The sequence below is a fragment of the Aliidiomarina minuta genome (assembly GCF_003987145.1).
In the GTDB taxonomy this organism is placed as follows: Bacteria; Pseudomonadota; Gammaproteobacteria; order Enterobacterales; family Alteromonadaceae; genus Aliidiomarina; species Aliidiomarina minuta.
Genome location: NZ_PIPL01000001.1, coordinates 917,992 through 974,948 on the forward strand (window position 1 = coordinate 917,992; position 56,957 = coordinate 974,948).

General features: G+C 47.3%; 55 protein-coding genes, 1 other RNA gene and 2 pseudogenes (2 of these 58 only partly in view). 28 read left to right on the forward strand and 30 right to left on the reverse strand.

Annotation, left to right across the window (positions count from 1 at the left end):
• From CWE09_RS04395 to CWE09_RS04410, 4 genes are all read right to left on the reverse strand, one after another.
• A protein-coding gene (locus CWE09_RS04395) for an NAD(P)/FAD-dependent oxidoreductase (RefSeq protein WP_126802792.1) crosses the window boundary here: on the reverse strand, window positions 1-1,163 show its 5' portion. It extends 130 nt beyond the left edge of the window; 1,163 of the gene's 1,293 nt are visible here — the first part of the coding sequence; it begins with the start codon at window positions 1,161-1,163; its stop codon lies off the left edge, out of view.
• A 64-nt stretch (window positions 1,164-1,227) separates the two neighbouring features.
• A complete protein-coding gene (locus CWE09_RS04400; protein ID WP_126802793.1) occupies window positions 1,228-1,815 on the reverse strand; it encodes a CBS domain-containing protein in 588 nt (195 codons plus the stop codon).
• 45 nt (window positions 1,816-1,860) lie between these two features.
• On the reverse strand, window positions 1,861-2,166 hold the full coding sequence (locus CWE09_RS04405; RefSeq protein WP_126802794.1) for a hypothetical protein: 306 nt from the start codon (window positions 2,164-2,166) through the stop codon (window positions 1,861-1,863).
• Between the two features lie 56 nt (window positions 2,167-2,222).
• Window positions 2,223-3,218: an NADP-dependent oxidoreductase gene (locus CWE09_RS04410; RefSeq protein WP_126802795.1), complete on the reverse strand. Its 996-nt coding sequence runs from the start codon at window positions 3,216-3,218 to the stop codon at window positions 2,223-2,225.
• Between the two features lie 121 nt (window positions 3,219-3,339).
• On the opposite strand from CWE09_RS04410, the gene CWE09_RS04415 reads away from it, so the two are divergent.
• From CWE09_RS04415 to egtD, 5 genes are all read left to right on the forward strand, one after another.
• Window positions 3,340-4,251: a LysR family transcriptional regulator gene (locus tag CWE09_RS04415; RefSeq protein WP_126802796.1), complete on the forward strand. Its 912-nt coding sequence runs from the start codon at window positions 3,340-3,342 to the stop codon at window positions 4,249-4,251.
• Between the two features lie 59 nt (window positions 4,252-4,310).
• A complete protein-coding gene (locus CWE09_RS04420; RefSeq protein ID WP_126802797.1) occupies window positions 4,311-5,150 on the forward strand; it encodes an alpha/beta hydrolase in 840 nt (279 codons plus the stop codon).
• A 9-nt stretch (window positions 5,151-5,159) separates the two neighbouring features.
• Entirely contained in the window at window positions 5,160-6,236 is a 1,077-nt protein-coding gene (locus tag CWE09_RS04425; protein ID WP_126802798.1) for an MBL fold metallo-hydrolase, read from the forward strand.
• Between the two features lie 81 nt (window positions 6,237-6,317).
• Window positions 6,318-7,541 (forward strand): ergothioneine biosynthesis protein EgtB, encoded by a 1,224-nt coding sequence (gene egtB, locus CWE09_RS04430; protein WP_126802799.1) that lies wholly within the window; start codon window positions 6,318-6,320, stop codon window positions 7,539-7,541.
• A gap of 22 nt (window positions 7,542-7,563) precedes the next feature.
• Window positions 7,564-8,544: an L-histidine N(alpha)-methyltransferase gene (egtD, locus tag CWE09_RS04435; protein ID WP_126802800.1), complete on the forward strand. Its 981-nt coding sequence runs from the start codon at window positions 7,564-7,566 to the stop codon at window positions 8,542-8,544.
• Between the two features lie 40 nt (window positions 8,545-8,584).
• On the opposite strand, the gene CWE09_RS04440 is transcribed toward egtD, so the two are convergent.
• Complete coding sequence (locus tag CWE09_RS04440) at window positions 8,585-10,363, reverse strand: ExeM/NucH family extracellular endonuclease (RefSeq protein WP_126802801.1); 1,779 nt, start codon at window positions 10,361-10,363, stop codon at window positions 8,585-8,587.
• 300 nt (window positions 10,364-10,663) lie between these two features.
• Between CWE09_RS04440 and CWE09_RS04445 the strand changes: the two genes are divergently transcribed.
• On the forward strand, window positions 10,664-11,503 hold the full coding sequence (locus CWE09_RS04445) for a Crp/Fnr family transcriptional regulator (protein WP_126803909.1): 840 nt from the start codon (window positions 10,664-10,666) through the stop codon (window positions 11,501-11,503).
• Here the strand turns inward: CWE09_RS04445 and CWE09_RS04450 are convergent.
• Complete coding sequence (locus CWE09_RS04450; protein WP_126802802.1) at window positions 11,442-12,896, reverse strand: OmpA family protein; 1,455 nt, start codon at window positions 12,894-12,896, stop codon at window positions 11,442-11,444. The genes CWE09_RS04445 and CWE09_RS04450 overlap by 62 nt on opposite strands.
• Before the next feature lie 11 nt (window positions 12,897-12,907).
• A complete protein-coding gene (locus CWE09_RS04455) occupies window positions 12,908-14,881 on the reverse strand; it encodes an ice-binding family protein (protein WP_126802803.1) in 1,974 nt (657 codons plus the stop codon).
• 198 nt (window positions 14,882-15,079) lie between these two features.
• Between CWE09_RS04455 and CWE09_RS04460 the strand changes: the two genes are divergently transcribed.
• Window positions 15,080-15,283, forward strand: coding sequence for a hypothetical protein (locus CWE09_RS04460; RefSeq protein ID WP_126802804.1), 204 nt, complete (start codon window positions 15,080-15,082; stop codon window positions 15,281-15,283).
• A gap of 168 nt (window positions 15,284-15,451) precedes the next feature.
• The gene (locus CWE09_RS04465; protein ID WP_126802805.1) at window positions 15,452-16,234 is read left to right on the forward strand and encodes a ferredoxin--NADP reductase; all 783 of its coding nucleotides are present in this window, start codon (window positions 15,452-15,454) and stop codon (window positions 16,232-16,234) included.
• A 154-nt stretch (window positions 16,235-16,388) separates the two neighbouring features.
• On the opposite strand, the gene CWE09_RS04470 is transcribed toward CWE09_RS04465, so the two are convergent.
• Both CWE09_RS04470 and CWE09_RS04475 read right to left on the reverse strand, forming a co-directional pair.
• A complete protein-coding gene (locus tag CWE09_RS04470; protein WP_126802806.1) occupies window positions 16,389-17,441 on the reverse strand; it encodes a hypothetical protein in 1,053 nt (350 codons plus the stop codon).
• A gap of 244 nt (window positions 17,442-17,685) precedes the next feature.
• The gene (locus CWE09_RS04475) at window positions 17,686-18,033 is read right to left on the reverse strand and encodes an MgtC/SapB family protein (RefSeq protein ID WP_198679608.1); all 348 of its coding nucleotides are present in this window, start codon (window positions 18,031-18,033) and stop codon (window positions 17,686-17,688) included.
• A gap of 27 nt (window positions 18,034-18,060) precedes the next feature.
• On the opposite strand from CWE09_RS04475, the pseudogene CWE09_RS04480 reads away from it, so the two are divergent.
• Both CWE09_RS04480 and CWE09_RS04485 read left to right on the forward strand, forming a co-directional pair.
• Window positions 18,061-18,314: pseudogene (locus CWE09_RS04480) on the forward strand (DksA/TraR family C4-type zinc finger protein).
• A gap of 3 nt (window positions 18,315-18,317) precedes the next feature.
• The gene (locus CWE09_RS04485; RefSeq protein WP_126802807.1) at window positions 18,318-18,842 is read left to right on the forward strand and encodes a DUF421 domain-containing protein; all 525 of its coding nucleotides are present in this window, start codon (window positions 18,318-18,320) and stop codon (window positions 18,840-18,842) included.
• A 27-nt stretch (window positions 18,843-18,869) separates the two neighbouring features.
• Here CWE09_RS04485 and CWE09_RS04490 read toward each other — a convergent pair whose 3' ends face one another.
• A complete protein-coding gene (locus tag CWE09_RS04490; protein ID WP_126802808.1) occupies window positions 18,870-19,811 on the reverse strand; it encodes a methyltransferase in 942 nt (313 codons plus the stop codon).
• Window positions 19,802-21,211, reverse strand: a complete 1,410-nt coding sequence (locus tag CWE09_RS04495) for an iron-containing redox enzyme family protein (protein ID WP_126802809.1) — start codon at window positions 21,209-21,211, stop codon at window positions 19,802-19,804. Before CWE09_RS04495 ends, CWE09_RS04490 begins: the two co-directional genes overlap by 10 nt.
• A gap of 202 nt (window positions 21,212-21,413) precedes the next feature.
• Here CWE09_RS04495 and CWE09_RS04500 point away from each other — a divergent pair, with 202 nt between their 5' ends.
• The gene (locus CWE09_RS04500) at window positions 21,414-22,481 is read left to right on the forward strand and encodes a S66 family peptidase (protein WP_198679612.1); all 1,068 of its coding nucleotides are present in this window, start codon (window positions 21,414-21,416) and stop codon (window positions 22,479-22,481) included.
• Between the two features lie 10 nt (window positions 22,482-22,491).
• Window positions 22,492-22,548: pseudogene (locus CWE09_RS14235) on the forward strand (hypothetical protein); the annotation flags it as partial.
• 123 nt (window positions 22,549-22,671) lie between these two features.
• Here the strand turns inward: CWE09_RS14235 and CWE09_RS14240 are convergent.
• The gene (locus CWE09_RS14240) at window positions 22,672-23,259 is read right to left on the reverse strand and encodes a PDZ domain-containing protein (protein ID WP_241974357.1); all 588 of its coding nucleotides are present in this window, start codon (window positions 23,257-23,259) and stop codon (window positions 22,672-22,674) included.
• Between the two features lie 260 nt (window positions 23,260-23,519).
• Between CWE09_RS14240 and CWE09_RS04510 the strand changes: the two genes are divergently transcribed.
• Both CWE09_RS04510 and CWE09_RS04515 read left to right on the forward strand, forming a co-directional pair.
• Window positions 23,520-24,116, forward strand: coding sequence for a hypothetical protein (locus CWE09_RS04510; RefSeq protein WP_126802811.1), 597 nt, complete (start codon window positions 23,520-23,522; stop codon window positions 24,114-24,116).
• Window positions 24,117-24,277: 161 nt separating this feature from the next.
• Window positions 24,278-25,015 (forward strand): hypothetical protein, encoded by a 738-nt coding sequence (locus CWE09_RS04515; protein WP_126802812.1) that lies wholly within the window; start codon window positions 24,278-24,280, stop codon window positions 25,013-25,015.
• A gap of 700 nt (window positions 25,016-25,715) precedes the next feature.
• On the opposite strand, the gene CWE09_RS04520 is transcribed toward CWE09_RS04515, so the two are convergent.
• Entirely contained in the window at window positions 25,716-26,684 is a 969-nt protein-coding gene (locus CWE09_RS04520) for a hypothetical protein (RefSeq protein ID WP_126802813.1), read from the reverse strand.
• 602 nt (window positions 26,685-27,286) lie between these two features.
• On the opposite strand from CWE09_RS04520, the gene CWE09_RS04525 reads away from it, so the two are divergent.
• Complete coding sequence (locus CWE09_RS04525) at window positions 27,287-27,949, forward strand: inovirus Gp2 family protein (protein ID WP_126802814.1); 663 nt, start codon at window positions 27,287-27,289, stop codon at window positions 27,947-27,949.
• A 42-nt stretch (window positions 27,950-27,991) separates the two neighbouring features.
• On the opposite strand, the gene CWE09_RS04530 is transcribed toward CWE09_RS04525, so the two are convergent.
• Window positions 27,992-28,858, reverse strand: a complete 867-nt coding sequence (locus tag CWE09_RS04530) for a hypothetical protein (protein ID WP_126802815.1) — start codon at window positions 28,856-28,858, stop codon at window positions 27,992-27,994.
• Between the two features lie 155 nt (window positions 28,859-29,013).
• Window positions 29,014-29,496, reverse strand: a complete 483-nt coding sequence (gene radC / locus CWE09_RS04535) for a RadC family protein (RefSeq protein WP_126802816.1) — start codon at window positions 29,494-29,496, stop codon at window positions 29,014-29,016.
• 121 nt (window positions 29,497-29,617) lie between these two features.
• On the opposite strand from radC, the gene CWE09_RS04540 reads away from it, so the two are divergent.
• The 4 genes from CWE09_RS04540 (at window position 29,618) to CWE09_RS04555 (ending at window position 34,099) form a co-directional block, all read left to right on the forward strand.
• Window positions 29,618-29,815 (forward strand): AlpA family transcriptional regulator, encoded by a 198-nt coding sequence (locus CWE09_RS04540; RefSeq protein ID WP_126802817.1) that lies wholly within the window; start codon window positions 29,618-29,620, stop codon window positions 29,813-29,815.
• 327 nt (window positions 29,816-30,142) lie between these two features.
• Window positions 30,143-30,316: an acetyltransferase gene (locus tag CWE09_RS04545; RefSeq protein ID WP_126802818.1), complete on the forward strand. Its 174-nt coding sequence runs from the start codon at window positions 30,143-30,145 to the stop codon at window positions 30,314-30,316.
• A gap of 331 nt (window positions 30,317-30,647) precedes the next feature.
• Window positions 30,648-31,631, forward strand: a complete 984-nt coding sequence (locus tag CWE09_RS04550; RefSeq protein WP_126802819.1) for an AAA family ATPase — start codon at window positions 30,648-30,650, stop codon at window positions 31,629-31,631.
• A gap of 5 nt (window positions 31,632-31,636) precedes the next feature.
• Window positions 31,637-34,099, forward strand: coding sequence for a S8 family peptidase (locus tag CWE09_RS04555; RefSeq protein WP_126802820.1), 2,463 nt, complete (start codon window positions 31,637-31,639; stop codon window positions 34,097-34,099).
• A 42-nt stretch (window positions 34,100-34,141) separates the two neighbouring features.
• On the opposite strand, the gene CWE09_RS04560 is transcribed toward CWE09_RS04555, so the two are convergent.
• Both CWE09_RS04560 and CWE09_RS04565 read right to left on the reverse strand, forming a co-directional pair.
• Entirely contained in the window at window positions 34,142-34,702 is a 561-nt protein-coding gene (locus CWE09_RS04560) for a tyrosine-type recombinase/integrase (protein WP_126802821.1), read from the reverse strand.
• Between the two features lie 119 nt (window positions 34,703-34,821).
• Entirely contained in the window at window positions 34,822-35,244 is a 423-nt protein-coding gene (locus tag CWE09_RS04565; RefSeq protein ID WP_126802822.1) for a JAB domain-containing protein, read from the reverse strand.
• Window positions 35,245-35,375: 131 nt separating this feature from the next.
• Here CWE09_RS04565 and CWE09_RS04570 point away from each other — a divergent pair, with 131 nt between their 5' ends.
• The 3 genes from CWE09_RS04570 (at window position 35,376) to CWE09_RS14145 (ending at window position 36,179) form a co-directional block, all read left to right on the forward strand.
• Window positions 35,376-35,570: a helix-turn-helix transcriptional regulator gene (locus CWE09_RS04570; protein ID WP_126802823.1), complete on the forward strand. Its 195-nt coding sequence runs from the start codon at window positions 35,376-35,378 to the stop codon at window positions 35,568-35,570.
• Between the two features lie 162 nt (window positions 35,571-35,732).
• Window positions 35,733-35,915, forward strand: coding sequence for a helix-turn-helix transcriptional regulator (locus CWE09_RS04575; protein ID WP_126802824.1), 183 nt, complete (start codon window positions 35,733-35,735; stop codon window positions 35,913-35,915).
• A gap of 87 nt (window positions 35,916-36,002) precedes the next feature.
• Entirely contained in the window at window positions 36,003-36,179 is a 177-nt protein-coding gene (locus CWE09_RS14145) for a hypothetical protein (RefSeq protein ID WP_157982810.1), read from the forward strand.
• Window positions 36,180-36,388: 209 nt separating this feature from the next.
• On the opposite strand, the gene CWE09_RS04580 is transcribed toward CWE09_RS14145, so the two are convergent.
• The 8 genes from CWE09_RS04580 to CWE09_RS04615 form a co-directional block, all read right to left on the reverse strand.
• The gene (locus tag CWE09_RS04580) at window positions 36,389-36,946 is read right to left on the reverse strand and encodes a hypothetical protein (protein WP_126802825.1); all 558 of its coding nucleotides are present in this window, start codon (window positions 36,944-36,946) and stop codon (window positions 36,389-36,391) included.
• 307 nt (window positions 36,947-37,253) lie between these two features.
• On the reverse strand, window positions 37,254-38,495 hold the full coding sequence (locus CWE09_RS04585) for a hypothetical protein (protein WP_126802826.1): 1,242 nt from the start codon (window positions 38,493-38,495) through the stop codon (window positions 37,254-37,256).
• Window positions 38,492-39,643, reverse strand: coding sequence for a nucleoid-associated protein (locus CWE09_RS04590; RefSeq protein ID WP_126802827.1), 1,152 nt, complete (start codon window positions 39,641-39,643; stop codon window positions 38,492-38,494). The genes CWE09_RS04585 and CWE09_RS04590 overlap by 4 nt, the downstream gene beginning before the upstream one ends.
• A gap of 118 nt (window positions 39,644-39,761) precedes the next feature.
• Window positions 39,762-40,979, reverse strand: a complete 1,218-nt coding sequence (locus tag CWE09_RS04595) for an integrase domain-containing protein (protein WP_126802828.1) — start codon at window positions 40,977-40,979, stop codon at window positions 39,762-39,764.
• A gap of 190 nt (window positions 40,980-41,169) precedes the next feature.
• Window positions 41,170-41,525: a transfer-messenger RNA gene (gene ssrA, locus CWE09_RS04600) on the reverse strand.
• Between the two features lie 146 nt (window positions 41,526-41,671).
• Window positions 41,672-42,781 carry an NADH:flavin oxidoreductase gene (locus tag CWE09_RS04605; RefSeq protein WP_126802829.1) on the reverse strand — a complete coding sequence of 370 codons (1,110 nt, stop codon included), beginning with the start codon at window positions 42,779-42,781 and terminating at the stop codon, window positions 41,672-41,674.
• Window positions 42,782-42,920: 139 nt separating this feature from the next.
• Window positions 42,921-43,520, reverse strand: a complete 600-nt coding sequence (gene wrbA, locus CWE09_RS04610; protein ID WP_126802830.1) for an NAD(P)H:quinone oxidoreductase — start codon at window positions 43,518-43,520, stop codon at window positions 42,921-42,923.
• 97 nt (window positions 43,521-43,617) lie between these two features.
• Window positions 43,618-44,727, reverse strand: coding sequence for a GNAT family N-acetyltransferase/peptidase C39 family protein (locus CWE09_RS04615; RefSeq protein WP_126802831.1), 1,110 nt, complete (start codon window positions 44,725-44,727; stop codon window positions 43,618-43,620).
• Window positions 44,728-44,861: 134 nt separating this feature from the next.
• On the opposite strand from CWE09_RS04615, the gene purM reads away from it, so the two are divergent.
• The gene (gene purM / locus CWE09_RS04620) at window positions 44,862-45,902 is read left to right on the forward strand and encodes a phosphoribosylformylglycinamidine cyclo-ligase (protein WP_126802832.1); all 1,041 of its coding nucleotides are present in this window, start codon (window positions 44,862-44,864) and stop codon (window positions 45,900-45,902) included.
• Entirely contained in the window at window positions 45,902-46,573 is a 672-nt protein-coding gene (gene purN / locus CWE09_RS04625) for a phosphoribosylglycinamide formyltransferase (protein WP_126802833.1), read from the forward strand. The genes purM and purN overlap by 1 nt, the downstream gene beginning before the upstream one ends.
• Window positions 46,574-46,605: 32 nt before the next feature.
• Here purN and CWE09_RS04630 read toward each other — a convergent pair whose 3' ends face one another.
• Entirely contained in the window at window positions 46,606-47,340 is a 735-nt protein-coding gene (locus CWE09_RS04630) for a DUF3108 domain-containing protein (protein ID WP_157982811.1), read from the reverse strand.
• A 195-nt stretch (window positions 47,341-47,535) separates the two neighbouring features.
• Here CWE09_RS04630 and fadE point away from each other — a divergent pair, with 195 nt between their 5' ends.
• Window positions 47,536-50,004 carry an acyl-CoA dehydrogenase FadE gene (gene fadE, locus CWE09_RS04635; protein ID WP_126802835.1) on the forward strand — a complete coding sequence of 823 codons (2,469 nt, stop codon included), beginning with the start codon at window positions 47,536-47,538 and terminating at the stop codon, window positions 50,002-50,004.
• Window positions 50,005-50,073: 69 nt separating this feature from the next.
• Here fadE and CWE09_RS04640 read toward each other — a convergent pair whose 3' ends face one another.
• Together CWE09_RS04640 and CWE09_RS04645 are read right to left on the reverse strand one after the other, a co-directional pair.
• A complete protein-coding gene (locus CWE09_RS04640; protein WP_126802836.1) occupies window positions 50,074-50,790 on the reverse strand; it encodes a hypothetical protein in 717 nt (238 codons plus the stop codon).
• A gap of 202 nt (window positions 50,791-50,992) precedes the next feature.
• Window positions 50,993-51,550, reverse strand: a complete 558-nt coding sequence (locus CWE09_RS04645; protein WP_126802837.1) for a thioesterase family protein — start codon at window positions 51,548-51,550, stop codon at window positions 50,993-50,995.
• 270 nt (window positions 51,551-51,820) lie between these two features.
• Between CWE09_RS04645 and CWE09_RS04650 the strand changes: the two genes are divergently transcribed.
• On the forward strand, window positions 51,821-52,225 hold the full coding sequence (locus CWE09_RS04650) for a hypothetical protein (protein ID WP_126802838.1): 405 nt from the start codon (window positions 51,821-51,823) through the stop codon (window positions 52,223-52,225).
• A gap of 80 nt (window positions 52,226-52,305) precedes the next feature.
• On the opposite strand, the gene CWE09_RS04655 is transcribed toward CWE09_RS04650, so the two are convergent.
• Entirely contained in the window at window positions 52,306-53,238 is a 933-nt protein-coding gene (locus CWE09_RS04655) for an isopenicillin N synthase family dioxygenase (RefSeq protein ID WP_126802839.1), read from the reverse strand.
• A gap of 97 nt (window positions 53,239-53,335) precedes the next feature.
• Between CWE09_RS04655 and CWE09_RS04660 the strand changes: the two genes are divergently transcribed.
• Complete coding sequence (locus CWE09_RS04660; RefSeq protein ID WP_126802840.1) at window positions 53,336-53,707, forward strand: hypothetical protein; 372 nt, start codon at window positions 53,336-53,338, stop codon at window positions 53,705-53,707.
• 96 nt (window positions 53,708-53,803) lie between these two features.
• Here CWE09_RS04660 and CWE09_RS04665 read toward each other — a convergent pair whose 3' ends face one another.
• Complete coding sequence (locus CWE09_RS04665) at window positions 53,804-56,236, reverse strand: alpha/beta hydrolase family protein (RefSeq protein WP_157982812.1); 2,433 nt, start codon at window positions 56,234-56,236, stop codon at window positions 53,804-53,806.
• A gap of 133 nt (window positions 56,237-56,369) precedes the next feature.
• Here CWE09_RS04665 and CWE09_RS04670 point away from each other — a divergent pair, with 133 nt between their 5' ends.
• A protein-coding gene (locus CWE09_RS04670) for a hypothetical protein (RefSeq protein WP_126802842.1) crosses the window boundary here: on the forward strand, window positions 56,370-56,957 show its 5' portion. 36 nt of this gene lie beyond the right edge of the window; 588 of the gene's 624 nt are visible here — the first part of the coding sequence; the start codon lies at window positions 56,370-56,372; its stop codon lies beyond the right edge, outside the window.

Below are 56,957 nucleotides of genomic sequence, written 5' to 3' on the forward strand. Positions count from 1 at the left end.
AACCAGCCATCAATAAAGATGCCTTTTTTGCTTCCTAACAGATTGCCTACCGCGTCATAGCTGGAAAGCGTAATCAAAGAGCCTTTATCTTTATAAGTAAAAGGCTTAAGCGCTTTGCCCTGCAAAAGCCCCTGGAGACTATAAGCCATCGCCTTGGCCTGCTGATGCGCAGCCTGAGCGCGGGGAGGCACCGCACTATCTTCTCCCTGAGGACAATAAGCGCAATCACCTAGCGCAAAAATTTTTTCATCATCAATGCTTTGCATGGTTTCTTTGACGTTAACCTGATTGTTTTTCTGGCAACTGAGGCCTAGTTCAGACAGAAAGTCCGGCGCTTTAATTCCTGCCGCCCAGACATGCAAATCCGATTCAATAAAATCACCGTCTTTTGTGTAGAGACCATCAGGAGTCGCTTTAGCAACGGCTGTATCAACATGAATATGCACACCCAGATCCGCAAGATCTTTATGCACAGCTTTGCTGACTCGTTCAGGTAACGGGGGCAGGATTCGTGGCGCTGCTTCCAGCAAACGCACTTCTACCTCACTTTCTCCTAAGTCCGTATAACCGTAATTTTTCAGCATCCCGGACACTTTGTGTAACTCAGCGGCCAGTTCGACTCCAGTCGCACCACCGCCAATAATAGTCACCGTCAGTTTACGCTGAGGCCGTCGCCCGGCTCCGTTGTAGCGCAGGAAGCTATTCAGCATTTTGTGCTGAAATTCGACCGCTTCATCCGCGGTATCAATAAAATAGCAATGCTCGGCTACGCCTTCGGTATTAAAGTCGTTCGCTACACTGCCCAGAGCCAGCACCAGATAATCATATTCCACTTTACGTTCAGGCAATATCAGCTCGCCCTCTTCGTCATAGTGTTCAGCCAGCGTTATCGTACGGTTTTCCCGATCCAGCGCGGTCAGAGAACCGCGCTGGAAGCGATAATGATGATTACTGGCGTGGCCCTGGAAAGATACCTCATCCAGATTCGAGTTCAACACTCCGGTCGCCAGTTCGTGGTAAAGCGGTTTCCAGACATGAGTAGAATCGCGATCCACTAAAACAATTTCAGCTTTTTTAGCTTTGCCCAGTTTCTTACCCAGTCGGGTGACCAGCTCTAAGCCGCCAGCCCCGCCACCTACCACTACTATCCGTGGCAATGTCATATGCATACCTTATTCTTGAGAATTACCCAGAGTATAGATCCCGTACCAAGGAATGCATGCCCAGCTAGTCTATTTCTTCGGCATGTTTCACCGCATGCAAAATTTCCGCAAAGGAAGACGCATGATGGTAAACATGCACCGATTCACCGGTTTTATCGGTAATACCAAGTGATGAAATAAGGCCCTGGATATGCCCCCTCTCCTGCACCAGCAGAAAGTCTTTGCCGCTTTTTTGTAAAGTAGCTACAGCATCGCCTATCTGCGCATACAACAACTGCTCTCGGCTAACTAGCGGTAAGCTGGCGACCGATTTCATCAGGTGGCGCACCGGTACTTCATTAAAAGCTATACGCAGTTCATGTGCGAATTGCCCTGCACGACGCCCCCGCAGATCCCGGGCCGCCAGAATGCCAACCAACTCACCCTGGTTATCCAGAACACAGGCATAACGGGACTCTCTGGACTGCATAAGATCGCGAGCTTCGCCCAATTCAGTACTGGTTTTTATCTGCAAGGGAGCATGTTGGGTGAAATCATCCAGCACGTTCAGCGCGCCTTCGTTCCAGCTCAGTTTTTCTTCTGTCATTTGAGGTGCGCACAGAGGCGCGTGGTCGCTAACCGCAGACCAGCTTAAACTTGTATAGTGGTTCATGATGTAAACTCCTGAAAATCAAAAAATTAAGTATTTTTTTAAGATTTACAGAAGCTGAGGTGGGGCCCGGCAATGGTAGTCACTGTAAGCATTAAGAACGGCTTTGTGCTGAGGTTCACCAATGCAGAAATCACGAAGTATTCTGCGGCCATCGGCCTGAGTGCTAAGAACAGCATCCGGCTGATCGCCCTCGTGTTCCTGAGCACTAACCAGCGCATGAGAAATGTCCGTAGTGCTCTGATAACCATCCGCTACGCTCACGCCAGTGACCGGGGAGGCCACAGCACTGAATAGCATGAGTAGTATCAGATAACGAGCATAACGCATGGTCTGTCCTTTAACATCCATCATATAACATCTTCGATATTACAGATATACGCCCTGTTTTGAAGAAAAACAAGAGTCTTTTACAGCTTAACGATCAGTTTACCTTTGTTTTCACCCGTGAACAGCAGGTTCAGGCCTGACATAGCAGATTCCAGCCCCTCGATAGTGTGCGAGCGATATTTAATCTGTCCTTTTTGCACATACGGGGTCAGCTTAGCCTGCAACTCTTTGGTTTTATCAAAATGGTCCGGCATAGTGAAACCCTGGATAAGCAATCGTTTCTTAATGATATTCATCCAGTTCGGCCCCGAGGCAGGCTCTTTCGCCGTGTAATCAGCGATCATGCCACAGACAACGATGCGTCCATGCGCATTCATACGCTCAAATACCCGGTGCTGTACAGGCCCACCGGTATTCTCAAAATACACATCAATGCCCTCTGGCACCAGCTCATCTAAACGGCTACCAATATCGTCGGTTTTATAATTGACCGCACCGTCAAAACCCAATTCTTTGGTGATCCAGTCCGCTTTTTCCTGACTGCCCACCACACCTATTACCTTCAGGCCATCAGCTTTCGCCAGCTGCCCGACAATAGACCCCACCGAACCGGCGGCACCGGATACTACAAGGGTTTCACCAGATTTAGGTTTGCCTATTGAGTACAATCCCTGAGTGGCTGTAAGCCCAGGCAGGGCGAACACAGAAATGACCATTTCGGGATCTAAAGCAGCGTCAATTTTATTAACGCCTCGTCCATCACTCAGTGCCATTTCCTGCCAGCCAAACATGCCCATAACACGGTCGCCTTTAGCAAACTTCGGATGCTTTGACTCTACCACTTCACCCAGCCCCGACGATCGCATAACGCTGCCCAGCTCAACCGGGGGAATATAGCTTTCGGTATCCGCTGACATCCAACCTAACATTGCCGGGTCCAGTGACATGTGGGTCTGTCGAATCAGTAATTCTCCATCCGACACCTCGGGCACCGACTCCTGTACCACTTCGAAAAGCTCCGGACCAATAGAGCCGGTTGGACGTTGCATCAGTTTAATTGCCGTATAGGTACTCATAAATAATCCTTTGGTTAACTAGTAATGGCACCTATTATGGCTCATTATTAACTTATTTTAAGATAGTAAAACGATAAACTGTGTTGTCATAAAGACAACAATAAAAGCATTTCAGGAGTTTATGGACCAGCTCAGAGCCATCCGTTATTTTGTTAAAGTCGTTGAGAGTGGCAGCTTCACCCGCGCCGCCGAACACTTTCGAGTACCCCCCTCTTCGCTGTCCAGGCGCGTTGCAGATTTAGAGGCTCAACTTGGTGCGACTTTATTAAAACGCAGCACCCGGGTAGTCAAACTGACTGAAATTGGCCACAGCTATTACACCAGCGTGCGTTCACTGTTGTCTCAACTGGAAGCGACCGACGAAGCGGTTAGCCAGTATCAGTCCAAACCTATGGGTCATTTGCGCATCAGTTCTATGGTAGGTTTTGGTGAAAATATGCTGTTGCCGCTGATGGATACATTCAGTGAACTGTACCCCGACATAGTGCTGGATATTACTTTGAGTGACTCGCTCACCGTACTGGAACGAGATGACATTGATCTGGCTATACGAGGTGGTTTTGCCCCCGATGAGCGAGTTATCGCCACTAAACTTATGGGCAACGAATTCATGCCCGTCGCCTCCCCTGCTTATTTAGCGAAAATGGGAACCCCCACTCACCCTCTTGAGCTTGCCCAGCACAAAGGCATTTATTTTCGCACTCCCCAGGGGCCAACCCCCTGGATTTGCGAGCTGGAGGATCGCTGGCAGGACGTTTCAGCACCCGCTGCGGCTATCAGCAATGCCGGACGCTGGCTGGTGCACAAAGCCGAACAGGGCGAAGGCATTCTGATGTTACCGCGCTGGGTGTTACAACCCTATCTGGACAAAGGCAGCCTGCTGCCGCTGCAATTAAGCCCTTCTTTGCGAACCACCCCCAACCCGGGTCTGGGCATTTATCTGTTGTATCAGAAAACCCATTATCAGGTGCCTAAGGTTAAAGTTGCCATAGACTTCCTAACCGCTCACAGTAAAAGCTGGCAAGCAACATAATCTATACAAATAGCAGGGCACGTGGTAAAAAGTTGTTTCACTACATAAGGATATGCAAAATGCGCCTGCTTAATATCATACCTGTTCTACTGTTCTCGCTGTTTTTATCAGCCTGTTCTATTACCGTCACTGAACAGATGATAGTGTCCCCCAGCACCGATATTGACGGCGACAACCTAACTAGCCTTATCCACCAATCCGGTTATAAACCTCGTGAGTTAAAGTCTGATACTGACGAACTGCTGTATGCGCTAGAAAAAGAGGCGCCTGATTCAGACACTACCTTATTAGTGTTACACGGCAATGCTCTGAATCTCTCACTGCAACCCTGGTTCGGCCTGATGCAGTCGTTAGCCGGGCTTGATATCAATATTCTGGCCATTGATTACCGCGGTTTTGGCTACAGCGAAGGTGAAGCCAGTTTCAGCGCTATGCAGGAAGATGCTCATACTGCATTACAAGCCATTGATGAAAACCAGCAGATCATCATTTATGGTCTTTCTCTGGGCTCAGTCATGGCTTTAGAAGGCATCAATGACCCACGTGTAAAAGGGGTCATTATCGAAGGTGGGGTGACTACCAGCGATGCAATGATCGAACACTTTGTATCCCGTAATCGTTTAGGTTCGCTGGCTTCTGTACAGGTGGATGAAAAAATCAACTTTGACAACCTCGCCGCTTTATCCAGCTCCGCTAAACCCGCCCTGATTATCCACGGTGAAGAAGATCAAAACATTCCACTACACATGGGGCAAAGCCTTTATCAGTCCTCTGGCAGCGAATTGTCAGTTTTTTACCCGGTAAGCCAGGGGCAGCACTGCGATACTTTTATTCGTGATGTGGACAACTTCTTACCCCGCGTCAGTTCATTTATAAACAGTCTGCAAACACAAGGGTAAAGTGCAAGCATGAATCATCCGTCTATTTGTTTATTGCTTATCAGCTGCAGCCTGCTGGTTGCCTGCAGCTCTAACGATGTTACCCGGATTGAGGCAGAACAGGCGGGGGCTACGCAAACCGACCAGGGGCGCTATCGCAATGCCTATCGAGACATTGAATATCCAGACAATTGCGAAGCAGACTGCTACCTGCCCCACCCACTGGTTGAGTGCCAGCAACCCGGTGAGAATTGCCAGTACACAGGCGACAATCCCACAACTAACCTGAACGCCGGGTTTGAAATAACCTGGTTGGGTCACGCCAGTTTTAAAATACAAAGCCCGGATGGTCAGCAACTCTTATTCGATCCTGTCAGCCAGCAGTTTGACTGGCCAGTTAACTGGGCCTTTCGGCTCAGTGATGGTTTCAACCGAAACACGCCGCAATGGCCAGACAGCGAACAGCTTCAAGACACCGCCGGAGTTTTTTATTCGCACCTGCACTATGATCACTTTAACAAAGCCGACGTGCGCCGTATTGGTACGGAGGCCGAGTTTTTTGTACCTCTGGATATGGCATCCAACCTGCCGCGAGGCGGCTATCGCATAACCGAAATGGACTGGTACACGCAAACATCATTAGGGCCTTTGACCGTGCATGCAGTGCCCGCTCATCACTTTAACAGCCGGGTTTGGGTGCCTTTTTTATACGAAGATGAAAATCGAGCATTGTGGAGTGGCTGGATTATTGAGTATGAAGGAAAGAAGTTGTTTTTCGCCGGTGATACCGGCTATTCACCGCACTTTAAAGACATTCAGCAACGCTACGGCGATATGGATATCTGCCTGTTGCCCATCGCTTCTTACCATCATGAAGAACACGGCAACTGGTACCGCTATGTGCACACCACCCCGGAAGACACCCTGGCCGCTGCCGAAGATCTGCAGTGTAAGTCGATAATCCCCTGGGGCTATGGCAATGCCAGCTGGAAAATGGGCGACCACAGCTCTCACTCAGCGTTAATACGTTTACTCAATGTCTATCCAGATAGCTCCCGTCAGATACCACTTTTGATCCTGAACGAAGGCGAAACAGTAAAACTCTAATAAATCGACAAACCTGATTTATCCATCTATGGTTTCCTTTGTGAAAATCCAGTTATAGGCAGCGAGGGGTCGTAAAGAAGTATGCTCACAACAAACACCTATAAAGAAGTCCGCATGCAAAGCCTGCGCCTGACCGAAGGATTGAGCGACGAAGACATGCTTTTACAGTCCATGCCCGATGCCAGCCCCACGAAATGGCACCTGGCACATACCAGCTGGTTTTTTGAAACCTTTTTGTTGCAGCCGCACCTCAGCGCTTATCAGGTTTTTGACGACAGCTATCAGTATCTGTTTAATTCCTATTACGACAGCGTAGGTGAGCGCCATCCCAGACCAGAACGAGGGTTATTATCACGCCCTTCACTACGTCAGGTACTGGCATATCGTGAACATGTTGATAAAGCCATGCAGCAATTGCTAAAGCAGAAGCCAGATAAGAAGATCCTGGATGCACTAACTATCGGTCTGCATCATGAGATGCAGCACCAGGAACTGATGCTGACCGACATTAAGCATGCACTGGCCAGCAATCCTTATGGGTTACCTGAGTTAACCCCAGAAGCGAATAACAACACGCCCACAGATAGCACGTTTACTCATTTTAAAGGCGGCCTTATTTATATTGGCACCGACAGTGACCATGAATTTGCTTATGACTGCGAGCAGCCCCGACACCAGGTATTTCTGCACGAATTCAACCTGCGCAACAGCCTTGTAAGCAATCAGGAATGGCTGGCGTTTATTGATGATGGTGGGTACCAAAAGCCCGAACTGTGGTTATCCGAAGGCTGGGCACTCTGTCAGCAGGAGGGCTGGCAGGCGCCTTTATACTGGCGACAGAAAGATGGCAACTGGCAAACTATGACGCTACAAGGTTATAGACCTGTGCATCCGGCTGAACCCGTTTGCCACATCAGTTATTATGAAGCCGATGCTTTTGCCCGCTGGCTGGACTACCGCCTGCCCACTGAATTTGAATGGGAGCACGCCGCTCGTACCCAGCCTTTAACCGGTCATTTTGCTGACTCCGGGATCTGGCACCCAAGACAACCTGAGCAACAACCCGGACTCAAACAAATGCACGGTGATGTCTGGGAATGGACACAAAGCGCCTTTGCCCCTTATCCAGGCTTTCAGCCTCCTAAAGGGGCATTGGGCGAATACAACGGCAAATTCATGATCAACCAAATGGTTTTACGTGGCGGTTCCTGTGCCACAGCGCACCAACAAATGCGCTTTAGCTATCGCAACTTCTTTCATCCGCATCAGCGCTGGCAGTTCAGTGGACTGCGTCTGGCCCGCTAACACAGCTTCGGAGTCATCACATATGCATGAACAGGATAGTCCCCTGAAACTGGATAGTACCCTGAAACAGGATAGTACCCTGAACGAATTTTATGAGGACGTGGTACGCGGGCTAAGCCAGTCACAAAAGACATTATCCCCCAAATACTTCTATGATGCTCAGGGGTCCCGTTATTTCGACCAGATTTGTCAGTTACCTGAATACTACCCGTATCGCACTGAACTCAAACTGCTGCCCACCGTCGCCAGGGAATTAAACAGTTACTTCCAGCAACAAGCTATTGATGAACTCAATGTAGTCGAATTTGGCGCCGGTTCACTGCACAAAATAAAACCACTGCTGGAGCATATCCCCGCCATCCGACATTTTACAGCGATTGATATTTCCGGCGAGCATTTAGATAACGCCTGTCAGGAACTGCAGAAGCTCTTTCCAGATTTGGATATTCAGGCGGTTCAGGGCGACTTTACTCAACCGGTATCTTTGCACAGCAGTCAGGCCACCCGCCTGGGCTTTTTCCCCGGTTCTACCATAGGCAATTTAACCCCTGAGGAAGCGGTCGAATTTCTTCGCAGCGCACGTCAGACTTTAGGCACAGGCAGCTACATGCTACTTGGCGTGGACAGCAAAAAAGACACATCTATATTGCATCAGGCCTACAATGACAGTCAGGGCATTACCGCACTTTTTAACAAAAACATACTGCAACGCATAAACCGCGAGCTGGGCGCTGACTTTGAACTCAGCAATTTCGAGCATCAGGCCGTATACAATTCAGCCAAGGGTCGCATAGAGATGCACCTACGTAGCACTTCAGATCAAAAAGTACAGATAGGCGACAATAGCTTCACATTCAAGCAAGATGAAAGCATACATACCGAGAACTCTTACAAGTATACGACCGAAGAATTCAGCCAGCTAAGTCAAGGCGCTGGCTGGGTGACAGAAGAATGGTGGCTGGCCGATAATAATATGTTCGCAGTCACCCTGTTACGCTGCTAAATCGACTGTACTTTAAACTCAGCAATTCGACAGCGCTGAATTAATGCAACGCTGTCGAATCAATGACCGTGATAATAGGGTCGTGATCAGAGGAGCGATAAGGCGTTGGGGCGTACAAGCGCTGTTGTTGCTCCGCTGTCTTGTCGGACAGAGGGTATTCAAAAGCGATAGGTTCGTCTGCATTGATATACCAGTGCGCCATATCCTGCACCGCGTCCCATATAGAGTCATGCACCAAAACGTGATCTAAACTTCCCCGCTCCCCCCTAAATACATAGGAATAACCCTCTCGGTCAAAATGATCAGCGACGTTAGTAAAACCACCTTCAGACAAAACAACCAGCGGATCTTCATTCTGATACGCATTAAAATCCCCAAGCACTATGTAATTGGTATGAGCGAATTCTTTTGGGTTGTCTGCTAACCAGTCCAGCAACGCCTGCGCTGTCGCAACACGTAGTTCATTCCAGCATGCCTGGCCATCGTTCTGGTTGGCATTTTCATCCGTGCGATCATCCGGGCAACTGCCTTTTGATTTGAAGTGATTAGCAACTACAGCCACTTCTTTACCTGAACTCAGTACCTTGAAGTTCTGCAGCAATGGCGGACGACTTCCCCAGCTAAAAGGACCTTCTTCAGTCCATGTCAGGTCGCCAACCGGAGTCACCCGATCATGGCGATATACAATGGCCTGGGTAATGGCATCGCCGCCTACGGTTTCGGCATCGCTGTGTGCATAAGAAAACACCACCTCGTCGCTGGCGTTATTTAACCCACGAGTTAAGTCCGCCAATGCACTGTATTCGTCAAAGCCATCGTTTTCCATTTCCATTAAGGCATAAATGTCGGCATCCATGGCGATCATCGCTGCTATGGTTTTGGCTCGCTGGCGTTCAAACTCCTGTATGTTTTCAGCTCCACGAGGTGTTGGAAAACCACCGCCCTGGCCATCGCCGTTAAAATAGTTAAGCACATTAAACGCGACCACGCGTAAATCACCATCGGCCAGTTCCGGCACATCGCGGCGCGGATTACTGGCAGTAAACTCAGGCGTTACTGTAGGCTGAATATGATAGTTATTACCGATACGCAGGAGTATACCTTCAACCGAACTCACCTGATCACCACTTCGCACCGGGTTGTCCATGCTTAAACCACCCGTAGGATAAGGAATATGTGCTGGATTCTCCTGCCAGGAACCGTCATCAAGCACCAGTCGACGAGCTTCATTATAAGCGCTACGACGTGCGGCATCTGCACCAGGTTGCTCAACCTGGGTCGGCACCCATAGAGGCTCAGTCGCAATATCCAGAGTACCAAAGCGCGCTAACTGATAGTGACCAATGACCACCATATCTTGATCCAGTCGGACCCGTTGCAGTAGATACTGAGACAGAGAATCCGTATCGCTTAGCGGCAGAGACAGAGGTCGAACCGCCACTTCGTCGCTACCGCAATCTATAAAACCGCTTATATCAGAAAGCTGCCAACCGCCATAATAGTCGCTGACACGGCCCTTAACCTGAATTTTCTGACCTTCACTGAGATTCCCAATAAATTCATGGTCCTCAATAAAAGCAGCTGCTGTAGTATTCTGGAGAAAGAACCCGTTAAGGGCACTCTCCCCCTGAAAGTCACCACTCACTGTACCCTGCAAAATAACCTGCTGGTTTGAGTACTCACCCAAGTCGGCAAAAGAGGCGGTATCAGCGTCACACTGAGCCGCCGCCAATTGATTGCCTGATTCCTGAACATTGCAGGCAACTAAGAAAAAGCTGCACGCACTGACGAGCGTAAAAACACCTGGTTTAAATTTCATGCTGTATTCCGGTAGGTTTTTTTAATGTGATTATGGCGCGAGTTTAGCATCATCCGGATGTTGTTATATGACCAAAAGATTACACACCAGATTATTGATTACTCAACCAATAAGTGCCTGATATCACGCTCTGAAAGCTTCAACAGCTCAATCATTATTAAACTGATAATAAGAATTGAGCTGTTGAAAACACATCTTTGATTCGAAAAACTTCCACAATTCGGTTTCACACCAGCTATTATGTTCCTTTATTTACCCTTGGGCCAAAGGAACAAAACTGATTTGGATTCAATAAAACAGATGGACAACGGTGAATTTCCACCACCAGCACCGGACCAGAATTGCCTGCTTGACGCCCTGCCCGCCGATGTCAAAGCACGCCTGACACCACACCTGGAACTGGTTACTCTACCTTTGGGAGCCTCTTTATATGAATCCGGCGCCAAAATAAAACACGCCGTTTTCCCGACCAATTCCATTATCTCTCTGGTCTACGTTATGACCAACGGTGATTCAGCAGAGACATCGGTTATCGGCAATGACGGTATGCTTGGCACACCTTTATTTCTGGGAGGCGATAGCACGCCCCATCAGGCCATGGTACTAAGCGCCGGCAATGCTTACCAGTTACCCGCACAGGTGTTAAAAGAGGAATTTGAGCAAAGTAGTGATTTTCGCAAACTGTTGCTTAATTACACTCAGGCACTGATGACGCAAATGGCGCAGACCGCGGTATGTAGCCGTCACCACTCAGTTGACCAGCAATTATGCCGTTGGTTGCTGCTTTCCTTAGATCGCATTCCATCGAATGTACTTATTATGACGCAGGAACTGATTGCTACTATGCTGGGAGTTCGTCGCGAAGGCATATCTATAGCCGCGGGTAAGTTACAAAAAATTGGCGTTATTGAGTATCACCGTGGCCGGTTGATAATACTTAACCGCGCAAAACTCGAGGAGCTCAGTTGTGAATGCTACGAAGTAGTGAAAACAGAATGTGAGCGTTTGTTGTGTTATGAGAGAAAAAAATATGCCGGGAATCAACTACCCGACATATCCAAACTATCACGCTTAAAGTTTATTCAGGGTAACCAAGTACAATATTCACCCGGCGATTTTCCTGGCGGTTCGAAGCCGTAACGTTGTAAGTATCGCGTCGCGTCGCACCAAAACCTTCAACGTTCAGGCGTGAACGGTCAACTGCAAAATGTGTCACCAGATAATCTGCGACGTTTTGCGCACGTGTCTGCGATTTTTCTTGCGCAGTGGCTGGCGTTGCGTTATCAGAATGGCCTTCTAGCGTCACGATAAGATCTGGGTTCAACTGCAGGTATTTAGCAATATTCTCCAGCCTTCTGTGGTACTTAGTATTGACTGCTGAATCCTGGGTATCAAATTCCAGCCGCATTGCCAGAGTAGTCCGCGCCGGCAGAGTACTTAAACCAGCCACATCCTCAGCACAATCAATCACCGCATTGATACGACGGTTCGCCTGCTGGCCTGCTACCGTACGATTATCTGCAATCGGTCGCGTCTCGCCGTAGCCTACAGCGGTCAGGCGTTGAACTGCAACGTCATGCTCACTAACCAGGTAATTTGCAACACTTTGAGCGCGCTGCTGTGATAATCGTTGATTGTCAGCCTCGTTACCCACATTATCCGTATGACCTTCAATAGTGGCTTTAGTCTGCGGATATTTAGTCAGGAATCGTGCCAGCACCAGCATATGTTCACGGTTAGCACGCTCAATATTCTCATTACCAATCTCAAACTGAATTTCAAGCGCGCTACAGTATTCCTGTGTAGCCGCTACCGGAGGAGCAGGAGCTGGAGTTTGTGTGCGCGTGCGTGCCGCTGGAGGTGTCTCAACAGCAGACTGCTGGCGCGCTCCAAAACGATAGATAGCGCTGACAGAAAGTAAGTCTATATCACTACTGTTTCCCACAGCGTCATCCATACGGTAACGCTCAACCTCAGCTCGAAGACTAACCGCCTCAGACAAATGATACTGGTAACCTACGCCAATTTTATAATCCACTTCCCTGCTGCGATATTCAGAAGTCTGCACGTTGACTGCACCCGAACTTTCGAAACTAGCCTTTGTTCTGCCATTGTGTACACCTATACGAGCAAATAACGATGAGCGATCGCTCAAGGGCAACATACCAACCAGATCTACGTTCCAACCACTAAATTTGAGTGCACCTGACAGGCTACCATCTGGATTTGTGTTCGCCGTGTAGTCAAATGAACCCAGATCAAAGTAACCGCCCTCCACTGCAAAGTTCGGATTAAATTGATAACCACCAAAAAGTTTGAAGCCAAAATCACGATCATTCTCGCTGAACTCTGTGGTTTCAAAACCAGCCGCGAATAAATCCGCAGTAATATCTGACTCAGCAATGCTGGCAAAAGAAGCACCGCCGCCAGCCCCCACAAACCATCCGGTTGGTTCTTCCTCCGCCATTGCTGGCAATATCATACCAACTAGAGCTACGGTACTTATCGCCTGGGTGATTTTATTCATTTTCATTGGGCTCTCCATTACTCAGCAGGTACGTTAATCACGGTGTTCACGACCGTAACAGACGCGGTCAGCGACAGTGCCCGACCATCTAAAGTCACAACATTAACGTTGCCAGAGGTCGAAATGCTCACACCATCCTGAGCAAGAATGCTGCCTTTCATAGTGCCGCCGCCTGCTGCGTTAATGGTGGCAGCGCTACCTACCTGCCAGAAAATATTCTTCGCCTGAGCGCCATTTGTCAGAATTACACTTTGTGGAAAGTCAGCACCAGGACCACCTACCGTCAACGTAGTCGCCATCTGAAAAACCCATACCGCATTCTGGTTGCCCTGTGCATCAAGAGTCAGATCACCACCCTCGATTAAAAAGGAACCGTTAGGAGCCGTATAAATACCAGGAGTTAATGTCAGGCTACCAAGATTGTCGTTACCTGGATTCTGGCCGCCAGGCATATTAGCTGGCGTCAGTGCAATATAAGCCTCTTCAGCATCAAGACGTCCCTGAATAGCAATAGCTTCAGTTTCTGCAGTACCGTCCTGTGGACAATCGACCGTTGGAGACGGTGGCGCAGTAAAAATATTACCATTAACCTGGCCTTCATCTAACGGAGTAATGGTGTATTCACAACCAGGCTCAGAAACAAAACCAGTCACTAAAGTAGATGTCCCTGTAGTCGCTAAATCACCGTTAATAACCGTTAATAACCCTTCATTGGTAATACCGGCACTGCCACCCATGGAGCCAAACGGGGCTGCACTTTGAAGATTGGCCGGTTGCAGGCAATTGTTAACCGGAGCTTCTGCGGTAAAGATCCAGACATAGTCCTCCGGCATTTCATTGCCTGGTACCACTAGATCTTTCACGCCATCCGGGCCGCCTTTTATGGTCACGCGATAAGTAACGTCCTCATCAAGATCGGTTTGCGGAATAAAGGTAATTATGGTGCCTGTATCCGCATCCAGTTTAATGGATTCAGCGGTAACGGTATTTGAAGGCTCCGCATTTTCAACCACAAGAAAAGTCATGTTATTGACTGTAGTAGGGTCAAGACGTACACCTGAAGGTATATCGAAAGTAGCGTTAATGCTGCTGTTCTCACAAACCTCTAGCAATCCAGCATCCTGAGGATTTGTCGACTGCACACTGATATTTGCCGCAGGTAATGCAGCCACCGTAGTGAAGGTCCAGATATAATCGCTTGCGCTTGTTATCGGGCCCTGATTACCAGCCAGTTGATTGCCAGCGAGATCGGTAACATCGCTGGTAACAGTCGCCGTATAAGTGACCCCTACTTCCAGGTCTTGCTCTGGAGTAAATACTGCACTGCTTGAATCCTGCGCGTATGTAACCTCACCCAGAGGAGCCGCACAAGGCGTTTCACAAGTGAGCGTGAAACTCGATTCTGTCACTGTTTCTGGTAGCATATTTTCAGTAAATACAGCCACAAGAGACGTATTTGCAGGAACATTCATGGTCGGGCCGGAGTTCGTGGTCATGGGACCAGTAGCACTCACCCGCGGCCGCGTTGTATCTGCCGTCGAGCCAGTAGTAAATTCCCAGACATAAGGGACAGCCAGAACCACATCGCCAGAATCAGTGGTTGCACTCACGATAGTTGCTGTATAAAGGGTTAACGAATCCAATACCGCCGGATCAGTTACCGTGAAGGTCGCTATGGTGTTGGCTCCATTCATGGTGACAGTTCCATCAGGACTAATACAAGAATCTGCACAGGTCAGGGTGAAATCGGCCGTCGTCAAGTCAGATACAGCTTCACTAAACTGAGCTGTAATAGACGGGTTCACTCTCTCAACATCCATTGAATTGGTAGCGGGAGTAACTGCTGTCACTGTTAATGATGATCCAACATTGCCGTCATTACCGAGTATAGGATCACGCCCATTATCGTTACAGGCAACTAAGAGAGTACTGACCACTGCCAGCATCAGCCATTTACAAGGGCTGGAAAAGCTAAATAATTCAAAGCGCATTCAATAAATCCTTTTTATACAGTTATACGGATATTTCCGGCCCACGTGGAGTGCAGGAAGCGGCATGGCGTCGACTATCTACTCATTCGGGAAGGTTGTCTGTACGTTAACGCGCTTATAGATATTGGAAGACAAAGGCATTTGCCTGTTCGGGGGAACTGACTACACTGTAAAGTCACGTCACATAAAGGTATCGCTATGTCTGCCACCGCCAAAGTTTTAACCACGCTTTTAGCGCTTGCAACTCTCTTTCTCTCTACTTTCCTGATTGTTTATTTTGCTCTGCTCGGACTGGTTTTTATCCCCCTACTGCTGGGCCTGGCATACCTCATATTCAGAGGCATCATCGCCAGTGCAAAGGACGCGAAGAATGCTGCGGATGGTCATTCAGGAAAAGATTAGCCGTAGCAGGCCCAGCCAACACGCAAAGCAATAATCCTTAAAATCATTGTAATAAGAATCATTTTCATTTAAAATGAGATCTCATTAACGAAATCCTTAAATGTTCGAACTTGCTTCCTCTACTAAATGGAGGCATTTCAAAATAACATGGATGGAAGGTATAGAAGTATGAGAAGTACAGTTGTAGAGACGGTAACCTCCGTTCACCACTGGAATGAAACCCTGTTTAGTTTTAAGACAACACGCAAACCCTCTTTTACCTTTGAAAATGGCCAATTTGTGATGATTGGCCTTGAAGTCGATGGGAAACCACTGCTACGCGCCTACAGCATAGCCAGTGCAAATTATGAAGATGAGCTTGAGTTCTTTAGCATTAAAGTTCCCAATGGAGCCCTGACCTCAAAACTGCAACACTTAACCCTTGGTGACTCAGTAATGATTTCAACACGACCCACGGGAACCTTAGTTGCCGGGCACCTGACCCCAGGTAGAAACCTGTATCTGCTCGCCACTGGTACCGGTCTGGCACCCTTTATGGGCATCATTAAAGACCCGGATATATACGAACAGTATGAGAAAATTATTCTCGTGCACGGTGTGCGTTATGCGTCTGAGTTAGCTTATCAGCAAGCTATTTGCGAAGCCTTGCCAAACAATGAGTACTTTGGCGACTTAGTCCGCGATAAGCTCATTTACTACCCCAGTGTGACACGCGAAAGCTTCCGTTCACCCGCCCACCAGCAACGCATAACTCACTTACTGGCAGATGAGGTATTAAGCACTGAATTAGGGTTACCGCCATTATGCCCAAGCCGGGATCGTTTTATGCTCTGCGGTAGCCAGGCAATGATCAGCGACACCATGGACATTTTAAACAGCAAAGGATTTGCCAAAGCAACCTCAAGACGCCAGGGCGACTACGTGATTGAACAGGCATTTCTGGAGAAGTAGTGTGTGGTATTCGGGGCAGCTGTAAAATCACGTTCCAAAAGCTTTTCAGGGCTCCTGAGACAAGCTGTCCAGACGTATGAGGTTAGAAAACTCATAGCCAGCTAAGAACCTGCACTGCCAGACTACAGAGTGCAGGTTCCCTTATTTAAGGTAATTAACAATCAATAGCACTCAACGGTCCTTCCACCACACCAACCCGGGTGCCAAGCAAAAAGTTACGCTCACCGTCACGGTCCATTAGCAGCATAGGAACCACGGCCTGAGCCTGACCATATACTGCGACCGGTAATTCAGTACGCGTCCAGCTTTGTCCCTGATCCTGACTGCACCACATCTCGCTGGTTTCTGCTACTTCCGTTAAGCTGACGTTTGCGTAATATCGACCACTTTGCTCGTCTTGTTGTACGCTATTAACCACCACGAATTCATTTTCATCGTCAATGAACCGATCCTGTTGCCAATTTTCACCGTTGTCATAACTAATATGAAAACCACCCTCACCGCCAAGTACCAGAATATTAGGGTCATTCTGGTCGGCAAAGCCGTCTAACAAAATATCAGTCTCAGTTTCCCCAAAAGTTGTTACCTCAGCACTTCCACGATCATAACGCTTAAGCCTCCAGGGGCTATCAGCGTCACTCGAAAGCCGCTTGGTCCACCAAATCTGATCATGAACCGGGTTATAAAATATGCTGTGAATACGAGTGCTAAGTTCAGAGTACGTTCTAACCTCCCCTGAGACCAGAGTAAACTCTGTCAAATTACTGTCGCTAACTAACAATGAGCTTGCCTGACGCGCATAATACTCATTATCAATACGCTTGAAGTTTGTAATCCGATGGCTGTTCTCACCAAATGAACTCAACTCCCAGTTTTCCCCCGCATCCAGACTCTCGCCTTTAAACGAAGAATCACTTTCAACATACACATAATGCTCAGGAGCCAGCACTTCAACAAAGCTACTGCCCGGAGAATAAAGTATTTCAATTTCACCATCAGCACTCAGTGACCAGATTCTGTCTGCATCGCTAACAATAACCGCATCACCGTCCTGACGCAGACTACGAACATCAGCATACTCATAATGGACCTGCAAAAAATCGCTGTCTCTGTCTTCGGGTTCTGACGAGCTACTATCCAGACAGCCTGATAATGCAAAAGTAACCGCTGATGCAGCCAAAGCAAACTTAAAAGGTTTCATATCCATTAAAAAAACCCCATTTCATTAACATTCTAGAAACATGCTACCCACTAAACCTCAGTGCTTCAAACCTCAGACTAGTAAAGTTATGTAAAGGTAAGATTTTAGAGCATACTCTTGAGCACTTCGATGGATTGATTCAAGCTCAAGAACATATCTCTCTGTTTATCAATACCTTTTATCCGCCCCCGACTTACAAAGGGTTCGATGCGAACTAGTCCGTTGGTTATAATCAGCGCCATCACAGTTACTATAATTGCCAACGCGAATGATTAAGACCAGCTGCTAGACCAATTGCGCCTGCCATCCATACTGAAGCCCCTGTTGTAATGCCCGTAATATCGCCACCATTTCGAATAATAGTACCGGCACCAAGGAAGCCAATACCAGTAATCACTCCTTGAATGACTCGGGTTGGATCGATTTGTGCGTTACCTCCCGTGCCATTTGCTACCGCGTAGAGAACACTCATTCCCATTATGATAAAGGTCGCAGAACCCAACGACACAAGCATATGCGTAAGAATAGCAAACCTGAAGTAAGGAAATAATGATGCCGAGGTGAAACAGTAACCCAGGTTGTAGGCTACACTATTCATCAACACTCAACTTTTGAAAACATCACTATGGCAGGCGGTTGGACCCGCGACGGCGCGGTACAGGATCAAATCGATACAAGCACTGAGGACAGTGTCAAACAGGCACGCAGCCGAATACCGGCGGGCGAAAGCCTGGAGCATTGTGCGGAATGTGATGAACCCATTGCGCAGGCATTGCCAGGTGTGCGCTTGTGTATTGAATGCCAGACAGCGCTGGATAAAGACAATCAGGCAGCCTCCGGTTTTAACGACGAGGCAGCAAAGACAGTCAGTTACGTTAATCGATGAGCGATATATTTTTCAACGGCTGGGACAGCTTGCTTCGCACTCTGGTGGTGGGCGTGCTCGCCTACGCGGCATTGGTGATATTCCTGCGCATAGCAGGTAAGCGCACGTTGTCAAAAATGAACGCTTTTGACTGGGTGGTAACGGTCGCATTGGGGTCAACGTTGGCAACGATTTTACTTAATAAGGACGTGGCTCTGGCGCAAGGTGCGTTAGCTCTGGCTTTATTAATCGCCTTCCAGTTCATTGTAACCTGGTCAAGTGTACGTGCTCGCTGGGTGCGTAAAGTTATCGCTGCAGAACCCAGTTTACTGGTATATCAAGGCGAGTACCTGGAAGCAACCATGCACCGTGAGCGTGTCACAAAAGGTGACATTCGCTCGGCAATTCATGCAGCTGGTCAGGCGTCCGTGGCGGACGTCGGCGCGGTGATTTTAGGCACAGACGGCGCGTTTAACGTGGTGCAAAAAGGCGCCGAGATTCATCTTGATAAGCCAGGAGCGGAGGCCAAGGTACGCCGCTAGGTGATGTGTTGCGCTACTTACGCAAACTTACCCAAGCTGGCGCAGCGTCAGCACCACCGCGGCTATTCTCTCGACATCCTCATAATCAGTCTTGAGCAGCTCCTCCCCGAATACATCCGGGTCTACTTCCTGGTAGCCCCAGCGGCAGTGACGACCCTCTGTCCTGCGCTTAAGTTCCTGCAAAAACAAGTCCTCGCCATCAACAATGGCTACACCTGTGTATAGCACCAGTGCGCCACCCGCAGCCAGGCGCTGTAACGCAGTATCCACGATTTGCAGGGACAACCCCGCCCCCCGCAGGCCACCGCCATGGCGATATACCCGTGCTTCAGGGTCGTGCATATAAGGCGGATTAGCCACCATCAGGTCAAAAGCGCCATCGACGGAATCTAGTAAGTTACTTTGGTAGGCAGTCACATTGCCGGTGCTGGCGATATCCGCGTTGACCTGAGTGTAATCAATTGACAAAGGATTAATATCAACCGCCGTCACCGCAGCCTCAGGGAGCCGCTTGCCAAGGTACGCAGCGCCCGCCCCAGACCCACAACCGATATCGATCGCCGATCGGATATCATCACTTTCACCTTGCAGGTGCTGCTCAATGGCGCGGGCAAAGCGGTAGGTGTCCGGCCCGAAAAATACCGCATCGTTTTTATCCGTTGGGTACGCCGAATGCACAAACAGGGAGCCGTCCAGCGTCGACCAGCGTACCCTTGAACGCCAGCCCTCGGCGCATGGCTCAAGCACTTCAGCTTTTTCCATCAATTGCCAGAGCTCATCACTTAGCAAGGTTTTATGAAAAGGTAAGCACCAACCAAACACATCGCGCAGCCCTTTAGCCATACGCTGACTGTGGCGCTGTAAATAATACTCGTGGGTCTGCGGTGTGACAGTAACAAACTGGTAGGTGTCGCCTTGCAGGTAGCGGCCAATATCAGCCAGGGCCTGCAACTTAAGATTTAACGGCATAAGTATTTCCAAAACATGCGAGTTGCCAGCAGCCCTGCTGCTGTGGTGTGTGTTTGCGGCGCCATAAGCTGAATTAAGCGTCGCATTTTGTCGTCAGTGGGTAACCCCGTCACTTCGCGCTCGAAGCGCTGTACATCAGAGTCCACATCGCCTTCGTTATTTTCTACCGGATTATTCGACGGCGCTGCGCAATTGGCGCTCGGCTGCGCTGGTTGTACTAGCCTGGCGACCTTGTTACTGGCGTGCTGATCCGCGCGGTTAGCCAGCCAGTCACCGGCTATCCAGTCGTAAATTAATTGCGCCTCATAAGGACTAAACACCCCAGCCATTTTGGCATTGTCCCCGGCAATCAACTGCCAGAACCGGCTGCGCTGCGGGTCCTCATTGCGTTTAACCCAGCGACATTTAACCATGGCATTGAGGAAAGCTTTTATTTGCCCTGGGGTCTGTAACCATTCATTTACCGTTTTACCCTCAATCCGGCAAAAATCGGAATGCATATTGGTACCATAAAAACGTTTCTGCTCTAACATCTTCACGGTCTGTTGCTCGAGATTAAAGGAGGCGAGCAATGCCTTGTAATTGAGTCCTAGCTGATTCAACCGGTACCCGGCCTTAACCCGATCGTAGAACGTGTCTGTAGAACCAACAGCTGGTGCCAGGCGCTGCACAACGTCCACTGCCTGGCGGGCATGGCCGGTACTGGCGTTGTCCGTAGTAACGTGTAGGGTAAAATAGTAAGGGTCAATACCCAGCTCTTTAAGCTCGTAGGCGGTAATCAGCATATGCAAAGGTGGCTGCTCGTAGCCGAGGTTATAGCCGAGGATCTCGGGCACAAACGCCTCGCTGTTATGGCCCAGAGCCAGTTGAATAGCGCCCTGTAAATATAACGAATCTGCTTCGTTGATGTGGTTAAAACAGCCGTTACGCTCGAGCATTTTGCGATACAACAAAACATGGTTTTGCTGCGCGTTCCCTACGCCCAGCTCTTCAATATAGGTTTTAATCAAGGGGTAGAAACGCTCATCTCGCCAGTGCCGGGTAAGCCCATAGAGCCAGGCGCCGTCCACGAACTTAGTCGGCGCAATGGCCTGCAAATAAAATAGCGCGTGGGAGCGGCTCTGAAAATACTCGCGGGGCCCACCAGCTTTGCGCTTGCTCAGGTAGGCTTGATAGGCGTCGCCTACCTCAACCACATGCGCATCGGACCACTGGGTCAAATTCTGAATATCGTCTGGTAAATCACATGTCAGTGCGCGCGCCTGGCCAAGCTGCGCGGCGATAAAGCAAAGAGCCTGCTCGCGGTTATTTTGCGTGTCGGGATAGTGTAAAAACGACTGGTAAAGGCTCTGTATTGTAGATGTTGTTTCTTGCTGCACATGGGTGTCACAGGTCAACATTCGCACCTCTTTATGGCTAAGCTACCATGGGTTCATCCGGAGAAAATAAATTGAACTAAGCGTAGCTTTTTTTTCCGCAGACCGGCGTTGATTAGGTGTAAATTTACGTTTCAGGCCAGTTTCGGACAATAACATACCAGGCGTGACCTCGTGATCTGCCAGCTGCTATTATCATTGGACAATCCTACCAGCAGGCATGTAAATGAAATTTCCCAAACCCTTGCAGTCCGGCGCAACTATTGGCGTCACTGCCCCCTCAAGCGGCGTCGAGCCGGCTTTACATAGCCGCCTGGACCTTGCGCTGACGATGCTGCGTAAGCGGGGCTTTAGCGTAAAAGAAGGCAACTGCCTGCGCAGCCAGACCAAGGACACCAGCGCACCGGCGAAAGTGCGGGCTGAGGAGCTGATGACGTTCCTCATCGACCCCGAGATTGATGCCATCATGCCGCCCTGGGGCGGCCAGCGCGCCATTGAGCTTCTGCCGCATATGGACTTTGAGCGACTTAAAAGCTGCTCACCCAAGTGGTTTTGTGGCTTTTCCGACATTAGCACCCTGCATATGCCGCTCTCCCTGATAGCTGGCTGGCCGACGTTGCATGGACCCAACTTAATGGAGCTAGCAGCAACCCCGTTGGACGCCAATACAGCGGCAATCTGGGATTTGCTAGGCTGCCAGCCAGGCCAAACCGTTGAACAGCAGTCATCACGATTTTATCAGCAAGAGGTTGCCAACTGGCTTGAAGACCCGACCGCAGGACTGCAGCAAACAGAACCCACTCGCTGGCGGCGACTGGACCAGAAGGAACAGCCGTTACAGCTTCAAGGCCAGTTGATTGGTGGCTGCCTGGACACCCTGAGCCGCCTCGCAGGCACCGTCTACGGCGATGTGCCAGGCTTCATTGGTGTGAGCAGTAACAAAGGTGTGCTTTTGTACCTGGAAAACGCTCAGATGGAACCACTGGAAATGCTCCGAGCCCTGAAAAGCCTTGAGTTCCATGGCTGGTTTAGTGGTATCAGCGGCCTCCTTCTTGGCAGAAATACCGGCCCCGACGCCTCCTCTGACGATCATGTAAGCTATATCGACGCCTTGCACGCTGTTTTTGACAGCATGCCATACCCAACCTTATATGACGTCGACATCGGCCACAAACCACCGCAGCTGTCGCTGGTTAACCTGGCCTGCGCCACAGTGGATTACGCCAAAGGCGGTGGTTCAGTGACGTTGGCGTTTGACGACCGCGTTGGGTGCGGAAGCCGACGCACACGATAAAATGCTGGACATGGTGGAAGGACTCTTCCCCTTGCTTGAGCAAAGTGACGTTCTCACTGACGAGAAACAAATAGAAGATATCGCATTGCTTCTGGCGCGTGAGCGTGATCAGGTGCTGATAGCTCTGAACGCTAGAAAATCACTGATCCTATTCTTCGGGGAGAAGCCAAACAGGCCTCTATTCTGCAAACTAGTCCGTTTGCTTTACCAGCGCCTTTTCAATATTTTGCAGGTGTCTCTTGTAATGGCAAAGCATTGCAGCAAACGCAACAAGAAAAGAGCTCGACAAGCAAGCCACGATCATCACAGCTATCAACTGAAAGTTAATAACTTCACTAGGCCCTGCACTTTGACTATGAAGTCCAAATTCAGACATGAGGACTAAGCCAGTTCCTGCAATATTCAAAATTAAAAATGTCCAGGCAACGATCATGATTGCCTTTTCAGCATTACTAGGCTCATCAAACGAGCTCTCGCCTAACGCACTACTGCTTGTTGAGCTTGTTGCCTCAATCGGTGTTGAGCTCGGCAGAAGCTTAAAAAACTCACCATCTCCATCTTCTACCGTTGCCCCTGGTTCATCCGCGCTCAGTTGTATCGCAAATTCATCTTGGCCTCTTTTGATCTCTATCTCAGCATGAGCTGTTTGATATACTCGATTTAAATCTGCCTGGCGAGAAACCTCATGGCCGTTTATGCGAAGAATGTAATCTCCGTCTCGGGCTCCGAGCTCCGCTAAAGGGGAGTTCTCTGTAAGAGTGATAATGCGAAGCGTCATGATCTTATCCTTGTATCACTTGTTAAGTAATTGTTTTATAACACGCTACTACGTTCTAACAAAGCACCATCCTGTCCAACACGACACCACAGACAGTTTATAACTTGACACTGAACAAAAAACAATCAACTCTACCAATTCATTAGAACAACGAATGTGTGGAGTACGACTATATGGATGTTGATAGGGTCATGCTTTTAGAGGTCCCCACCAGTAGTTTCATATTCAAATAAAAAATACCAATATAAGTGGGCGTTCAAATGAATAATTTTGACTTCGGCGCAATATCGGCCATAAGCACTTTGGGCCTTTTCCTACTAGCGGGCGCAACCGCTAATTCTTGGATTAAAGAAAAGCGGATGGAAGCTGAATATAAAAGTGTTCGCAGCCTTATCGAGGCTGCCAACCTTGTGGGGTCTCTTTTATCCGAGCTCAATAAAATTGAGCAGCTAATAGAAGCTAATGATAAGGCTAGTAGACGCGATATTCTGCGAAAGACGGACGACCTATTACGCCTCCAACTGACCCTTAAACGCAGTGAAGCCGAAATAACTGCCCTCGGTTATTCTTATGGCTCTTCAAAGGAAGTAAAAGACGGTATTGAACATCTCCACGGTGTAATTTTTCAGCTAAGCGGCTTAACGTCCATGACTATTCTCGGTCAGAAGGGGGAGGAGCCTGGTGGGGACTTTACTATCGCGGGCCTACAAACTGCGTCAATTAAAGGCCTCCGTGATAGTGCAAGGAAGCTGCAGGAAAACTTTTACACCACGGATGTTCAAAGCAGACTATCTAGTACGCACCGTAGCTGGTTTACCAGAGGAAAAAAAAATCATAGTTTGGTTCAAACGCAATAAGACAAAGATCCAGTAGGAGTTGAATGTTCTCATGCGCCCTATTCCTGCCCTGCATTTGTGGTTTAAACGTCAATGCAACTGAAGCTATCGGTGCTGCTGGCTCATAATGAGCTACTGCCTGTCCGACTATTTTCAGTATATTTTATAATCATGTTAACATAATGTTACCTGAAGCTTTAGCTATCCATAAAAAGGAATTTGAAATGAAGCCACCTTATCGTCAGTACCTTATTGCAATATTCTCGCTAGTGATTCTTCTTGGGTGTGGCAACTATGAGTCAGAAGAAACAACGATAAGGTTTCAAGAGGCTGAGCCTCGGCCCGATATTGACTTTCAGGTGATAGTGGATACATACCCCTCCAACATGAGTCGTCGCGTGAACATAAATCTGCCTGAGCGAATTAGTGAAGATCAACTTGCTAAGCTTGCTAAGTACTTATCTAGCACCGAGAGACAGGATCAAAACCATAACCGCACGTACATCTTGTACTATGTTCAGGGTGAATCAAGAGGAACGGCTTGGGCAACTACACATTTCGACCCTGATTTGGAAGTCAAGATACTTGGGGCAACAAGTCAGCAATTCGACGACCTCACTCAAGATGCGCCAGGTGTGGATATAGATGGTGAAGTTCTTGGCCAGTGGGTTGCAAACTCGGGGGTATCTTATCGCATGCTCCTGCACCGCGCAGAAGACTCAACCAACTACATCACATCAATATTTGCTGATGGCAGCTCCGGCACTCAAGAGGTAGAGACTTCTCAGCACGCAAGAGGAACAAAGCTGCAATCAGAAAGAGGACGGTCTTTTGATGAATATTTCATTCTCAACTCACAAGGCCGCTTAGAGTTCTGGGACGAGAGCGAAAACTACTATACTGCAGAGGCTATGGATTGATTTTCTATAATTTTAACGCACAAAAAAGAAAGGGTGGGTGAATAACACCCACCCCGAGCAGGCCGTTTTTACCACAAATTACTAAACAAGGACCCTAACCCATAGAAGAATCAATATTTGCGCTACTGATACTCGCTGCTGCAAGCGTCCATGCCAACAACAACACCAACGCCGTACGCCCCGGGGTGGCTGCCTTGGCGGAATCCTTTATGGAACAGCGACAACTGGGGCCCCCAAAATAGACATGATAACGGTTGCCGGTCGCGATACCTTAAGCCGGGCGTTAATCACGGATGCTTATGGAGATAAAACAAGTCATGGAAGCCACCCGGGCCACCGCCATGATCAACAACCTCCTCCCAACAAGCGCTAGCGGCATAGAAACGGACGCAAGTTCAACTCCCGTCTTTGGGCCTCTAAGCCCGGAGAATGGTGGGCGGGATTTACGAAAGCCATCCATGGCTTTCGCCCTTCAGGTCGCCGGCTGCGCCGACGAGCCAAAACGCTCCCGGCGTTTTGGTGAACCCGACACGCGTTCTGCGTCCAAACCAAAACCACAAATAAAAAGGGCACCCGCTTGGGTGCCCTTTTTGATTTGGTGGAGCTGGCGGGATTTGAACTAAAAAGCTAAGCATATGAATTTAAACAATTTTAATATAAAAACCCAAGCATAGGAATACATTAAGGAATACAATAAACCTCACTTAGTCAAGGAATCGGCTTTCTCCCAAACCAACCGCGTTACATACGCACTTAACTTACGTGGACCACCCGCCAGCTCAACTAACATGGCGTGAGTTTCTCCGTCCAAAACCAAGTTTGCTCTTTCTTTATCCTCTTTGCTTGCGCCTTGTCTTTCTCGTAGGTTTCTTTTCGTAGCTTTTAAAGCCGACTCCTTATACTCTCGCGATGCTTGCCAAATTGAAAATACCCCTATTACTCTAGATATACCGAAGCTAGCCATTGATTCGCACTTAGCTCCAATCATGTTTTTATGATCTCGCAAGTAACGCCACATTATATTCGCGTCATCCTCAGAGTACACTTTCAAACCCTTAAAATAGTCTAACTCTCTGGCCCCATCCATATTCTCTTTCAGCGTCCGAAGCAGAAGCTTCTTTGTCGTGACACTGTCGCTCCAATAGCTAACAAAATCATGAACACAGGACAGCATGCTTTCGGTTGAATCAGGTATAAGCTCTAATCCAAGCGACTCATAGCGGTTGGGCTCACCCTCTAATGTATCTTCAAGAAATCTGTTCTTAAAAGAATCAGGTAACTCAAGTTCATAAGGTGAAGCGTTTGAATTAGGGCCTTGATTCTTTACCACTACCGCGCCTCTAAGATAGAACCAAAGAGCAAATAACTCCCCCGGACTCAGTTTAGCAATCCAGCCGATATCCTCATCGTCCAGAGTGCTACTGCGCCACAGCGCTTCTGCTTCCCTCCAAATTGGGGATTGAAAGTGACGGTGACGCTCCCCTTTAAACCCTTCTATCAAATTAAGCACTTTTTCTCTCTTATGTTTCGTGCTCGGAGAAGTGACTGAACGATGTATTTGCTCTTTTTCAATTAGGAAATTATATAACCATACTGCTAGTGCTTCACTCTTCTTGAGATGCTTCTCAAACGAAAATACTTGCTCAGATTTACTACTGATTTCACTCATTATATTACTCCCCACATAAACCCTTTCAGTGATCCAGACAAAGGATAGCACTTAAAGAACCTATAAAACACCCACAAAACACCTTTAAAAAACGTTTAAAAAACCATTAAAGCACCTACAAAAAACCTTTAAAGAACTCTTAAAAAACCTGGACAGATAGATATATAAACGGTCGGAAAGCCACTGATATCGATATTTTTAGCGTTTATCATGAAGTTTAGCTAACGGTGTGATACCAACCATCATACGATGCGGCCACTGCAAATTTATCGATTGAGCTTTCCGATATTACTGAGGCTTAAGCCTTACAAGTTGATTATCGAAAGTGCTGACTCAAGGTGAACTTAAAATCAGCGCAACCCTTCGACATATAATCAGCCCATAATGCTTGTTACTGAGCGACAGCTCCACGAACCATGACCATCATTAAGTCGGTAATAGTTAGTATTATTATTGCTTAGTGGTGCGCTACGTATACGACATGGCAGCAACCAAAGCTGCCACCTAAAGTGTGATGTAAGAAGCCAGGGGTCAGAGTAAAATATGTAAAACCATACAGTCTCGATAGTTCCTATGACACAAGACCACATAGGAAACTAATCATGTCAAATGCATCCCCGCTAAATCCAAACCTTCAACTTACAAATGAAGCTGACTTCAAGGGCCTACCGATCTACACCAGTAGAGGTCCACTTGTCGTTGGATGCCTTGAACGTATTCTTCTGACCATCAATAAATCACTAAGTGAACACCCTAGAACACTTGCAGTTCGTTTCGACCTGCGCGTACCTGTGAGATATATTGAAAATCTAGACTCCAGTGTTATTACCCGTTTCTTCGAATCTTTAAAGAAGCAAATAGCGTGCGATACGGCGAGAAAGCAAGCAAAGGGCACTCGGGTGCATCCTTGCTCGGTTAGGTACGCATGGGTAAAGGAAAGTACAGATGAGTTTGGATACCCTCACTACCACGTACTACTGCTGCTAAATCGTGATCGTTTCCATTGCCTTGGGGATTACGGTGCTAAACAAGGGAACCTAGCGGCTCGAATTAAAAAGGCATGGGCAAGCGCTTTAGGGCTCCAACAGTCGAAAACCATGGGAGCTGTTCACTTCCCTGAAAATTGTTTGTACGCGTTAGATATCAACTCAGATACGTTTAACGAGGTTTATCCAGCATTGTTTTTCCGAGCGAGCTATATGGCTAAGCTTGAGACTAAAAGGTACGGTGAAGGGAGCAGGTCATTTGGCACCAGCCGCAATTGATAAGGTAAGCCTGGGTGAGACCTTCACCCAGGCGCTATCCAGCTATCGTAAATCAGCAGGTTGAATATAGACAGACTCAATGAGCTGATAGCTTACTGGGTCATAGTCCTTAAACTCATCTGCACCATTTACGCCGTTGTGGGTATGATGGTCGATGTTGTAGTTGGCATTGAAGTACACTTGCGACAACTCAGCCCAGAACTCATCAGCGTTACTGCGCGCAAATGCCTCCTGACCGTTACCTTTAATCCACAAGTCAGTACCGAGTACCTCTTCATGACGACGACGTACTTCATCGCGCTGGTAGTCTTCCATATACACATTCATGACGATGTGAGCCATTTCATGTAGACATGTGTTCTCGCCAGTATCTTGTCCACGCTGATACGGATCGTTAGGCAAGGCTAGGATATTACGCTCTGAACACGTGGCTGTGGGGTTATCACGAAAGCCTGCTACACCACCACCAGCACAGTAGTTATCCAGGTGATGCCACTCTTCGAAGTATGGGATATCACACAGATCTTCATTGCGGCCATAAACGCTATAGAACGTACCGAAGTCGCGTAAGCGATCTACCATGTCTGGACGATACTGCACCATGGTGTCGATCATGTCTCCGAGTTCCTGTAAGGCTTCCCATGAGACGTTTTCACTACCAGTGATGTAGATACTCTCACCTAGGTAAGCACGCTCTAACATGTCGGTATAAGGCGAATATGCAAAGTCATCGACATCTGCAGTCAATACACAGCCAGAACAATCCGCTGGCGGCTGACCATCATCAGGGTCGGTGATCGGTGGAGTCGTACCACCTGTATCTGTAGAGCTGTCATCGTCACTACCGCCCCCGCAACCTATCATTAAAAAGAGAACAGCAAGACCAGAACTTACATTTCTAAAAGTCATATTTGACCTCCATGTCATTGAAATAAATTGATTTACTATTGAGCTATCGCCAAGCCACGACATACCTTTAGCAAAATCAAAAAATAAGGCTTTTTATCCATGATGTAGGTTTGAAGTTAGCTGGGATAGCGTCAACTACCCCAGCCCTTCATCATCTACAGTAAACCGCGTTCTGCAAAAGACACGCAGGTCTCTCCCACTACGATGTGGTCAAGTACTGGCACGTCAATTACCTCCAGGCAGCTTTTAATCTTCTCAGTGATGCGCATATCAGCCTGTGATGGCTCTGGTATACCTGATGGGTGATTGTGCGTCAGTATGACGGCTGCTGCGTTGGCCTGAATCACCGCTTTAACAATCTCTCGCGGATACACAGCGGCAGCGTTGATAGTGCCCTGAAAAAGCTCCTGGAACTCAATCAAGCGATGCTGACTGTCCAGCAACATGATTCCAAACACTTCACGATCATAGTTTGAAAGCTTCAGCTGCAGGTACTCCTTAGTTAAAGTTGGACTGGTAAACGGCTCACTCTGCCTGGCGTACCGCTGAGCGATTATCTCAGACGCTTTCTGTAACACCTCTCGGGCCGTCATAGGCTCATTGCAAACATAGGCTTCTCTATCATTGGTTGTGTGCATGTTGCGCTCCTTATTAATAGCTAATGCACATCCGTGATATAGGCCTCAGTTTTTTTGGAATCGACTCCTAGCATCATTCTCTACGGGCTAGCACAATGCTTTGAGCATAGGAGCTCGTAAAATGAAATTAATGAAAATTAAAGAAGTAATGAACGTCACGACACTAGCTCGTGCCACCATTTACAAGTACATGGATTTAGGGCGCTTTCCCAAGCCTGTGCCGCTTGGTGGTCGAGCAGTTGCCTGGGTTGCTGATGAGATTGAAGACTGGATTGCACAGCGTGTAACTGAGCGCGATAACGAGATAGCAAAGTCATGAAACTTAGAACGTCTCAAACCTTCCAACCTCAAGTATTTCGGTGCTAAAGTAAGCAAGACAAAACCCACCAAGGCTCTACCTGCTTGGATACCCTCAAACCGGTGGGTTACTTTCATTTTTCTCAATGTCGCCAGTTCATGAGGGAAAGCATTATGCGTTCATCGAATCGGACCAAATACCCTGTCCATCCGGCAAAGAAAGCTGGAATGGCTAAGCTAGTCAAAGCTTATAAAAAAGCCAAAGCTGAGAATACGTTAGAAACAATCAACGTCTAACCTTCTGCGCAGATGAAGTGCTCGTATTGCCCATCGATATCAGGAACCATGTATGGTCAACAAGTTAAGCAAGTACGGGGTAACAAAGCCGGTTGTCCGCCCTTACATCAAGGCGACTAAAGAGCTAAACCTGGAAACTCCGGAGGGCCGTGAGCTTGTTTTGTCCGAAGCTAAAAATCAGCTTCGTATTCATCAGAAGACATTTGATCGCCTTGCATCAATGTAAATATGTTAACTTAGCGTTATTAGCCTCTATGGTTACCGGGAATCGGAGGTCCGATCTATGATTAGTCAACTAAAGCTAAACGACAGTCAAATCTTCGAGAAGCGCCTTCTTGAGAAAGAAAAGCTGCGCGTGGCTAATTACCAAGCCGCCCTTAAAGCGCCGAGTATGTCGCCACCGAATAAAGAGCGAGCTCTACGAACTCGCTTTGGTTTCCAATAGCGCCAATCACAATCCCTCCCCCGTCGACTTTAACTTCAAATAAAAGCTGACTGGTGTAGAATCCGCATGCTATACATAGTTAACACACGCTTTCAGTTTAAAAGGTTCAGTAATGGCCAGTTCAGCACAGCTTAAAGCTTTGATGCACGCGCACGTTTCAGGCGACCCTGAGCGCTTCCGCTCGGTTGCGCTGCAAGTAGCTGCGCACGAAGCGAAAATTGGCCACTTCAAACTTGCTGAAGAACTACGAGAGCTAGCCAATAAAGCTAAAAATCAAAAACAAGTTGTTCCGATATCTAAAGGGCAAACTGATTCATCGGGGCTTCTGCATGCCTCTAGTCCGTCTACGAAGCTCAGTGATCTGGTGCTTGAAAAAGAATCCAGAGCGCAACTTGACCGGGTTATGAAAGAGGTGAAACACCTTAATGAGCTGCGTTCACACGGCTTAAACCCCAGACGGAAATTGCTACTAGTTGGCCCGCCTGGCACTGGGAAGACCTACACAGCGTCGGCGCTAGCGGGGGAGTTAGGCTACCCTCTCTTTGAAGTCCGGCTAGATGCCGTAATTACCAAGTTTATGGGTGAGACCTCGCTTAAGCTGAGACAAATCTTTGATTCAATAGAAAGTGTTCGCGGTGTTTACTTTTTTGACGAATTTGACGCCCTTGGCGCGGACCGTGCTTCGGGTAATGACGTAGGTGAAGCAAGAAGAGTACTCAACAGCTTACTGACGATGATTGAGCAAGATAACTCCACGAGCTTAATCGTCTGTGCTACAAACTACAGTGAACTTTTGGACCGAGCACTGTTCAGACGCTTCGATGAGGTTGTGAACTACAACCTCCCTTCCGTTGAGAGCATCAAGACACTGATGGTACGCCGGTTACAGCCTTATGCACCAGCTCGGCTAGCTTGGACTAGTTATGCGAAACGAGCGCAGGGCTTGAGTTCGGCAGACGTCAAAGTTATCGCTGATGATGTCATCAAAGAGGTTCTTTTGTCAGGAACCAAAAAGTTCAAATCCGAATGGCTGACTAAAGCGATTAAAGAGCGTCAGCAGATTACCCAGAGGCCACCCCAAAATAATAATAGGTAAAGTTTATGGCAAACAAGGACGGTAAGCCCCACTTTCACATTGAAAACGCTGGAACAAGCCATGAATTCCGTAAGGCTTCCAGCCCAATTTACAAAGCACGTCCCACTCTTAATCCAAACGCACATGGTGCTCAACTTCTTGGGCACTTCGGTGGATTGATTCAAGCTCAAGAACATATCTCTCAGTTGCAGCCTCCGGCAGATATCGACCGAGTAGGCTTGCAAGTAACATTTGAGAGCTTCGAAGGTTTTGAACTTGTATTCGATGGCTTGTCCTCTGAGCATCAAGGCATTGAACTTTTAAATATTCAAATTAAACACAACACTTACTTCGCAACGGTCTTCATACCTGAGGGGAAGCTAGTTGTGTTCCAGCGAAAGCTCGAACAGTATGTTGAGACGAGTTCCAACGACAAACCTGCGAATAAAAATCTCATTGAGAGTATCGCCAACTTTTATCAAGCAACCCTTGAGTCACTCTGGACTGATGCCCCTGACTTGTTGCCATCTCATAAGCAGCAGGTCACATCGTGGGAAGTTTGGCTGCCGAGAGGTAATGGCCAAGCTGAGGTTGATTTTGAACGCCTAGCGCAGAGTCTTGAAATTCCGGTCGCTTCACGCAAGCTCGTATTCAGGGAGCGAGTGGTCCGATACATCGACGCTTCAACAGATCAACTCACCTCTAGCGTCCACTTACTAAACACGGTTGCAGAACTCAGGAAGCCTAAAGAAACAGCTGAGTTCTTTGATCATTTAACTATCGAAGAGCAACGAGATTGGTCCAGCGAGTTGCTAGAGCGCTTGAGTTATAAGCTTGAGGATGAAAATCCAACCGTAACCATAATCGATACTGGCGTGAATATCGGTCATCCATTACTAGCTCCCTTTTCAAGCCAGCAAAAGATATTTACTGTCAATGATGCTTTTGGCACAGCGGATGTCGAGGGACACGGCACTAATATGGCGGGCATTGCTCTCTGGGGCGATTTAAAAACCGCGTTAGAATCACAAGAGCCGGTGACCATAAGTCACAACCTCGAGTCAGTAAAAATAATCAACCAAGATGGTGATAACGAAGACCAGGCTTATGGTGCAATTACGATCGAGGCAACAATCTTACCAGAGATGATTGCTCCACTAACTAACCGTATTTATACGCTCGCCGTGTGCGCCACTGATACCCGAGATATGGGCCGACCATCGGCTTGGTCAGCTGCTATTGACGAGCTCTGTTTTAACAGAATTGGTGAGCAGGATCCAAAGCGCCTGTTCATCGTTGCTGCCGGTAACTCTAAAAAACAGCCCGCAGATTACGGGGCGTATCCAGCTTATCTCGACTCTCATCAAATTCACGACCCTGGCCAATCGTGGAACGCGCTTACCGTCGGCGCGTACACAGAAAAGGTAACTATTGCAGAGCATGGTTACACTGCCCCGGTTGCTGATGTTGGTGAAATTTCCCCCTACTCCTCGACATCTACCGAGTGGGATGGCAGAAAGCCAATTAAACCCGATGTCGTTTTTGAAGGTGGGAATGTGGGCCTAGAACCGACTGGTGGCTATAGCCTACCTTCGTTATCCCTTTTGACCACTGATCACAGTATTCAGGAACGGCTTTTCACCACGTTTTGTGCAACAAGTGCGGCAACCGCTCTTGCAGCCAACTTCTCAGCTAAGGTATTTGCTCGGTATCCCAATTTGCGACCGGAAACAGTCCGTGCACTTGTTATTCACTCTGCAAGTTGGACAGACGCCATGTATGCACAATTTGCTCCCGCTGGCACCGAAAAACAAAAATCAGCTAAGCTAATAAAGCGTGTTGGACACGGAGTACCAGACATTGAAAAAGCACTGGACAGCGCCAGCCAAAGAGCATCGGTAATTTTTGAAGACTCTATAAAACCTTTCAAAAAATATCAGAGCGTCAAATTTAACGAGCTGAGATTACATGATCTTCCTTGGCCAACAGAACTACTTCAAGGGCTTGGTAATACGGATGTAAAGTTGACTGTCACCTTGTCTTACTTTATTGAACCTAACCCGTCGAATCGTGCGTTTTCCAACAAATATTCATATCAGAGCCATAACTTGGGGTTTGAGCTTAAACGCTCTTTGGAGTCAAATGAACAGCTGTTGCAGAGAATTAGCACTGGTGATCGACCTGATGACTTTGAAGCCCAGGATGATTCAGGACAGTGGCGCATAGGTCCTAAAGCGAGAGCCCATGGATCCGTTTCAAAAGATGTTTGGGAAGGTACAGCAGTAGACTTAGCATCCATGGATAAGTTAGTTGTCGTTCCAGGCAATGGCTGGTGGAAAACACGCACGTCGTTCAAACTGCATGACGAAGAGGTGAGATACTCACTTGTACTAACCATAGAAACGCCTGCCAGCGATGTTGATCTATACTCAGCGATTGAAACTGTAATTCAATCTCAGGTTGCGACCCAAGTCGGCATCAATACCTAGCTAGCGCAAAAAATAAGCGTGCCCACCGGCACGCTTATGCTTTTAAAGCTCCAACTCCACAAAGTCCCGGTCCACGTCATCCTGAGTAATGCCAATGTAACGCAACGTCACGGCTTCCGACCCATGACGTAGCATCTTCATCACTCTGGCGATGTCTCGGGTGTTCTTGTAAAGGTGGTAGCCCCTGGTTTTGCGCATTGAGTGGGTACCGAGTGCCAGCCCTACTTCTTCGCCAATGGATGAAATGGCTCTGGACACGTAGCGGCGACTCAGTGGCTTGGGGCCTTTGTTCAAAGACCAGCGGTTGCGATAGGACTGAAACAAATAAACATGGTCCGGGTTTTCTGCTCGAATACGGTCTATTACCACCCTCGCCTTCTCGTTCAACTTAATTGTCGCCAGCTTACCAGTTTTGCCTTCTCGCAACGTTAGGCGGTCACTGTTGATGTCGCTGAACTTGATAGAAAGCAGATCCGATATTCGTAACGCCAGGTTAAGCCCCACATTCCAGATATCTGCCATTTGCTGGCCGTAAGTGCGCTGCAGTAAGTGTCCGACGAGTTTTACCGCATCAAGGTCTTTCACTGCTTGTACTTCACACATGCTAAGTTCCTCTTTTCTGAAATAACATCAAAACGGGAACTTCAAAGCCCCTTTTGCTCATTGGCTCCCGTTTTTAAAGGCTTGCAGTGTTCCCAAAATACCAATTTGGGAACTTAAGCCTATTTGCTCTCCAACAAGGCTCTGTTTAGCAGCCTCACATCGATTTCAGTCAATGCCTGATGAATGCCCCGGATGACATCTCTGTAATCCGCTGGGTTATCCACTACCAAGCCAGGTGACTCATACGTCATCACTGCGCCACTTGCGCCTGCTGACCTAACTACTTCCTGTACTGCATGCTTACTCACATACCCTGCTCTCACTTCACCGGCTTTGAACCGATGCACGTCGATCACGCTTCCCTGTTCATCCAGAAGCAGTAATCCAAAATCGCCGGTAGGTATCGGCTCTCTGACTTCAGGGTCGTGCTCCTTCCTTACCGAAGTAGTCACTTTTGGTAAAATCGCTGCGACGACCAGCGCGACTTCTGCTGCCACCAACGACCACTTCAAAACATCCCGATTATTAAAAATGCTGTGCATAGCTTGTCTCCTTTTAGGTTGGTCAATACGCGTATGCACATCAGTGATATAGGCCTGAAAAGTTTTGGAATCGAAGCATCCAGTTATTCTTTACAGGCTTGGCGAATCCTCTGACACAGAGGAGATCAATCATGAAATTCATTCGCTTACGTACCGTTCTTGAGATGACAGCTTTAAGCAGCACGACCCTTTATCGCCTGATTGAAACAGGCAAGTTTCCGCAGAACGTAGCCCTTGGTGAGCGATGCGTAGCCTGGGTGGAAGAGGAAGTTGAAGACTGGCTGGCGCAGCGTATTGCTGAGCGTGATGGAGGTGGGACGAACTAAAACTTAAATTTGCTCGCTAGCCTTTGTAATTGCTAAGGCATGCAAGAATCTTAGCGACAGCCATTAGGCTAGCAACAACTGCAAACTCCCTTCTTGAACAAAGGCCGCAACCATAGCGGCCCACTGAAACCAACCCAACGAAACCACTTAGGAGCAACGAGCATGCAATTCATTACCCTGAAAGAAGTCCTGGAACGAACCGCCCTGACACGAACGACCATGTATCGACTGATGATCGCTGGCAAGTTCCCAGAGAAGGTATCCCTCGGGGGCACAGCGGTCGCTTGGGACAAGTATGAAGTTGAGATGTGGATGGAGCAGCGGATGACTGAACGTACTGCTTAGATGAAAATGCTCGTGCCTTCTAATTGATTTTACGCCCTAAGCCCCAATGTCTTAGTTGAAAAAACATTCAACGAAAAATAGGGGCAAATGATGGACCACAGAAACACTGACAGTGCAGAGAGCGATTTTGAATTTGATAACTGCGTTGAGGAACACTTACGTTCTCTGGGTTGGCACGATAGCTGGAGCAACGCACCAAATGAGCTTCTTGATCCAGCGACGAAATTAGCTGAAAACGACCTAGGCCGCAAACGCAGAGGCTAAGCACTCAACAACTCGTACCGTCTTAACTCTTATTAGCGCTCTGTCAGATTTACCGACTAAGCCCAGAGCGCATTTTTTAACACTGTTCTATTGTTCAAAGCTCTTCGCTTTCACAGTAAAATTTAGTATTTAGAGGATTTTCACATTGTTTCCACTTTACTGAGGACTTTTAGTTAGTTCCCAAACGATAGGGAATAAGTTACTAAAACCTACAGCCTCGGAGGCTCTCTGAATATAACCATGGGTAAAACTTTCATACCTAAGTCAGTTAATTCCCACAAGTATCGATTTACTCCTCTGACCTCTAGCACTAAACCTCTATCCTTTAACCATTGCAATTCTCTCTCAATATCGCCTCGAGTTAGTCCACTATCAGCCGCAATCCCGCTCACTGTCCGATAATTAAACTGAGTTCGCAATAAAGAGGACATTACTTTCTCTCTGTCCTTCGTAACCTCATAGGCTAACGACTTAAGCTGATCAATATGCTCTGGCTCTGTTTGGCTTGCTACAAAATCTTCCTTTATTTGTCTCACTCGCATACGAGCTTCAAAGCCCGCACCTTTAAAGACACTGATCTTATCAATGTTCAAAAAAGCTAAACCAATAGCACCAGCTAAAATGGTAAATCCCATTTCAGTTGGCTGTCCTAGAAATCCAAGAACTGCCGTAACTACAAGTAATGAGGTAAGCGAGAAAACCGCTAGCACACAGTTAAAAATATCTGCTTTATTATTTCTATTTTCTTGCTTATTTGAACCATCCATAGCTTTCCTCCCTACATAGTTATCGATAGTGAATCTATAAATGTAATTATAAAAAATTCTCAAGCAAAATAAGTAGTAGACTTTGGAAAAATTTAATCAATAGTGCCATGATTGTCCGCTATAACTAGTAACTTACAAGCTTTTTAAAATTCTCAAGAATAATTGATTTTGCTTCTAGACGAAGAACGACCACATAGCTCACTAAATTATTTACCGCCACCTGAATATGCAAAACAGGTGGCATAAAAACTGAAATCACATTGCATAAGTGGTGTTATTTCAGAGGAAAGGTCGGATTTTACGTAATTCAAGAATTATTACTGCAACTACATAACTTCATTATCCAGTCCTGAAGTACCTGCATGTAGGGGGGTAATTCAGAACCTAAAATTATTATGCCCCATAAGGCAAGAGCCAGAGCTGATCCCCATAAATACCTGGTTACTCGTTTTTTTGCATCAGTTGCCACACCATCCAGTTCATCTTTAACATTTTTCTGAGGCGTTCTTATCTCATCATTGTCTGTTTCATGTGTATTTATACTTATTATTGTATCAAGCAAGCGTTGACCATTTTGAGAGATGTTATTTATATACCGTTTCGTCTCGGAATGAAGTAGAATTATAAGCGCGCCAACCGCGACTAAAATAAAACCCATTTTTAAATCGGACTCACCACGCTGGCGCATGAAAATAGTAGCAAGCATTGTTGCTGGCACTATCAGAAGCTTCAAAGTTGTCCCATGAATCGCTTCAAAAATCTTACCTATAATATCATTTAGCTTGTCGTAAAGCTCATTCAGTGACTTATCAAGGCCAAACTTGTTAACGTATGCTATAAACTCAGAGTCAAATATAGCGTCAATTTTATCTATATTCTCTAACACAGTACTTGCCTTCACTGAATCTTGATTTGAAAAAAAATCAATTACGGCCCTTTTGAAGATAACAATCTTGTCTTGAGCATGAGGCCCCTCAAATGAAGGAAGTCGAATCTCTTTTTTTGATTTATGCAGAGATGAGATAAAACTAGAATCAAAAGTAAAATCGATCATGAGTGAACTAGATTTGCCATCTGACTTAACCGAGTTCATCCAAAATGAAAATCTTGTGTCCTCCTGAGAGATGTAAGAAGCAGTCTGCTTCAATAAATTGAATGTGCGAATTATGCTTACTAAAGTCTGATCGTCTGCGTCAATTTTATTTATTTCGGAGTTAGCACCACCTTTATATAGAATAATTTTTTCTAATTCATCTTTGAAGTCACCACTTTCTTTATCAAGAAATAATGGAAGTTTAGTGTTTATGAATCCACCAATTTCAAAGATACATTGACTAGGACGGTAATCAAAAGAATATACCGTCATATTTTCTGTATCTACATCATAAGAATCGGGAAGTTCATCCTCGAGAATTTCATAATCTGCCTGAGAGTTTTCTCTAAAACTATACTCTCCCGGACAAACGAAATAGATAAGCATCTCACTTTTATATACATGATCTGCATAATCCCACAAACCCTCTAAGATTTGAGCAACATGTCTACTCACCCTTTAAGTGCCCGTTTAATTTCAGCAATGACATCAGCGTCCGTAACTTTTTCCTCAAAGCTTAAAATATCCGTAGAGGCATCAAATTTCAATGACGAATTAGAATTGACACCCTTTCTTCCGATATCATCTAAGCGGAATTTCACTTGAATAGAGTTGATATTAATATCCACCCAAACTAGAGTGTTTCTTTGCTCCGATGATAAAACGACTTTTTCATTTACAGGATAGTCGTTCTTAGTCAAATATCTTTTCAATTCACCTTTACAATGCGTATGACTTGCTGGCAAATGAGAATCTAAATAACTTTCCAAGTCATTAATTAATACTCCATCTCTATTCCTCGGGCTTGCTATAAAACTATGCATGCTGTCCTTTAAACTAATTTTAACTGACCGATTTAAACTCAAACTATCAAGAAATGAATTAAGACCGTTAATTAGGTTATCTGCTGCATCTTTATTCTTCACATAGTTTAACGCACCCAAGCCATTAAAAAAGTAGTCCCGCACTCCACCCTGGCCAGCTATAAAACACATGTCGCTATGCTCTTGCTGAGGATTACTACTTATATTACTTTTAAAGATATCTACATCAATACGAGCTGACTGGAGTAAATTAGAAAAGTCGATTGCTGGTACTTTGGTGATCCTATATTTGGAGTCAAATTGCAAAGCCTCAGAAGCCCTTATCATTGAAATATTTAAGATATTGCTTTCTGTGCCTGCAATTTTCACACCATTTCGAGCTCTGTAAGATTCATATAAAACTGCTGTTACTATAAATCCTGACTTGAGCTGTGAGTTATTTAGTTGACTTTTTAAGTGGCTAGAAACAAATGAACTCATCGCGCCTAAAAAATCTTTATTCGATGGCGTACTTTTATTATTGAATTCATGAAGCTTTGCTGCAAGCGAATTATTAACACCTCGGCCAGAGCTCAAGTTCGTATAAGTTTTAGCTCTACCATTAAATGAATGATCAAGCTCGTTAGCAAATGTAGTTGAGGCAACATCTTTGACGTTCCAAGGAACCCCAGTGTCGATAGTCCATTTATTGTTACCAACTTGATTAGTTGATTTCGGGGTAAATTGAAATGCAATTGCAAACTTAACTTCGCATTCCTGCTTTTCCGTTATGACGGCCATATCTTTCCATCCTTAGTTGTTATCGTGATAAGACATCATAAATCAGCTAACTTTGCAACGTTTTTGCAACACATTTCACATCATTAGCATCTAATACGCTTCACATGTTAAAATGCTCTTATAGCCTATTTAAATACTGACTCCACCACTCCATCAACTCGCGCCGCCGCTCTAAATAATTAGAGCGGTTATAAGCGCTCCTCACCTGGTTAGCATCAACATGAGCCAGCGCCGCTTCTATCAAGTCAGGATCTTTCCCCTCTTCATTCAAAATGGTACTCGCCAATGCACGCAGCCCATGACTCACCAACTTACCACCATACCCCATTCGCTTAATCGCCATATTGGCTGTTTGATTGTTCGTATGTGTCTGAGGGTTCCTCTGCGACGGGAATATATGCTCTCGCTCACCACTGATAGGCCTCATTTTATCCAGTATCCGCTTGGCTTCTGAGCTAAGCGGAACTGTATGCGCCTTTCTTTTTTTCATCCGCTCTGCAGGTATTACCCAGTCTATTTGGCCATCGTCATGCTCAACAAGCTCGTCCCAGCGAGCGCCAGCAGCCTCTGACGGTCTTGTCATGGTGTGAAGCTGCCAACGTATCAGATACTTTGTAGTTAAGGTCAGGCTGGCATCCTGAAGCTTCTCTAGAAACGCAGGTAACTCATCTGGTGCCAGTGTTGGCATGTTTCGCTTCTCTGGGCTCTTAAACGCAGAGCCTACCGCTGCTAACGGATTAGCATGAATGATGCCGCTATTCACAGCGTGGATCATTACTTCATTAACACGCTGGTTTACGCGCTTCACAGTCTCTAACCTGCCGCTTTCTTCTACGGGACGCATGACTTCAATTAACTTAGGGGCAGTGAGATCCCCGATTGGTGTTTTACCTAGCTTCGGAAAGACGTGCAGAAGTAAAGACCTCCAAATGTCATCTGCATAATCTGCGGTCACTTTTGTTTTCTTCACTTCAAACCACAAAGCAGTGACATGCTCTAAAGTTGAACGTGCCGACGCTCGATCGCTTTCAGCCTTCTCTTCTCGGCTCACTTTAGGATCCATACCAGCGGCCACCTTCGAACGGGCATCATCAGCCAAAGCTCTTGCTTGCGCCAGCTTTACATCAGGGTATGCACCCAACCCCATATTTAGTCGCTTTTTGGTTACCGGGTGAATGTAATTAAAGTTCCAGAGTTTGGAGCCATTCGCACGTACGCGAAGCTGCAAGCCGTTGCCATCAGTCATCACCCTGTCTTTGGGTTTGTCAGTATCATGATCTTTTGGTTTGGCGGTCTTAACCGCCGTGTCAGTGAGGCGTTTAGCAGCTTTAGGCATACCCGTTTCCCTGTTTATGTATTCCAAGAATGTATCCTAGCACGTGTGGAATACATCCTGGAATACATAAAGTTTGGGTTTAAGTGGGTTCTCTTGGTATCGAATTGATTAAAAAATACACACAAATAACGCTAAACGCCTGATTTTAGACATAAAAAAGGACGCCCTGGGGCGTCCTGATTCATTTAAGTGGTGGAGCTGGCGGGATTTGAACCCGCGTCCGCAATAACTCCGCTCTCGGTACTACATGCTTAGCCATCTCATTTAGTTAACTGCGTAGGTCGTCGAGTGGCAGACTACCAGGCAGCGATCTCGATTGGTTTTAACGTTTTGGCTACGAGAGAAGCCGCCACGCGATTCTGATTTAGATGACTATCCAAACCTGGTCTCTCAGACTAAGCGCCAGTGGATAGCTAGCGGGCTATTATGCCGCTAGAGCGTAGTTGTCGTCGTTTGCAACTATAAAGTTGAGGCTTTTTACGAGGCCAGCCTCACCTCGGCATGCACCTTAAGTTTCATTTATCCCGTCGAATCCAGATCAGCCCCGAATTCTGGTATAGCTTACTTACTTAAGATCCTGTGCAGTCTACCCTACTACCTGACATAACTCCAGATGATTCACGCTATATCAGGCCAGATGCTCACTGCGTAATCAATATTATAGACCAGGCAATAACAGATAAGTTCAGGCTCTAATCCTGTTTACCTTCATTTATTTTACGCCAGTTCAGCTCATGCTGAATAGTTGGCTTGGGTTCCAGCATATCCGGATCAAGATCCGCGATATCTTCGCCCGCTTTCAAACGGTTGGCAAAATCTGGATTCGCCAGTGCTTTTTTACCCACAGCAAGCAGCACGTCAGGGTATTTGGCTGCGATATCTTCAGCGTTATATTCTGTCACGCCACCATTTACGATGACTTCCAGGTCTTCAATTTCGGTAGCAACCTCCGCCAGCGATTTATCGCTGTCTTTGAGTGCTTTGCGGTTCACATTGATGTCTGAAGTGTGGACATAAGTAAGACCCGCATCACGTAGTTTTTCCAGCATGTAGCGGAAACCATCTTCGCCTTCTGGCCACTGGTAATCATAGTCTGTCAACGCCACCTGGCTAATGCGCATACCAATGATGTAGTCATCACCCAATGCGTCACGCAAGGATTTCACCAAAAGCGTCAGGAAACGCAAACGACCATCCAGGCTATTGCCCCACTGATCGTTGCGCTCATTAAAATAAGTACTCAGTAACTGGTTAAGCAAATATCCGTCGGCGGCGTGCAGCTCTACGCCAACAAAACCAGCTTCTTTAGCGCGTTTAGCCGCACCCACAAAACCATTCAGAATCTGGTTGAAATCGCCTTCGTCCAGTACTTCCGGTTTCTGCCAGGTATCCGCCTTTCCGTACATGCTAAGCGGTTCACCTTTTGGTCGTATTTCCGAAGGGGCTTTGGCATGTTCATAAAAACGATTGTACTGAAGTTGTCCACCTGCATGCATAAGCTGACAAATCATTTCAGCACCAGAGTGCTGAACCTTCTCAACCACTTTTTTCCAACCGGCCTGCTGCTCATCATCGGTAATGCCCGGCTGATACTGATATGCCTGACTAGCTTTACGATCTGAATACACGCCCTCGCTGATTACCAGGCCAAAACCTCCTTCAGCGAAACGAGCATAGTAATCTTCCATTAAGTCCGTGGGTTCACCCTCATGTTCGGCACTAATGCGGGTCATCGGAGCCACGACCAGTCTGTTCGATAACTCAAGGCTTCCCAGTTTGGCCGCGCTAAAAACTTCAGACATAAGCTCTCCTGCTTCTGATTTTTCTAATTAATAGGTTCCTTTTAAACATCGGGGCGAAATCAACATATGTCAACGTCGCCCCGCCTAAAAAGGTTCCTTTGACCTTAAACTTTACGCCACCGGTCGCAAATCAGATCGCTTATTTAGAAAGCTTTACCGCAAGTTTAGCGATGTGTTCGCCTTGAAAACGTGCACCAGCCAGTTCATTTTCTGAAGGCTGCCGGGAGCCATCGCCCGCTGCCAGCGTGCTGGCTCCGTAGGGAGTGCCCCCTGTAATTTCGTCCATGGCCATCTGCCCTTTAAAACTATAAGGCAACCCGGCAATGACAAAACCTAAGTGTAAAAGTACCGTATGGAAGCTTAAAATCGTGCTTTCCTGACCCCCATGTTGACTACCAGTAGAGGTAAATACGCCCCCTACCTTGCCAATAAGAGAGCCTTCCATCCATAAAGCGCCGGCCTGGTCGAGGAAGTTTTTCATTTGCGATGCCATGTTACCAAAGCGGGTTGGTGTGCCAAAGATCACCGCATCGTAGTCCACCAGATCCTGCACTTGAGCGATTGGCGCGTCCTGGTCAACTTTATAACCGGAGTTTTTCGCCACATCTTCAGGCACAAGCTCAAGAACACGTTTGATATCGACATCGGCACCGCCAGAACGCGCGCCTTCGGCCACTGCTTTTGCCATGGTTTCAACATGACCGTAACTGGAATAATAGACAACTAATACTTTAGCCATGATATGCCTCATTAGCCTGAGAATTGAATAAGCTCACACTACTAGGTATAGCAAGTAGGGAGAAGAACAACCATTGTATTATCGGGTTCAGAACATTCTATTTTGTCGAATGTTCTGATAATACCAATGCTGCGCGCAATCGTTTACTGCCATAACCAAAGGCACGACTGAAAATCTCCCGGGGGACAGGCAAATACTGCCGGGCAGAAGGACTTTGCCAGGGCACACTATCTTCATCCGGATCATTAATATAGACAAAATCATCGTCCATCGCGGTGATTAGTACCCAGTGCGGTGCTTTGGACTGATCAAACTGGTAGGTGCTTATTAATGCCATCACCAGCTTGCCTTCAGCTAAATCATCACGCAGGTGATCAGCACTGTAGTCACTGGTGTTCACGGCCACACCAGCTTCCTGCAAAGCATCAATGTCCGCCTGCTGGATGCGTATCATGACCTCGCGTTTTTGCACATTGCGAACTGAATCAAGCAGCAGCGGGCCTTCCTGGCTAACCCATAGCTCCACGCCTAAACCACGCTGATACGCAGCCCTGGCCAGACCATGCGGGCCACAACCGCCGTGTCCGGAAGTCATATAAATAGTGGTGGATTCGCGCCACAACTCAAGTTCGTCACGCGCTGGATCCGATGAAGGCTGACCAAAATAATGCAGTGCCATTAATAAACTGGCGGGGCCACAGGTAAAAGGTGTGGTCTGGGTCAAGTAAGGCACCTGGCGCGGTAAACGCTCACTATCAAAGAAGTGCAGCTGTTTTTGTAATACCGTGGCATCCGAATGATCCTCAAAATAATCGTTCTTAAGGCCAATGTCGTGATAGCCCCGGGCATGGAAAAAGCGCAGGGCATGACGATCATCGGCTTTGACCTCCAGGCGCAGAAACAGGCTTAACGCTTCTTCGGCACTTTTTTCTGTATATGCCAGTAGTTCACTGCCTAATCCACGATTTTGCTGCAAAGGGTCAATTGCAAATGAATACAAGCGGGCCAGCTTCGTCGCCTGGCGAAATAGCAAAATCGCATACCCCCTGACCTGCTGTTCATCCTCAATCACAGTGACCCATGCTTCATTAAGCTTAATAAAGCGGCGAAAACTGCGTTCACTTAAGGCATCATAAGGGAAACAAAGCGCTTCTATTTTAGCCAGGGCTTTGACGTCAGTCAGCTGTGCTAAACGAATAATGCTCATGAAATGCCAGAGAGGTCAGGTGTAGGTGCATTATTTGACGCTTTTTCATTCAACAGCGCAAGTAGCCGCTGCAAAAAAATACTGCTAAAATACGCGCCAAATTCCTTCCTGGCCAAACGACACGAGGATCTTCAGTGAGCGAGCAAAAGAAATCTCTTAGTTATAAAGACGCAGGCGTTGATATTGACGCCGGTAACGCATTGGTAGAGCGCATTAAAGGCGTGACCAAGCGCACTACTCGTCCTGAAGTTAAAGGCAATATTGGCGGCTTTGGTGCGCTTTGCGAATTGCCCTCTAAATATAAAGAACCTTTATTAGTATCCGGCACTGATGGTGTCGGCACTAAATTACGTCTGGCAATCGAAGCAGGTAAACACGACACCGTCGGCATCGACCTGGTTGCTATGTGTGTCAATGACCTTATTGTGCAGGGCGCAGAACCCCTCTTCTTCCTTGATTATTATGCCACCGGCAAGCTGGACATCGACGTAGCCGCCGATGTTGTCACCGGCATTGGCGAAGGTTGTGTCCAGGCTGGCTGTGCTTTGATTGGTGGTGAAACCGCTGAAATGCCGGGTATGTACCAGAGTGGCGATTACGATATCGCAGGTTTTTGTGTTGGCGTAGTCGAAAAAGCAGACGTCATTGACGGTAGCAAAGTCGCTCCGGGCGATGCTCTGATTGCTGTTGGCTCAAGCGGCCCACATTCCAACGGCTACTCCTTAGTTCGTAAAGTATTAGAAGTAAGTGGTGCCGACCTGCAACAGGATCTAGAAGGTAAAACACTGACTGAACATCTGCTGGAACCTACCCGCATTTACGTCAAATCAGTACTGGCGCTGATGGCAGAACAGCCCATACACGCCATTTCCCATATTACTGGTGGTGGGTTCTGGGAGAATATTCCTCGAGTATTACCTGCCGGTACTAAGGCCGTTATTGACGGTAATAGCTGGCAATGGCCTACCGTATTCAACTGGCTGCAGGAAAACGGCAATATCGAAACCCACGAAATGTATCGTACCTTCAACTGTGGTGTGGGTCTGGTCATCGCCGTACCAGCTGAAAACGCTGACGCGGCAGTCAAGTGCCTGCGCGACAATGGCGAAAATGCCTGGACGATTGGCAGCATTGAAGCGGCAGCCGATGAAGATGAACTGGTGGTTATACGCTAATGCCCTTAACTACCGATAGTACACCAGGTGCTACTAAGCGCCTGGTTATTCTTATTTCAGGTTCTGGCACCAACATGCTGAACCTGGCCGAGCACTGCCAGTCCGGTTCTATCAATGCAGAAGTGGTGGCTGTTATCAGCAATAAAGCAGACGCTGCCGGTCTGCAAAAAGCTAAAAACATGGGCATTACCACGGCAAGCCTGTCCCATCGCGATTTTGCCAGCCGTGAAGCCTATGATGCTGAGCTGAAAAAACTGGTCGATAGCTACCAACCAGATTTAGTGGTGCTGGCCGGTTTCATGCGCATTCTGACCGCTGACTTTGTTAATCATTTTGCTGGCCGCCTGATGAATATCCACCCGTCTTTGTTACCTAAATACAAAGGTATTCATACCCATCAACGTGCGCTGGATAACGGTGATACCGAACATGGTGTCAGCGTGCATTTTGTCACGGAAGAGCTGGATGGCGGACCGGTGATTCTGCAAGCCAGAATTCCTATCTTTGAAGGCGATGAAATAACAGATTTAGAAGATCGGATACATGAACAGGAATACCGTATTTACCCGCTGGTAATACGCTGGTTTTGTGCCGACCGACTGGTACTTACCGACGAGGGTGTACTGCTGGATGGTGTAGTCATGGACGCACAGGGTTACGCGGCTGATTAACAGCCGCGTACGACCTCTTTACTCTTCATCTTTCATTCATCATCAAAATTAAGTTCGGTCAGACTGATCATCGCTTCTTCCCGCCCTTTTCGTAATTGCTGCATTCTTACCAGGGTGTAATTAAGCTCAGGCGCAAACCAGAAAAAGGTCTGCCGACGATCTGTGTCACGTACCCGGTCAACTCGTACAACCTCAACTTCGCCATAAGGTAATTGCAGAATCTCTGTCTTCGCCCGGGCAAATTCATATTCCCGGTTATTGCCATTTTCATCCAGCAATTGATAAGTCCAGTTATCGCCACCAGCGGCAACATCAACCTGCAACTGGTGCAGAACGGCGTTGGCATCCAGCAGGTCATCACGCCAGTCCGCATTAATTTCATCGCCAGCTATCGAAATAAGCTCTTTGTTGGGACGGTCAAACTGCACGGTAAAATACTGATTTGAACCGGTGCCCTCGCGACTGTAATCAAACACCAGGGGCTCAACACGCCCGTTTCGCATCAGAAATTCGGTATCATTTTCCCGGTGATCAGATAAAAACAACATAGAAGCATAGCTTTCGGTGTAATACCGCCAAGTATTCTGCTCCGTGCGACTTAAAACCCGGGAAGCGTGTCCTCGGGTAGTGCCCCGTCTGGATAATTCGTATTTTGCGCTGTAAGGCTTAGTTTCCATTTGCGCATTATTCTGCTCAGAAGCTTGAGCAGAGCCTGCCATAAATGTGGTTAAGGCAGCTGCGGCTGCAAAAGGTACAAATAACTTCATATAAGGCCATCCTGTTGCAAAAAGTCCAGCCACTACCATAGCACTTAAGTGAAAAAGCGAAAGCAACGACTCAGTTATAGCTAAGTCACTTTTAAGCACAAAAAATTCCCTTAGCACGTACAGTTAAACTTGCAAACTGGTCTGCTTTGATCTATTTTGTATGAACTGGTCAGACCTCAAACTGGAGTAAATATTATGAGTGTCGCAATTTGGATCATCGCTACCCTGTTAGTACTGGGTACCATGATTTATCACCGCAGTTCGCTGTGGGTTTTCACTTTAGGCACCGCTGTCATGCTTGGTATTGGCACCGGCTTAACGATATTCGGTTCAACCACAGCTATCGTCCTGTGGATTGTCGCTGCCGTACTACTGGTACCTCTGAACCTTGGTTTTATCCGTAAAACGATATTAACCAAGCCGATTCTTGCGGCGTACCGCAAAATCATGCCTGAGATGTCAAAAACTGAAAAAGACGCTATTGAAGCCGGTACTGTCTGGTGGGACGGCGAAATTTTCCGTGGTTCACCTGACTGGAAAATGTTGCATAACATTCCTGCTCCGCGTCTGACCACTGAAGAAGAAGCTTTCTTAAATGGCCCTGCAAACAAAGTCTGCGCCATGCTGGACGACTGGGAAACTACCCACGAGCTGGCGGATATGCCAGAAGACGTATGGCAGTATCTGAAGGATGAAAAATTCTTCGCCATGATCATCAAGAAAGAATATGGTGGTCTGGAATTCTCTGCTTACGCACAATCCCGCGTACTGCAAAAATTATCAGGTGTCAGCACAGTATTGGCTTCTACCGTTGGTGTACCTAACTCATTAGGTCCGGGCGAACTGCTGCAGCATTATGGTACTAAAGAACAGAAAGACCATTATCTGCCACGTCTGGCCACTGGTCAGGAAATTCCATGTTTTGCCTTAACCAGCCCTGAGGCCGGTTCTGACGCAGGCGCTATCCCGGATAGCGGTGTGGTCTGTAAAGGCGAGTGGGAAGGTAAAGAAGTCATTGGTATGCGCCTTAACTTTGACAAGCGCTATATCACCCTGGCGCCTATCGCTACAGTCGTGGGTCTGGCATTTAAAATGTACGATCCAGACGGTCTGATTGGTGATGAGAAAGAGCTGGGTATTACCGCGGCGTTGTTGCCTCGTGATACTAAAGGCCTTGAAATTGGTCGCCGTCACTTTCCGCTGAACGTACCTTTCCATAACGGTCCGATTCGCGGTAAAGACATCTTTGTACCTATGGACTACATCATTGGCGGCCAGGAAATGGCTGGCAAAGGCTGGCGTATGCTGGTTGAGTGTCTGTCGGTTGGCCGTGCTATCACCCTGCCTTCAAACAGTGCAGGTGGTGCTAAGTCACTGGCGCTGGTTACTGGTGCTTACTCACGTATTCGTCGTCAGTTCAAATTACCTATCGGTAAAATGGAAGGTGTCGAAGAAGCACTGGCGCGTTTAGGCGGCAATGCTTATCTGATGGATGCGGTTACCAAACTGTCGACCACAGGTATCGATCAAGGCGAGAAACCGAGCGTTATCTCTGCCATTGCTAAATACCACATGACCGAAAAACTGCGTACTGCCATGAACGATGCTATGGATGTACACGGCGGTAAAGGCATTTGTTTAGGTCCGAACAACTATCTCGGCCGTGCTTATCAGGGTACACCTGTGGCTATCACTGTTGAGGGTGCCAACATTCTGACCCGCAACATGATGATTTATGGCCAGGGCGCAATCCGTTGTCATCCATTTGTTCTGGAAGAAATGGAAGCTTCAGCTCTCAAAGGCGCTGAAGGCCTGCGTCGCTTTGATAAAGCGCTGTTCGGTCATATTGGTTTTGTCTTTGCTAACTTTACCCGTTCATTGTTCTACGGCTTTGGCGGCAGTGCTTTTATCAGCACACCAGCGAATGATTCCACCAGCAAGTACTACAAGCAAATGACCCGCTTTAGTTCTAACCTGGCACTGATGTCTGACGTGGCCATGGGCGTATTAGGCGGTTCACTGAAGCGTAAAGAGCGTGTTTCTGCTCGCTTAGGTGACATGCTGAGCTACCTGTACCTGGGTTCTGCTGTGCTGAAGCGTTTTGAAGACGACGGTCGCCCTGCTGAAGACCTGCCATTTGTGCATTGGGCAATGCAGGACACTATGTACAAACTGCAGCAAAGTCAGCGTGCCATGCTGGAAAACTTCGGTTTCCATGGTGCTTTCCTGAAAGCCATCATGTATCCGTTTGGCGTCATTGCTAAAGCACCCAGCGACAAGTTGGATCATCAGGTAGCTCGCTTACTGATGAGCCCGAACGCCGCTCGTGAACGTTTAGGCGACGGTCAGTTCCTGTCTCCTGAAGGTGCTTATGGTTACGTTGAAACCGTACTGCGCGACATGATCGCTGCTGAGCCGCTGCATCAGAAAATCTGTGATGCTGCTAAGAAGCGTTTCACCTTTACCAAGCTGGATGAGCTGGCTGAAGAAGGCAAGAAACTTGGCGTTATCAACGACGAAGAAGCCGCCCTACTGGTGCGTGCTGAAGAAGGTCGTCTGAAAGTAATTAACGTCGATGACTTCGCTCACGAAGACCTGCTGGCCGGCCGTGGCGCCCGCGAGCACTTCGAAAAGCAACAGGCAAGCAATAAAAACGCTGCCTGAATCATTTAAAGCTAAAGGGCCAGCTAAATAGCTGGCCTTTTTTATGCCTGCAAAATGGTGAAAAAGATGTTAATCGTGCCGCGGCTGTCGCTTCGCTAGCCATAACATAAAGCTGACACCGAGTATGGTAGGTATTGTCCAGAGGAAAGGGTTGAAAGTCTGGGTAGGTAGATACATAGCCGCACCGAAAGATAAAAACGCTGAATATCCAGCTATTCCGGCCCCTATCATGCTGCTGAAGTGTTGATATAACCATTCCCGCCGCAAGCCGCCAGACTTCGCACCGGGCTTTTGCAGGATAAAACGAATGTTTCCCGGCACCATCAGAAACGCGATAAACGCGACGCCAATCAGCAACACTCTGCGTTCGCTCCAACCAAGATAAAATATCCATAAAGCAAGCAGCGCCAGCACACCGTGCATGAATAAAATGGATGGTGTTTTATATAGATGATAGCGGCCTTTATTCCGTACAGCTTTCAGACCAAACATAATTAAAACTAAGGCCAGGACACCCAGGTAAAGCATCATCCAACCAAGAAAAAGGTATTGCTCATGTCGCAGTTCAGCTGTGTCCGCCTGGATTACCGAAGGAAAAAGTAAATGTATTGATGCCAGCACTATAGCCGTCAAAGCCGTAACCATCATGCTATAAGCGAAAACCAGGCCCACTACTCTATGCGTACGTCGTCCTTTACGGGTAATCAGAGGAACCCAAAAAGCCACCAGCGCCATGGAACCGGTCATAATATGGATAAAGATTAATATTCCTATCCCAAACTGCAAAATGTAATTCCCCTAATCGACAAACCCGCTTTTTAGTAAATCTTCCGTAAACAGCATATACAACGTTTTCAAGTCAGCTATTCTGAACTTGCAACTGAGCCAAGCTCAAGAGCGCTCGTTTCTAATTTCGTCATGGATGACACCCTGATATGTGTTGCGTTAGAAACGAGTTTAAGCGCCCCTTCCCCCAGGGGCGCTTTTTTTATGCCTGCTTTTCAGTCTTTTTTGCTTTATTCGTTTCACTCAGGGTATCCAAAGTTATCGCCCACTGTTGCACCCAGGCAGGCAACTCAGGAGATTCCAGGCCTTTGTGCCCGGTTGCTTCCATTAATTCCTGCGGTGTCAAACCACCCTTGCGATTCCAGAACATACCACGTACCACAATAATTGCAGCCACCTGATCGTTTTTATCCAGCACCTTATGTTCTAAAAAAGCCCATTTCTCATTCCAACCTAATAGCCGGGTTTCTACATAGAAACGGTCAAAAGCTTTCAGCTGACGCATAAAACGAGCGGTTGCATCACCAATTACAGGTATGGCTTTACGTTGCCTGGCGACTTGCAGACAACCTGTACGCACGAACCAATCAACACGCCCAAGATCAGCAAAGCTAAAGTAGCGCCCATTATTTACATGCAGATTAAAATCTAAATCGTTGGGTAAAGCACGGGAACGCACACGTAACGGATCCAGCGGATTAGACCGACCCGCACGGGTACGTTTTATAAGAATCCAAATCAAACGAAGCAATAAATTCATAATATCTTTTTAAGCCGTTAAAACTGCTATTAACCTACCATAAACAAATCCGGGGTCAGAGCTAAAATTCACCACTTTTACGTGGTGAATTTTAGCTCTGACCCCATTTTATTTTATGCCAAAGACTCAAATGGACATCTAGACATCCAAATGAAAATCAACTAGAATCACTTTTGCCGCCGATTTAAGTCTCTGCAACTTGCGGGCGGATTATAAATACAGCTAAAGCGCGCCGGCAGCGCGCGAACCATTTACTCTGAGGAGTTCGCTATGAGCCTGAATATAGATACAAAACGACCACAACAACCCGCCAGCTGCTGTGTGAAATGCCAGCAACCTCACCAAGCCGATCAACATCGGGTTATCTGCAACCACAAAGTATCTTTGTTTGCGAATGCTACACCCGTTTTCAATCAGCAATATGGTACTGAAGAGCTAAAGCTACAAGATGGCTGGTTTTATGTCAGCCTCCACACCCCCATAGAACCTGTTATTGAGACCTTGAAGCAAGGTTACCTGCCCTGGTTGTGCCCGCAATGCGCGGGTTATGAGGGAGCCAGTAACAGCAGTGCACCGGAAGCCACTATTCTGGATGATAACGGTAAGCAGGTAGCTGCGCCGAAAAGCGCTATTTTTAATAGGTATCGCGAAGAGCAACAAGCCCTTATCGCATAACAAAAATGGTGAAAATAATGGGGTCAGAGCTAAAATTCACCACTCAAAAGTGGTGAATTTTAGCTCTGACCCCATTTTATTTACTTCATCAGGCCGATTTCACGCAAGCGCTGCATGAGGTAATCATCAGCGGAAATAGCTTCCTGTTGTTTTGGATTATCCTCACTAACACAGCTTTCCAGGGCTTCAATCATAACGTCAGGATTAAAGTGCAGGAAAAACGGTATCGAATAACGTGATTTGTGGCTATATGGCGCCGGTGGATTAACGACCCGATGGGTGGTTGATGGTAAAACGCCGTTGGTCAGGCGCTGTAACATATCACCCACATTGCAGATAATAGCCCCTTCAATAATGGTCACGGGCACCCAGTTACCTGACTTCGACAGTACTTCCAGACCTGGCTCCCGTGAACCTATCAATAAGGTAATCACATTGATATCTTCGTGTGCAGAAGCCCGCACTGAAGGAGTGCCTTCATCGATAATGGGTGGATAGTGTAAAGGCCGTAAAATAGAATTACCTAAATTAACCCGCTTACGAAAATAATCCCGGGGTTGTTTCAGATAAACCGCAATGCCTTCCAACACCTGATTACCCAGCTCATCCAGGGCGGCATAAAGCTTCAGCATTTCGGTTTTAAAATTCGGCAGTTCCTGCGGCCATACATTTGGCGTCAACTGTGGGTAAGGCGCGGGGCCTTCAAGCTCGCGACCAATATGCCAGAACTCTTTTAAATCCACATGCTTGGCATCTTTGGCGATTTCAGTACCAAAAGGTGTATACCCTCTGGCTCCACCCTGCCCCGGACGGTGATACTGCTTCTTCACCGCTTCGGGTAAAGCAAATAACTCACGACTGATATCCAGCGCCTTGTGAATCGTATCAGTGTTGATACCATGCCCGGTCAAAGCTACAAATCCATTGACTGCATAGCCTTCACCCAGGGCTTGTACAAACGCATCAAAATCGCTGTTATAACGACTCATATCAACATGGGGAATAGAACTCATAAGAATACCTTTGTAAACTACTAATCTGAACGCCGTGCATTGTAACCTAATGTGTTTCACGGCACACTTGATCCACCCTAATTAATGACAAGTCGATATGAACACTAAAACAGAAAAAAAATCGCTTTTGGATATACGCTGGTTCCGGACTTCAATGTGGACCTTAGCCACATTCTTAATCATTTTATGGGTACTTCCACTGGTCTATGAACTATTTGTAGCCATTACACCCGCTATGGACCCGGCTACTGAGCGCAGTTCCAGAAGCATAGTAGATACCGTTTCTAATATTTTTTCCTGGGTAGCCCTGTTCCTTGGCGCCATACTGGCATGGCGCCAATGGCAAACTCAGCGACGCCGCGAATACCTGCATCAACGTATTATTGAGCGCAAAAAAGAACGCAAGAAAACACAAAAAGCCGAAGATTTGCGCAAAAAGAAAGAGCGCCTTTTTGGTAAGCGTAGTTAAATTTCGGCTACCAATAGACACACAAAACCCCCAATATTAATTACTTAACTATTGAGGGTTTTGTCTTAAATTCGCTTTTTCAGCAAAGCTTTAATCTTAATTTTCAGGATATAACGACTGCCACCACTGTGGCTCGTCTTTTAAGTGTTTATCAAAAAAAGCCATGTAAGTCTGCCACCAATGCAGGCGGGCCTCACGGTTATTAATCGCGTGATTTTCGCCCAGGTATTCAACCAACTCTACTTCTTTATCCAGCAATTTAAGAGCGGTATACATGTTGTGACTTTCGCCCGGGGGTACATTGGTATCCGCATCGCCATGAATCAATAACATCGGCGTATTCACACGATCAGCCCGATACACCGGACTCTGATCCCGGTACAACTCAGGGTTATTCCAGGGGAAGCTGCCTTTACTGGCTTCACCGGAATACAAAAAGCCCCACCAGCCCTGGCCCCAGTATGAAGTAATGCTACTGATACCCGCATGCGACATAGATGCGGCAAAAAGATCCGTTTTAGTGGCCAGTAACATGGTCATAAAGCCGCCATAAGAAGCGCCTAAATTACCCACCCGATCAGCATCGACAAACTCATGCTGCTCAATAAAGCGCTCAGTACCCTGCAGAATATCGTCGACAGTGTATTCACCCCAGGCATTAACATGACGTGCTGAGAACTCCTGACCAAATCCGGTGGCGCCTGTGGGTTGTAATACATACACCACATAGCCCATATCGGCCCATAGATTAAACGGGTAACGACCGGTAAACGCGCGCTGTACCGGGGTCGTACCGCCGTAGTAATACACCAGTGCCGGGTAACTCTCATTTTCATCAAAGTCATGGGGCAGATAAATACGACCGTAAATAGTATCCCCACGCTCGTTATTGAAATTCCACTCGCGCACACTGGATAAACTATTCAGGCGGTAATAATCGTCTTTACTGTCCCACCACAACGATGGCTGAGCACTGTCCAGACTCTGGGTATACAGTCGTTGTGGAGCTCTCGCAGCCGTGCCAGCAAAGGCTACCCGTGGGCTATCCTGCTGACTGACCGCAACCTGGTCAATCACATCCAGGTTATTATTCAGCTTATTGAAACGCTGATTGTCCGCCTGATAATGATAAAGCTGAGTGCCGTCGCGTTCGGTTACACGCAATAGCAGGTTATTTTCACCTGCCGAATAGATAGCGCCAATAGCAGGATCAAAGTCTATCGCCAGTGGGCCAACGTCCTCGCCTTGACGATTCATCCAGTATAACTGGCCATCGTAATTGTTCGACAGCATGTCCTCAGGCACATTGCGGCCGGCACCTTCAGCGAACTCAGGTCCCGCCACTACATAAATACCTTCAGCACCATACAGCGCCTGATTGAAAGTACGGTATTCGCCAATCACGCGTTCTGCGCCGTCACTGATGCGAATTTCAAGGAGCTCAACCGCAAAATGAGGCGGTTCTGCATAATCCACCTGTCGCCGACTGGCCAGCACATACTCGCCCTGCGCATCGATATCCTGCAAGCTGGTAGACACCGGATTCTGAGTTAGTTGATGCATAGCGCTATTCGCAAGGTTCAGCGTATACAATTGACTGTTGTCGCGAAAGTAACTCCAGCGGTCCTCCAGCGCCTGATAACGTTTAGTAAGGCCAGCGTCGTTGTCAGGTGTTTTGTTCCAGCTAAAAATAAGCTGTTCGTCATCTATCCAGCGCACATTGCTGATACCGGACAGTTCCGGAGTGACCGCCTCAATCTGCATGTCCGCCAGCGACAGTATGTGAACTTTATTGTCACTGATATAGGCCAGCTGTTCGCTATTTTGCTGCCAGGCAAAACCACTGGCACTGGTATCGGTCCACTCAAAAACAGCCTGTTCAGACTCCGTATGCATCAGTTGCAGACGAAACTGCGGCGTATCTCCCGTTTCAGCGCTGAAATGCTGACGGCGCCAGATCATATAGTCACCATCCGGAGACAGGCTTAACTCAGTGGTGGTCTGGGCATCAAATAACTGTTCCGCATTCAGCCGATAATTATCCGGACGTGCGGTATGCAACACATCATGCTCCGCCTCCCCCTGCCAGGTCAGGCCTATAGAGCTCCAGTCTTCAGCATCTTCGACCAGCACCAGCAACTGATGATCACCTGTTTGTAACTGAAGCTCGTAGTCTTCGCCACTAGCGTTCACTCGTTGCCCATTAATAAATACACTAGCCTGCTCGATATTATCCAGTTGCAATTTACCCTGGGTAAAACGGTCCACTCCCACAGGTACATGCAGCATCTGAGTGCCAGGCTCTGAGTCGGTGCTCCACTGACTCAAGACTTCACCACTAACTTCCTCTTGCAACCAGCGCTTGATTAAACTCTGCTGCAGAACCTCTGCGTGGTCACTGTCAAAAGCTTTCAGGCTACCGCTACCGGGCGCCACTTCATTTACCCAAATATCATCCGGATCTATAGCACTACTGCTAAAGCTGGCCAACGCCAGACAAATTGCTGAGAGAGTTATCACTCGTTGCATAGTTTTTTCACCTTTATAAGACACTGAGGTATCATAACGTAAAATCAAATAAGAGTTCGACACCGGATTCCACAAGCAGGCCTTTGTAGCTACACTGGAGGCAGTAAATCCCGATTCATAAAAGGACACACCTATGCGCTCATTGCCAATCATTTTTTTCAGCAGTCTTACCCTGCTTAGCAGTGCCAGTCAGGCGAACACCCTATCGCCTCATTTTGCCACTCCCAGTTATAGCAATCTGACCCTGGACTACATGCAGGCGAAAATCGAGGATTACGCAGATAAACCTAATGGTGTTTCCGCCAGTTTTGAGCAACAGCTTTCACCACGCTTTTTTATCAGCGGTCACTACACAGACTTATCCAGCAGTGTTATTGGAAGCACCTCTGATCTTGAACTCGAAGACTATCAGGTTGGAATTGGCTGGTATGAGCGCTCTCAAGTCGGTCCTTATGTGGATTTGTCTTTCCTGGTCGGCCAGGAAACTCTGACTTTGCCTGACCCTTTAGATCCAGATAACTATTTTCGCGATGCAAGCGAATACTTTGGTGCAGAAATCGGTTTACGTGACAACCATGGCCCTTTAGAAGTGCAGGTTGGCCTGGCTTATTTATTTCATTCCAGCGAACGTGACGACCAGTTCCGCTGGTCAGCCAATGCCTTTTTGAATATTAACCGATATTTAGCAGTGGGCCTGCGTTATCAGGACCATGAAGAATAC

What these genes read in the sequence shown, in the direction of transcription:
- CWE09_RS04400 (WP_126802793.1), bottom strand. Translation starts at nt 1,815, where the DNA reads ATGAACCACTATACAAGTTTAAGCTGGTCTGCGGTTAGCGACCACGCG.
- CWE09_RS04405 (WP_126802794.1), bottom strand. Translation starts at nt 2,166, where the DNA reads ATGATGGATGTTAAAGGACAGACCATGCGTTATGCTCGTTATCTGATA.
- CWE09_RS04410 (WP_126802795.1), bottom strand. Translation starts at nt 3,218, where the DNA reads ATGAGTACCTATACGGCAATTAAACTGATGCAACGTCCAACCGGCTCT.
- CWE09_RS04415 (WP_126802796.1), top strand. Translation starts at nt 3,340, where the DNA reads ATGGACCAGCTCAGAGCCATCCGTTATTTTGTTAAAGTCGTTGAGAGT.
- CWE09_RS04420 (WP_126802797.1), top strand. Translation starts at nt 4,311, where the DNA reads ATGCGCCTGCTTAATATCATACCTGTTCTACTGTTCTCGCTGTTTTTA.
- CWE09_RS04425 (WP_126802798.1), top strand. Translation starts at nt 5,160, where the DNA reads ATGAATCATCCGTCTATTTGTTTATTGCTTATCAGCTGCAGCCTGCTG.
- egtB (WP_126802799.1), top strand. Translation starts at nt 6,318, where the DNA reads ATGCTCACAACAAACACCTATAAAGAAGTCCGCATGCAAAGCCTGCGC.
- egtD (WP_126802800.1), top strand. Translation starts at nt 7,564, where the DNA reads ATGCATGAACAGGATAGTCCCCTGAAACTGGATAGTACCCTGAAACAG.
- CWE09_RS04440 (WP_126802801.1), bottom strand. Translation starts at nt 10,363, where the DNA reads ATGAAATTTAAACCAGGTGTTTTTACGCTCGTCAGTGCGTGCAGCTTT.
- CWE09_RS04445 (WP_126803909.1), top strand. Translation starts at nt 10,664, where the DNA reads ATGGACAACGGTGAATTTCCACCACCAGCACCGGACCAGAATTGCCTG.
- CWE09_RS04450 (WP_126802802.1), bottom strand. Translation starts at nt 12,896, where the DNA reads ATGAAAATGAATAAAATCACCCAGGCGATAAGTACCGTAGCTCTAGTT.
- CWE09_RS04455 (WP_126802803.1), bottom strand. Translation starts at nt 14,881, where the DNA reads ATGCGCTTTGAATTATTTAGCTTTTCCAGCCCTTGTAAATGGCTGATG.
- CWE09_RS04460 (WP_126802804.1), top strand. Translation starts at nt 15,080, where the DNA reads ATGTCTGCCACCGCCAAAGTTTTAACCACGCTTTTAGCGCTTGCAACT.
- CWE09_RS04465 (WP_126802805.1), top strand. Translation starts at nt 15,452, where the DNA reads ATGAGAAGTACAGTTGTAGAGACGGTAACCTCCGTTCACCACTGGAAT.
- CWE09_RS04470 (WP_126802806.1), bottom strand. Translation starts at nt 17,441, where the DNA reads ATGGATATGAAACCTTTTAAGTTTGCTTTGGCTGCATCAGCGGTTACT.
- CWE09_RS04475 (WP_198679608.1), bottom strand. Translation starts at nt 18,033, where the DNA reads ATGAATAGTGTAGCCTACAACCTGGGTTACTGTTTCACCTCGGCATCA.
- CWE09_RS04485 (WP_126802807.1), top strand. Translation starts at nt 18,318, where the DNA reads ATGAGCGATATATTTTTCAACGGCTGGGACAGCTTGCTTCGCACTCTG.
- CWE09_RS04490 (WP_126802808.1), bottom strand. Translation starts at nt 19,811, where the DNA reads ATGCCGTTAAATCTTAAGTTGCAGGCCCTGGCTGATATTGGCCGCTAC.
- CWE09_RS04495 (WP_126802809.1), bottom strand. Translation starts at nt 21,211, where the DNA reads ATGTTGACCTGTGACACCCATGTGCAGCAAGAAACAACATCTACAATA.
- CWE09_RS04500 (WP_198679612.1), top strand. Translation starts at nt 21,414, where the DNA reads ATGAAATTTCCCAAACCCTTGCAGTCCGGCGCAACTATTGGCGTCACT.
- CWE09_RS14240 (WP_241974357.1), bottom strand. Translation starts at nt 23,259, where the DNA reads ATGACGCTTCGCATTATCACTCTTACAGAGAACTCCCCTTTAGCGGAG.
- CWE09_RS04510 (WP_126802811.1), top strand. Translation starts at nt 23,520, where the DNA reads ATGAATAATTTTGACTTCGGCGCAATATCGGCCATAAGCACTTTGGGC.
- CWE09_RS04515 (WP_126802812.1), top strand. Translation starts at nt 24,278, where the DNA reads ATGTTACCTGAAGCTTTAGCTATCCATAAAAAGGAATTTGAAATGAAG.
- CWE09_RS04520 (WP_126802813.1), bottom strand. Translation starts at nt 26,684, where the DNA reads ATGAGTGAAATCAGTAGTAAATCTGAGCAAGTATTTTCGTTTGAGAAG.
- CWE09_RS04525 (WP_126802814.1), top strand. Translation starts at nt 27,287, where the DNA reads ATGTCAAATGCATCCCCGCTAAATCCAAACCTTCAACTTACAAATGAA.
- CWE09_RS04530 (WP_126802815.1), bottom strand. Translation starts at nt 28,858, where the DNA reads ATGACTTTTAGAAATGTAAGTTCTGGTCTTGCTGTTCTCTTTTTAATG.
- radC (WP_126802816.1), bottom strand. Translation starts at nt 29,496, where the DNA reads ATGCACACAACCAATGATAGAGAAGCCTATGTTTGCAATGAGCCTATG.
- CWE09_RS04540 (WP_126802817.1), top strand. Translation starts at nt 29,618, where the DNA reads ATGAAATTAATGAAAATTAAAGAAGTAATGAACGTCACGACACTAGCT.
- CWE09_RS04545 (WP_126802818.1), top strand. Translation starts at nt 30,143, where the DNA reads ATGGTCAACAAGTTAAGCAAGTACGGGGTAACAAAGCCGGTTGTCCGC.
- CWE09_RS04550 (WP_126802819.1), top strand. Translation starts at nt 30,648, where the DNA reads ATGGCCAGTTCAGCACAGCTTAAAGCTTTGATGCACGCGCACGTTTCA.
- CWE09_RS04555 (WP_126802820.1), top strand. Translation starts at nt 31,637, where the DNA reads ATGGCAAACAAGGACGGTAAGCCCCACTTTCACATTGAAAACGCTGGA.
- CWE09_RS04560 (WP_126802821.1), bottom strand. Translation starts at nt 34,702, where the DNA reads ATGTGTGAAGTACAAGCAGTGAAAGACCTTGATGCGGTAAAACTCGTC.
- CWE09_RS04565 (WP_126802822.1), bottom strand. Translation starts at nt 35,244, where the DNA reads ATGCACAGCATTTTTAATAATCGGGATGTTTTGAAGTGGTCGTTGGTG.
- CWE09_RS04570 (WP_126802823.1), top strand. Translation starts at nt 35,376, where the DNA reads ATGAAATTCATTCGCTTACGTACCGTTCTTGAGATGACAGCTTTAAGC.
- CWE09_RS04575 (WP_126802824.1), top strand. Translation starts at nt 35,733, where the DNA reads ATGCAATTCATTACCCTGAAAGAAGTCCTGGAACGAACCGCCCTGACA.
- CWE09_RS14145 (WP_157982810.1), top strand. Translation starts at nt 36,003, where the DNA reads ATGATGGACCACAGAAACACTGACAGTGCAGAGAGCGATTTTGAATTT.
- CWE09_RS04580 (WP_126802825.1), bottom strand. Translation starts at nt 36,946, where the DNA reads ATGGATGGTTCAAATAAGCAAGAAAATAGAAATAATAAAGCAGATATT.
- CWE09_RS04590 (WP_126802827.1), bottom strand. Translation starts at nt 39,643, where the DNA reads ATGGCCGTCATAACGGAAAAGCAGGAATGCGAAGTTAAGTTTGCAATT.
- CWE09_RS04595 (WP_126802828.1), bottom strand. Translation starts at nt 40,979, where the DNA reads ATGCCTAAAGCTGCTAAACGCCTCACTGACACGGCGGTTAAGACCGCC.
- CWE09_RS04605 (WP_126802829.1), bottom strand. Translation starts at nt 42,781, where the DNA reads ATGTCTGAAGTTTTTAGCGCGGCCAAACTGGGAAGCCTTGAGTTATCG.
- wrbA (WP_126802830.1), bottom strand. Translation starts at nt 43,520, where the DNA reads ATGGCTAAAGTATTAGTTGTCTATTATTCCAGTTACGGTCATGTTGAA.
- CWE09_RS04615 (WP_126802831.1), bottom strand. Translation starts at nt 44,727, where the DNA reads ATGAGCATTATTCGTTTAGCACAGCTGACTGACGTCAAAGCCCTGGCT.
- purN (WP_126802833.1), top strand. Translation starts at nt 45,902, where the DNA reads ATGCCCTTAACTACCGATAGTACACCAGGTGCTACTAAGCGCCTGGTT.
- CWE09_RS04630 (WP_157982811.1), bottom strand. Translation starts at nt 47,340, where the DNA reads ATGAAGTTATTTGTACCTTTTGCAGCCGCAGCTGCCTTAACCACATTT.
- fadE (WP_126802835.1), top strand. Translation starts at nt 47,536, where the DNA reads ATGAGTGTCGCAATTTGGATCATCGCTACCCTGTTAGTACTGGGTACC.
- CWE09_RS04645 (WP_126802837.1), bottom strand. Translation starts at nt 51,550, where the DNA reads ATGAATTTATTGCTTCGTTTGATTTGGATTCTTATAAAACGTACCCGT.
- CWE09_RS04650 (WP_126802838.1), top strand. Translation starts at nt 51,821, where the DNA reads ATGAGCCTGAATATAGATACAAAACGACCACAACAACCCGCCAGCTGC.
- CWE09_RS04655 (WP_126802839.1), bottom strand. Translation starts at nt 53,238, where the DNA reads ATGAGTTCTATTCCCCATGTTGATATGAGTCGTTATAACAGCGATTTT.
- CWE09_RS04660 (WP_126802840.1), top strand. Translation starts at nt 53,336, where the DNA reads ATGAACACTAAAACAGAAAAAAAATCGCTTTTGGATATACGCTGGTTC.
- CWE09_RS04665 (WP_157982812.1), bottom strand. Translation starts at nt 56,236, where the DNA reads ATGCAACGAGTGATAACTCTCTCAGCAATTTGTCTGGCGTTGGCCAGC.